Here is a 55,084-nt window from a genome sequence, read left to right as displayed (position 1 = left end):
AAGCATCCCGATCCGCCGCACGTCTGATGATGGCCCCCGCCGTGGTCCTGCTTTTGGGCTGGATGTTGGTGCCACTGTGCATGACCTTGTATTTTTCGTTCAAGAAATACCTGCCCCTGCGCGGCGGTGATCTGGGCTGGGTCGGCTTTGACAACTATGTGCGCTTTTTCAGCTCTTCGGCCTTTTGGCCCTCGGTGCAGGCCACGCTGGTGATTGTTGGCGGTGTGCTGGCCATTACGGTTGTCTTTGGCATTCTGCTGGCGATCCTGCTGGATCAGCCGATGTGGGGACAGGGCATCGTGCGTATTCTGGTCATTGCCCCGTTTTTTGTGATGCCGACCGTGTCGGCGCTGGTGTGGAAGAATATGTTCATGGACCCCGTGAACGGGTTGTTCGCCCACCTTTGGAAATTCTTTGGCGCCACGCCTGTCGAATGGCTCAGTCAGGCGTCGATGACGTCGCTGATCATCATCGTGGCTTGGCAGTGGCTGCCCTTTGCCACGCTGATCCTGCTGACCGCAATCCAGTCGCTGGACAGCGAACAGCTTGAGGCCGCCGAAATGGACGGCGCCCCGGCCCTGTCGCGCTTTGGCTATATCACTTTGCCCCACCTCAGCCGTGCAATCACGGTGGTGGTGCTGATCCAAACCATTTTCCTGCTGTCGATCTTTGCCGAGATATTCGTAACCACCCAAGGGTCGTTCGGCACCAGAACCCTGACCTATCTGGTGTACCAGCGCGTGCTGGAAAGCCAGAATGTCGGCCTGGGCTCGGCGGGTGGCATCTTTGCCGTCATTCTCGCCAATATCATCGCCATCTTCCTGATGCGCATCGTCGGCAAAAATCTGGACGCATGAGGTAGATCATGGCACGCAACGTCACCAACCAACGCAAGCTCATCAACACCGTCGCCGCATGGGCGGTGGGTCTTCTGATCTTCTTTCCGATCCTGTGGACCATCCTGACCAGCTTCAAAACCGAAGCGACGGCCATCGCCGATCCGCCGGTGTTCCTGTTCTTTGACTGGACGCTGGACAACTACCGCGTGGTGCAGGAACGCTCGGATTACATGCGGTTCCTGTGGAACTCGGTCATTATCGCGGGCGGTTCGACCTTTCTGGGCATCCTTGTGGCGGTGCCTGCGGCGTGGTCGATGGCCTTTGTGCCATCGGCGCGCACCAAGGACATCCTGTTGTGGATGCTGTCGACCAAGATGCTGCCAGCGGTGGGCGTTTTGTACCCGATCTATCTGATTTTCATCAAGATGGGCCTGCTGGACAGCCGTGTCGGCCTGACGATTGTATTGATGCTGATCAACCTGCCGATCATCATCTGGATGCTGTACACATATTTCCGCGAAATTCCCGGCGAAATTCTGGAAGCGGCAAGGATGGACGGGGCCTCGCTGAAAGAGGAAATCCTCTATGTACTGACGCCGATGGCCATCCCCGGCATCGCATCCACCGTGCTGCTGAACATCATTCTGGCGTGGAACGAAGCGTTTTGGACGCTGAACCTGACCGCCGCCAACGCCGCACCGCTGACCGCGTTCATCGCCAGCTACTCCAGCCCCGAGGGGCTATTTTACGCCAAGCTCTCTGCCGCGTCGACAATGGCCATCGCACCGATCCTGATTTTGGGCTGGTTCAGCCAGAAACAACTGGTGCGCGGCCTGACCTTTGGCGCTGTGAAATAAGGAAAAGAACAATGGGACAGATCACGCTTCAACAGGTCACCAAGAAATTCGGCGACGTGCAGGTCATTCCGCCGCTGGACCTGACCATCGAGGACGGCGAATTTACCGTCTTTGTCGGCCCGTCGGGCTGCGGCAAGTCAACGCTGCTGCGACTGATCGCAGGGCTTGAGGATATCACATCGGGCACCATCCTGATCGACGGGGACGATGCCACCGCGATCTCGCCGGCCAAACGCGGGCTGGCGATGGTGTTCCAGTCCTATGCGCTTTATCCGCATATGTCGGTGCGCAAGAACATCGCATTTCCCATGCGCATGGCGGGCGTCGACAAGGCCGAACAGGACCGCCGCATTGAACAGGCAGCCACGGCGCTGAACCTGACCGACTACCTTGACCGCCGTCCCGGCCAGTTGTCGGGCGGCCAGCGTCAGCGGGTTGCCATTGGCCGTGCCATCGTGCGCGAACCTGCGGCCTTCCTGTTTGACGAGCCGCTATCGAACCTTGATGCCGCCCTGCGGGTCGGCATGCGGTTGGAAATCTCCGAACTGCACAAGCGTCTTGAGACCACGATGATCTATGTTACACACGATCAGGTCGAAGCGATGACCATGGCCGACAAGATCGTGGTGCTGCGTGCCGGACATATCGAACAGGTTGGCAGCCCGCTGGATCTGTACCGCACGCCACGCAATGTCTTTGTCGCGGGCTTTATCGGATCGCCCAAGATGAACCTGATCGACGGGCCAGAGGCCGCCAAACACGACGCCCGGACCATCGGCGTGCGCCCCGAACATATCGACGTGGTCGAAGCGGACGGCTTGTGGCAGGGCCGTGTCGGCGTGGCCGAACACCTTGGCTCGGACACATTCTTTCACGTCCACGACACCGGACTGGCCGAGATGCTAACCGTGCGCGTGGCGGGCGAAGTGAACCTGCGCCACGGGGATACGATCCATCTGACCCCGCGCGCGGACCAAATCCACCGTTTTGACGACAAGGGCCTTCGTATCCAATGACCAGACTAAACGGAAAATGCGCCCTGATTACGGGCGCAGCGCGTGGCATCGGCCTTGCCTTTGCGCAGGCCTATGTGGCCGAAGGCGCGCGTGTAGCGATTGCGGACATCGACATCGACCGCGCGCGCCGTGCCGCCGCCGACATCGGCGCAGCGGCGATTGCTGTGCATATGGACGTGACCGATCAGGCCAGCATCGACAGTGCTGTGGCCGAAACCACCGCAACGCTGGGCCAGATCGACATCCTGATCAACAACGCGGCCATCTTCAGCGCCGCCCCCGTCACCGAAATCACCCGCGCCGATTTTGCCCGCACTTTCGACATCAACGTCGCAGGCACCCTGTTCACGCTGCAAGCCGTGGCGAAGCACATGATCGCGCGTGGCGGCGGTGGCAAAATCATCAACATGGCCAGTCAGGCAGGACGCCGCGGCGAACCGCTGGTGGCGGTCTACTGCGCCACCAAAGCGGCGGTCATCAGCCTGACCCAATCGGCAGCATTGAACCTGATCGAACACGGTATCAACGTCAACGCCATCGCCCCCGGCGTGGTGGACGGCGAACATTGGGACGGGGTCGATGCGTTCTTTGCCAAATACGAGGGCAAAGCACCGGGCCAGAAAAAACGTGAAGTGGGCGCCGCCGTGCCGCACGGTCGCATGGGCACCGCCGCCGATCTGACAGGCATGGCCGTGTTTCTGGCCAGTTCCGACGCCGATTACATCCTCGCGCAGACCTACAACGTTGACGGTGGCCAATGGATGAACTGACGCCGTTGCGTGATGCAACACTGGCCGATCTGCCGGGGGTTGTCTCGGTCCCTACCTACGACCGTGCAAATTTGACGCCGGGGATCGTACACATCGGGCTGGGCAACTTTCACCGTGCGCATCAGGCGTGGTATCTGCACCGTCTGATGCAGGACGGGCTGGCCCACGACTGGGCCATCATCGGTGCCAGCGTGCGCAAGGCCGACGCCCCCCAGCGCGACAGGCTGCTGGCGCAGGATTGCCTGACCACGCTGATCGAACTGGACCCATCGGGTGTCTCTGCCGAAGTCGTGGGGCCAATGATCGGCTATCTGCCCATCGAGGATGACAACGCCGCACTGATCGCCCAAATGGCCAATCCCGCGATCCGTATCGTTGCGCTGACTGTGACCGAGGGCGGTTATTACATTGATCCGGTCACGGGGGGCTTTGATGCGGCCCATTCCGACATGCAGCATGACGCCGCCTATCCTGACACGCCCCGCACCGCCTTTGGCGCGATGATCGCGGCCCTGCGCCTGCGCCGCGATGCGGGCACCGGTCCGTTTACGGGACAAAGCTGTGACAACCTGCAAGGCAATGGCGCGATCCTGCGGCAAACCGTGGTGTCGCTGGCGCGGCTTGGTGATCCGGCGCTGGCCGACTGGATCGACGAAAATGCCAGCTTTCCCAACACGATGGTCGATTGCATCGTGCCCGCCACCGGCCCTGCCGAACTGGCACTGGCCCGCGCCCAAGGTATCGACGACGCGGCCCCCGTGACCCACGAGAACTTTCGCCAATGGGTGATCGAAGATGATTTTTGCGCAGGTCGTCCCGACTGGGACCGCGCAGGAGCAACCTTTTCGGATCAGGTACACGTCTATGAAGCGATGAAAATTCGCATGTTGAACGCGGGCCACCAACTGCTGGCAAATGCGGGTGAAATCCTGTCAGTGCCGACCATTTCGGACTGTATGGCACACCCTGCCATCGCGGGTTTCTTTGCCCGTGTCGAGCATGAGGAGATTGCACCGCACGTCCATGCTGTTCCGGGCATGACGCCTGTCAACTACGCCGCGCTGATTTCCGAACGTTTTGCCAACACCGCGATTGTCGACACCACCCGCCGCGTCGCCTTTGACGGATCGTCGCGACACACCGGATTTTTGCTTCCGGTCCTGCGAGACGGGTTGACCACTGGCACGCCGGTAGAAGGGCTGGCGCTGGCCGAAGCATTGTGGGCGCGCATGTGCGAGGGCACCCGCGAAGATGGCACCGAAATTGCGCCCAACGATCCGCATTGGACCGCCCTGCAAACCGCTGCCAAGGCCGCACGAGACGACCCCGCCGCGTGGTTGGCGCAGCGCCAGTTTTACGGTGATCTTGCCGACACGCCTGCCTTTGCGCAGCCCTTTGGGCGCTGGCTGGGAATGGTCTGGCAGGACGGGGCCGTGGCGGCGTTGACCGCCTATGTCAAAGGTTAATGCAGGGTCGCAGCCTCCGGTCTGGACATCTCCAGATCGCGAGGCGCTGCGGGGTGCATGCAGCGCAGCCCCAGCCCGAAATCCGTCGCCAGCGACGTAATCTGCGGCGCAATATCAGCGCGTACAAGCAGGGTGGCAATCAGCATCGCATCCTCTTGCGCGCCGGTGGCGGCACAGGCGATGAAATTGGCAAAACACGCTTCGTCCGCGCCCAGACATTTGCATTCGACCGCATGGCGCATCAGCGGGCGGCGACCATGGCGAGCGCACAGATTGCACAGCTGCTCAAAGGCCTGAAGCGTCCGCCTGCCCCGATCCCGGCCCAATGTCCGGCTGAGATCGCTCCACAACATCGCCTGCCCGTCCGGTCCATCGCTCCACAGGCGCAAATATATGACGCTCGCGGCTTCAACCCCGTCCAGTTCGATCAAAAGGCCGACGGCAGCGCCCCCGCGTCCGTTTGCACGCCCGCTCATTTTGTCAAAATCAATTTACCCGCGCGGGTGATGCGCAGAGTGTAAACCTGACCATCCAGCACGATGCGTGCCTGATCTGCCCCGTCAGTCAACGTGCGCGCATCGTGCGTGGGTGCGGTGTCGTTCATCTCGGGCTTGGTTGTGGTGGTCAGCGTCCGCTTGCCAGAGCGGTGATCGGCGGTGTCGTACATTCTGTCGATTCTGTTTTCCATGCGCATGGCTCTGTCCCTTTGTCTTTCAACCGTCGGGCTGGCCCGATGCGAGACTCGGGGTGGCTGGACCTCTATCACAATACCTGAGTGATTTAATCGGATTTGTCAAATACAGAAATTAAGGCGACAGGTTTGTTTTGGCTTTGCTACAGGCAGGTATCAGCGCATAGGGCACCGCCCCACAGCAAGCGGGCGCCAGAATGCCGGTATTTGACAAATCAGAGCGTGGAGGGTGTTCAGACGCGCGTCGGGGTAAGCCGCCTTTGCCATATGGCTAACGGTCTCGCCCGCAGGCAACGCGCCCTTTTGACCGTAGCGGCAAGCCCGCGTGCCTAGCGCCCCTTGATGCGGATCGAAAAGCTGCGCTGCGCGCCTTGCGGTGGTGGCGGAAATGGACCGGCGCGGCGCACCAGATCCAGGGCCGCCTGATCCAGCTGGGCCGAACCGGAACTGGCCGACACACGGGCCCCCGTCAGCCCGCCATTGCCCGCAACGGTAAAGGCAATGGTCGCCGACCCGCGGCTGCTGGTGCGGGGACGTCTGAGACGGGCAATACGCGCCATCACCTGACCGGGATAGTTGCTGGCGGCGGCATTTGCCGCTTTGGCGGCTTCGGACGCCCTGCGATTGGCAGCCGCTTTGGCTTCGGCGTTGGCTTGGCCGTCCGTCGTACCCGCTTTGGCGGCGGTCTTTGCATTGCCTTTGGGCGGTGGTTTTCTTGGTGCCGGCTTTGCTGCGGGTTTCGGCTTGGGTGCCATCGCCTCGACCGATTTGGGGCGCAACGCTGGGCGGCGCGAAACTTGGGTTGCGGCCTCGTCAGGCAAGGGTTGCTGAACCTGCGGCGTCACGGGCGGCGCCGTCTGCGGCGCTTCGGTGGCTTGCAGTGGCGATGTGGGTTCGGACGCAAGGGGAACCGCAAGATCCGGCTGCGCGGGCGCTGGCGTGGCCTCGACCGGCGCGGCAAGCGCCTGTTGCACCGGCGGCTCGGGCGGTTGCGTGGCAGGTTCGGGCGGTTGCTCCGCAGGGTCGGCCTGTTGCGTGACCGGCTCGGCCACCTCTTGCACCGTCTCGACTGCTTCGGGTGTCATCACCCCCGCTGCCATATCGGCAAAGCTGTTGCCCAGTTCGGCCACCGTTGCCTGTGCGCCACCTTCGACCTGCGCCATCTCTTCCTTGCCCGTAAGGCTGAAGATCGCAGCGTGTGCGGCAACTGAACAGCCCAGAAACAACAGGGCGATTTTCCAAGACCGACGAATCATTGCAGCGCCTTTTCTGTCACGATGACGACACGCGCGGCCCCTGCGGCACGCAAGGCGCGCGCGGTTTCGATAACGACATGTGCCGAAGCGGCGCGGTCGGGGATCATCCGCGCGGTGTCGGCGGCTGCCGGAACTGCGGCAAAAAAGCCAGCGACATCCACCGGCTGACCACGATGCGTCAGCGTACCATCTGCCCCGATCACCAGCGCATCGGCAGGTGCCTCGCCCTGAAGATTGGCGGTCTCCACCAGCTTAAGCTCGGGATCGAGGGGAGCTGCTAATGTCCCCGCCACCATGAAAAACACCAGCATCAGAAACACGATGTTGATCAATGCAATCGTCGGTTCACGTTCGGATTTCTTACGCCGCACTCTCATGACGCCCCCATTACACTGACCGCCAGATCGGGGACACCGCGCACCGCAACCAGGATGTCCGTCATCGTTTGCGCGTCCACATCCGACATCAGGTTCACCAGCAAAACCAACGGCTTGCCCGTTTGCAAATCCCGCAATCGCGGGGCCAGTTCGTCGACGCCCAATGCTGCACCGTTCAGTGTCAGCCCATCGGGGGTTGCGCGCAAAAACGCCATTGTCTGATCGCCAGAGGCCGACGCCCCGCCGGATGCGGCCTGCACTTCGACCTCGGCGAATTTGGAAAAAGTCGAGGACAGCATAAAAAACAACAGCAGCAAAAAGATGACGTCGATCAGCGACGTCATCGACAACTTCCGCCGCTGTCGTGTGGCTCTAAGCGGCATCGCGCACCTGTTCCAACGAACCTTTTGCTGGCGCCAGAATGGTGGTCAGCGCCTGTTCGGCAAAGACCCGTTCGGCGGTCATCCGCGCCTCGAACCACGACAACACGATAGAGGTGGGCATGGCCACGGCCAACCCGACAGCTGTCGTCAGAAGCGCCACCCAGATGCCGCCCGCCAGCAACGACGGGTCCACAGAGGAACCAGCGTTTTGCAGCGCCTGAAAGGCTTCGATCATGCCCAGAACGGTGCCGAACAGACCCATAAGCGGGGCCAGTTGCGCGACACTGTCCAGCAGTCGAAAGCCGCGCTCGAGCGCCAGAAACCGCGCCTCGGACTCGGCCATCAGCCGTGCGGCGCGGTCGGGGCTTGCAGGGGCCGAAATGGCGCGGGCAATCACCGGTGCCAGATAGCTGCGCGAACTGTCCAGATCCTGCACAGCGGCGTCGCGCGCACCGGCATCCCAATGCGCCAGCGCGCGGCGGATCGCAGCGTGTTGCCCCACCCGAGCGGCACGGAACTGCCAGAGTTTATAGAGAACCACAGCCAGTGTCAGAACCGAGACACCCACCAGAACAGCAACTACGGGGCCGCCCAATTCATAAAGGCCCTGAAGCCGTGACAGATCAAACATAATGCTATCCTTGCAATCCGATGTTCAGGCGGCTGGATGTGGCCAGCCCCTTGGCGCAGACGTCCGAGTCTGCCCCCTCAACGGTGCATGTGCCAGCCCCGTTGATCAGCAGCGATCCGATGCGCCCGCAGGCTGTGTCGGCAATCTGGAACTGCCGCACGCGCGGCACGCCCGCAGGCAGGCTACCAAAATCGAACAGCGTCAGCATCATCACACCGCCATCCGCGCCGAACAACACTGTCTCATAGACCGCGCGGTCAATCGGCGCAGTGCCGGTGTTGGTGGCAACAAACGTGATCCGGCAGGCCTCGCCCACCAGATCCGCTGCGTTCAGTTCCAGTGCGACACCGGCGGGGGGCGTGGCTTCTTGAGCTTGGGCCGCCGTGCCAAACAGCACGGCGGCGGCTGTGGCAAGACAGGCGCCTATGTGGCGATATGGCTGCATGGGGTTTCCTTTGCTATTGTCTTAGAACGTTTTGGACAGGGTGACTTTGAACGTCCGCCCAGTTGCGTTTCGTGTGGAAAGTCGCGGCTGATAGGCCTTGTCGAACAGGTTCTCGACGCCAAAGCGCATGTTCGTTCCTTCCAGCATTCCGCTTTGCGGCACATAGGTTGCGCGCAGGTTGTGCACGCCAAAACCGGGCGACACGAAGCCGCCTTCGTCATAGCGTTTGGCCAGTTCCGTCTCCCAGCTCAGGTCCAGTTCTTCACCGAACTTGCGCCCCACCGTCAGGCGCAGATTATCCTGCGGGTTTTGTATCCAGTCGCCCCGAGGCGCAAACACCGAGTTCTTTTTGTAGGCTGTGCCATTGGAGATATGCGCGTTGGCGTCAATGTAATAGCCATTTTCCATCGCATATGCGGCCTCAAGCTCGATGCCCTCGCGGTCTACTGCGGTGACGGTTTCTGTCTCTGGACGGCCCACATAGGTGGTGAGATCGGTCAGATGGTCATTGTAATAGTTGATCTTAAAGGCAAGGCTGTCGCCGCTACGGAACACATCGACCCCGTCATAAGCCACGCCGATTTCATAGCTGCGCCCCTTTTCCGACTGGCCGATGTACACAGAGTCGTCGATGTCGTCGATGATCGGCAGGTTCTCGGTGTAGGCGGCCGAACCGAACACAGCCCAGCCGTTGCCAAACGCATAGCGTGCCGACACGCCGCCCATCAGCGCGTCCTTATCATAGGTCGCGTTGCCGTTGATCGGATCCTGGGTGATGGTCTGGTTTTCATAACGCAGCGCGGGCGTGATCGTCCAACGGTCCCCGATCCGCATTTCATCCACAGCATAGAACGCCAGCGCCTCTTTGGTCCCGCCGGGGGCCGAGCCTGCGGTGGCATCGGTACGCTCACGCTGGATGTATTCGATACCCGTGCGCAGCTGGTGCGCGACAGCGCCGGTGCTGAACAGCGCCTCATTCTTCACACGCAGCGTCGTGGTGCGATAGCGGTTGTCCGCGTCCAGCAGGGGGTTGGGGCCAACGATGGCTTCGCTTTCAACCAACTCGTCCGAATACAGAATCTCGGCGGTGACATTCAGCCAAGAAACGTCACCAGGGTTGTAGTTGTAGCGCAGGGTGGCGACTTCGTTTTCGATATAGCGGTCGACGTTGCCGAAAGCGGCTGTGCCGAACTGGTCATAGGGCACGTCGAACTGTTCCTGCTGGGTCTTGGTATAGCTGAACTCGACAAACTGGTCGTTGCCCGCGCCAAAGGTATAGCGCGCCTTGAGCAGCCCCGAAGGATCGTCAATGTCGCCCGCGTTGGGGTTGATCTGGTTGCCATCCCCATCGGTGCGCACGCCCAACTGACGGCGGCTATAGTTGAACAGCACCTCGAACTGCTCATCAGGCTGCCAAGCCAGCGTAGTCGAAGACGCCAGCCCGTTGCCATTGGTCGAAAACTCCAGCGTCTGCCGCCCGACAAAGCCAAGCTCGCCTCCTGTCAGATCGCTGGCGTCGATGGTTTCCAGCCGCACCACACCGCCAAACACACCCGAGCCGTATTCGAACGACCCGATTGTGCCGCGCAGCACTTCGATCTCGCGGTACAAAAACGGATCCGTATAAAGCTGCGAACCAATGCGATAGAGTTCTTCGCTGCCCTTGGTGGCACCGTCGATCTGCACCAGAACCTTGCCATCGGTGCCATAAGTGCTGTTGGCACCATAGCCACGAATGTTGATGCCCGAACCGGCCGCCGTGGTGCCGTTCACCAGCGTCACACCGGGCACCGTGTCGATCAATTCGGCGATAGTGCCGGCCTGACGGTCTTCGATCTCGGCCTGATCGACGATGGTGACGGGCACGGCGGTGTCAGTTTGCACCGTGCGCTTACCCTCGCCCAGAACAATGGTGCCGAGATAGCCGTCAGCATCGGCGGCGTCCTGGGCAAATGCGCCCGAGGCGGCGCTGATCGCGATCAGCGCGGCGGTAGAGGCAGAAAGCTTTGCCTTGGTGGTTCGGAATGACATGACAGAGAGTCCCTTCGCAATACATGGCGGTGGCCTTAGGCTTGCGAAAGTGCTGGCTTGGCGCTTGATTTTTGACTTTTCGGCAAGTTCAAACTTGTCTCTTGCAGTCCCCTAGTTAACCAGACTAAAACTGTCAAGAATTAAAGGCGGAGGTTTTCATACCCTGTCCAGCCACGTCCCCCGTGCGTCGGGCCGCAGCCAGTTCATCCCATACAAATTGACCAAACCCCGAGGGACATCATGGGCCAGACCACCATACCATCCGCAGATACCATCCGTGCCGCACGAATAGAGCACGCCAATCTGCGTGAACGCGATCTTGCCGACAAACTGGGCATCACCGAGGCACAGCTGATCGCCGCACACACAGGACAGGGCGTCACCCACATCGCGCCACATCCCGACAACATCATGCAGATTGCCAGCCAGTTGGGCGAAGTTATGGCGCTGACGCGCAATATCTCTTGCGTGAACGAAAAGGTCGGCAGCTATGCCAACTACCAATCCGGCGCACATGCCGCGATGGTGCTGAATGACAAGATTGACCTGCGCATGTTCCCTGCGCACTGGCGTCATGCGTTTATGGTGGAAAAAGAAACCGACACGGGGCTGCGTCGCAGTCTGCAAGTGTTTGACGCAGCGGGTGACGCGGTTCACAAGATTTTCCTGCGCGACGACAACCACATTTCCGACTGGGACGCCGCCAAAGCATCGGCCGCCCTGCCCGATCAGCCAACCCATCTGAAACTGGACGAGCGCACCCCCCCCGAAGCCGCCAAACCCAACCCCGAAAAGCTGGAGGTGCTGCAATCGGAATGGTCCAAGATGACCGACACCCACCAATTCATGCGCCTGACGTCAAAGCTGCGGATGAACCGCTTGGGCGCCTACCGCATCGTTGGTGCCCCCTTCGTGCGTCCTCTGGCGACGTCGGCGATTGACCGGATGCTGAACAATGTTCAGGCGGCGGGCATTCAGGTGATGGTCTTTGTCGGCAACCGTGGCTGCATCCAGATCCACACCGGACCCATCGAACAGTTGAAACCGATGGGTCCATGGCAGAATGTGCTGGACCCGGGATTCAACTTGCACCTGCGTCTGGATCACGTTGCAGAAGTTTATGCGGTCGACAAACCCACCCAGCGCGGCAAGGCCGTATCGGTTGAAGCCTTCGACGCGGATGGCGCATTGATCCTTCAGGTCTTTGGCGTGCGTAAAGAAGACTATGACAGCCGCCCCGCATGGCGTGACATCGTGGACAACCTGCCCGCGCTGGAGTTGGAGGCAGCGAAATGAAACGCAGAACCCTGATGCAAGGGCTGGCAAAAACAGCGGTGGCCTGTGCGCTGCCGCTGGCGGCACTGGCCCAAGCCTATGATACCAGCCGCATCGTGACCATCGGCGGAGCGACCACCGAAATCGTCTTTGCCTTGGGTGAAGCTGACCGGTTGGTGGCGCGTGACAGCACTTCTCTTCATCCGCCCGCCGCGCAGGATTTGCCAGATATCGGCTATATGCGCGCCTTGGCCGCCGAAGGCGTGCTGAGCGTTCAGCCCACGCTGATCCTGACCGAACCGGGTGCCGGCCCACCCGAAACCATATCGGTGCTGGAAGCTGCGGCCCTGCCGTTGGTGGTGGTGCCCGCCCCCTACTCTGCCGAAGGGATCCTGACCAAGATCACGGCCATCGGTGACGCGCTGGGGGTGCCTGACAAGGCACAGACGCTGGCCGATCAGGTGCGCGCCGAGCTGGATGATGTGGCGGCACAGGTTGCCAACGATACTGACGCGCCGAAACGGGTTCTATTTGTTCTCAGCACCCAAGGCGGGCGCATCATGGCATCGGGGACAAACACTGCGGCGGATGGGATCATCACGCTTGCGGGCGGGATCAACGCCATCGACCAGTTCGAAGGATACCGCCAACTGACCGCCGAGGCGATTTCGACAGCGGCCCCCGACGTGGTGCTGATGATGGACCGCGAGGGCGATCATTCCAGCACCGCCGAAACGCTGTTCACGATGCCCGAAATGTCCACCACACCTGCCGCCCAAACCGGCGCGCTGGTCAAAATGGACGGGCTGTTGCTGCTGGGCTTTGGTCCACGCACACCGAAAGCGGCACAGGCACTGCATGACGTGTTGCAGGAGCAAAGCTGATGATGGCCAGCGACACCGCCGCCCTGCCCTTTGTTGACAGGCGCAACACTGCGCGGCGCGCCCACATCTGGCTGGGCGCGCTTCTGGTGCTGGTGTCGCTGGCCAGCCTTGCGGTGGGCGCGTCCGGCACATCGCTTTGGGGAGCTTTGATGAAGCTGGCACAAGGCGAGGCCCTGACCCTGACCGAACGGGTGGTCCTGTGGGACATTCGCGCGCCACGTCTGGTCATGGGGATCTGCGTGGGCAGTGCGCTGGCGGTGTCGGGCGCTGTGATGCAAGGATTGTTTCGCAATCCACTGGCCGATCCGGGTATTCTGGGTGTCACTTCCGGCGCGTCTTTGGGGGCAGTGACGATCATCGTTCTGGGTGCAGCCCTGCCTGCAGTGGTGCAAACCACGCTGGGTGCGGGGCTGTTGCCGGTGGCGGCATTTCTGGGCGCGTGGGGGTCGATGTTGCTGCTGTACCGCGTCTCGACCCGCGCGGGGCGCACGTCGGTGGCGACAATGCTGCTGGCAGGGATCGCTTTGGGCGCACTGTTCGCCGCCTTCTCCGGTGTGCTGATTTTTCTGGCCAATGACATGCAACTGCGCGAGTTGACCTTTTGGTCGCTCGGCTCGCTCGCGGGTGCATCATGGCTGAAGCTGAGCGTTGCGGGGCCCGTGATACTGGTGTCCGTCGCCTTGGCCTGCACCTTGGGGCGCGGGCTGAACGCGTTGGCCTTGGGCGAGGCTGCGGCGCACCACATGGGTGTTCCGGTCGAACGGACCAAGGCGGTGGCCATTCTGGCTGTCTCGGCGGCAACCGGCACCGCCGTCGCCATTTCGGGCGGGATCGGTTTTATCGGCATCGTGGTGCCGCATCTGCTGCGGCTGGCCACGGGGCCGGACCATCGCGGATTGCTGGTCAACGCGGGCCTTTTGGGCGCTTCACTGCTGTTGGTGGCGGATATGGTGGCGCGGGTGGTTGTGGCCCCTGCGGAACTGCCCATCGGCATTCTGACCGCCCTGCTGGGATCGCCGGTTTTCTTGTGGATATTGCTGCGCAAACGCGGATTGGTGGACATGTGATGCTGCACGCGAAAGACATCTTTGTAAGCTATGGTGCCCAAAACGTGCTGCACGGGCTGACCCTGACCGCGCAGGCAGGCACTCTGACTGCCATCGTCGGCCCCAACGGGTCGGGTAAAACCACGCTGATGCGCGCGCTGACCGGCGAGGCGGGCTACAAGGGTACCATCACGCTGGGCGACACCGACATCGCCACGGCCAAGCCCTATGATCTGGCCGCCCAGCGCGCGGTGCTGCCACAGGCGACGCCGCTGGCCTTTCCCTTTCAAGCTGTCGAAGTTGTCCGTCTGGGCCTGCGTGGCGGCATCGAAACCGCCGATCATCTGGCGCTGACTGCTTTAGCGCGTGTCGGGCTGGACGGCTATGCCAACCGCTTTTACCAAGAGCTTTCGGGCGGCGAGCAGCAGCGGGTGCAACTGGCCCGCGTACTGTGTCAGGTCTGGCGGCCCGTGGTCGACGGCACCCCGCGCTGGCTGTTTCTGGACGAACCTGTATCCAGCCTTGATATCGGCCACCAACTGACCGTAATGCACATCGCCCGCGATTTCGCCCGAGCGGGCGGCGGCGTGGTGGCAGTGATGCACGATCTGAACCTGAGCGCGATGTTCGCCCATCAGGTCGTGCTGATGCAGGGCGGGCGGATCATCGGCCACGGCACCCCCACCGAGGTACTGACCGACGCGCAGGTGTCGCTCGCCTATGGCTGCGACATCCGCACCAGCAGTGCGCCCACCGACGGCGGCTGGTTCATGTTGCCCCAATCGGCTGGCGGTGCAGATGCGGCACCGACAAAGCGGTCTGCATAAAGGGTCTGATGGTGGCGCGCCGCGCGTGGCATCCGGATACGCAAGCCGGTTGAAACCGGATTATGGCAAAGATTTATTCACACTTCGCTGTCAGCGTGGCCATGCGGCCCGTTTGGAGAAACGCATTTGAAGCTGTTGATTTTTGGCCTGCTCAGCTTGATCGCAGCGCCCGCCCTTGCCGAGGGATTTTGGGAATACGGATCGTGGCGCGTGATCATGGAAGAAGCCGACACCGGCGAGGATCTGCGCCGGACATGCGGCGCGGTCACCGGCGGTGACGGAGAGCCAAGTGTGGTCATCTCAGCCAGCAACGGCGATGCGGGTCCGCCCGCCGTGTTTCCCGGCGTCTTTGTCCATGAACACGTCCCCAGAGGGCACAACACCGTGCTACAGGACAGGTAAGGCGCCTATATCCGCTTCGACAACGAGGACGTGATGGACGGCGTCGTTACGGGATATGTGAACGAAGATGGCTTTGAGCACGCGCAAAGCCAATGGGTGCTGCGCGCGATGCGTGCAAACGCGCAGTTCGATGTGGTCGTGGATGGCAAGGTGTTCCTTCACGTCTATCTGGACGGGTTCACCGCCGCCTGACTAAAAATGGTAGAACAATGCGGATTTACCGGCACGGGTGTCACCGACTAGGTAATTGAAGCGAAATCGACCCTGCCCGCCCCCCCCTGCGCATTCCCGCACAGGGACCGCATGCCGCACCCCTGCGGCACAGATGTCGCATTTTCTTTACCACTGCGGGCTGAAACCCTAGGTTAACGCCTGACGGCACAGCAAAACAGTAGGGCAGACCCATGTTTGATGGACTGACAGCCGAAACGCTTGCGCGGATGCAATTTGCATTCACGGTTTCGTTCCATATCATTTTTCCGGCCTTTTCGATTGGACTGGCCAGCTATCTGGCGGTGCTGAACGGCCTGTGGCTGCGCACCAGAGACCGGACCTATCTGCATCTGTTCGACTACTGGAAAAAAATCTTTGCCGTGGCATTCGGCATGGGCGTCGTCTCGGGAATCGTCATGTCCTATCAGTTCGGCACCAACTGGGCGGTGTTCTCGGACAAGACCGGGCCGGTGCTGGGGCCGCTTATGGCCTATGAGGTGCTCTCGGCATTCTTCCTCGAAGCGGGTTTTCTGGGCATCATGCTGTTTGGCCGCAAACGGGTGGGCAACAGCCTGCATATGCTCGCAACCGGTATGGTGGCCTTTGGCACGCTGATTTCGGCCACATGGATTTTGTCTGTGAACTCGTGGATGCAGACACCCGCAGGCTTTGCCATGAACGATCTGGGGCAATTCGTGCCCGAGGACTGGTGGCAAATCGTCTTTAACCCCTCGTTCCCCTATCGCCTGGTGCATATGGTGCTGGCGGCATTTCTGACCACGGCGCTGGTTGTGGGGGCCACGGGTGCCCTGCATCTGCTGCGCGACCGTCAGGACAAAGCCGCACGGCGCATGTTCTCGATGGCGATGTGGATGCTGACACTGGTTGCACCCTTGCAAATCTTTGCAGGTGACGCCCACGGGCTGAACACGCTGGAACACCAGCCAGCCAAGGTGATGGCGATGGAAGGCCACTATGACAGCCACCCCGAAGGCGCACCGCTGATCCTGTTCGGCATTCCCAATGCTGCGGAAAAGCGCATTGATTACGCCGTTGAAATCCCAAAACTTTCCAGCCTGATCCTGAAACACGACCTGAACGCACCGCTGGATGGTCTGGATACAATCCCGGACGAGGACGAACCGCCCGTGTGGATCGTGTTCTGGAGCTTTCGCGTGATGGTCGCCTTGGGCTTTGCCATGTTGGGACTGGGCATATGGAGCCTGTGGCGGCGGGTGCGCGGGCGTCTTTATGACGCGCCGTGGCTGCACCGCGCAGCGGTCGCAATGGGGCCTGCGGGCTTTGTGGCCGTGCTGGCGGGCTGGATCACCACCGAAGTCGGCCGCCAACCCTTTACCGTTTACGGGCTTCTGCGCACCTCCGACAGTCTGTCACCTGTCGACGCGCCTGCGGTCGCGACTTCTCTGGTGGCCTTTATCATGGTCTATTTCTTCATCTTCGGAGCGGGCACATTGTACCTGCTGGCGATGATGAACAAGGGCGTCAATGTGGTGAACCACGACCTGCAAAGCGGCCCGATCCGCACCGCAGGCCTTACGCCCTCGCAACAGGCGGACGACGAAATAGAGACACAGAAGGACGAAACCAATGTTTGAGCTGTCTTTCATCTGGGCGGGCATCATCGCCTTTGCGGTATTGGTCTATGTCATCCTCGACGGCTTTGACCTTGGAGTTGGTATCCTGTTTCCCTTCGCGCGGTCGGAACGGGACCGCGCAACCATGATGAATTCGATCGCCCCGATCTGGGACGGCAACGAAACATGGCTGGTGCTGGGCGGTGGCGGGCTGTTTGCGGTGTTTCCGCTGGCCTATGCGATCGTGATGCCAGCCCTTTACATGCCGATCATCCTGATGCTGCTGGCGCTGATCTTTCGCGGTGTGGCGTTTGAATACCGCTGGCGTGGCGAGCGGTGGAAACACATCTGGGATCACGCCTTCTTTGGCGGCTCGATTGTCGCCGCGTTCACACAGGGCATCGCATTGGGCGCATTGGTTCAAGGCATCGAAGTCGAAGGCCGCGCCTATTCCGGCGCATGGTGGGACTGGCTGACCATGTTCTCGCTGCTGACTGGCGCGGCGGTTGTGGTGGGCTATGCGTTGCTGGGCGCGTGCTGGCTGAACATGAAAACCATTGGCGACCTGCAAGTGCAAATGCGCGGCTATGCCAAACCGTTGGCGGCGGCCACGCTGGGCTTTATCGGGCTGGCCAGCCTGCTGACCCCCTTTCAGGACGTCGAGTATTTCCACCGCTGGTTCGACATGCCGGGCGTGCTGTTCAGCGTGATTGTGCCCGCAGCCCTTCTGGCTTGCGCATGGGCGCTGTTCACCGGTCTGCGCGATGCAAAGGATGTGCAACCGTTTCTGGCCGCGCTGGGGCTGTTCGTACTGTGCTTTGTCGGTATCGGCATCAGCTTTTACCCCAACATCGTCCCCCCCAACCTGACAATCGCAGAAGCGGCAGCCCCCGATTCCAGCCTGTGGTTCGCACTGGTGGGCACTGTGGTTCTGGTGCCGCTGATCCTGATCTATACCGCCTATGCCTATTGGGTGTTCCGCGGCAAGGTCGATCCCGACGAAGGCTATCACTGATGCCGCCCCGCCTGCGTCGCATCGCATGGTTTATCGTCATCTGGCTGGCCAGCGTCGCGGCGCTGACGGTGGTGGCGATGCTGATACGGTCGGTGATCTAGCCGCACTTTTACGCAAACTTCTATCCGCTAGCGGTACGACCGATGGTCAGAACCGCATCCGGCAGTTGCGCCTGAAACGGATCAATTTGCTAGTTTCGACTGGGTAAAACACGCCGAACCACCCCCAATCACCGGATTGCGAACACAGAAGGCCTGTCAGAGCGCACCAACCGCGCTATAATATTGAGCAAGCTGATGCTCTTGCCCGCCCGATAAAAGTGTCAGAGCATGTGCCCCGAATTTGGAGTGCCCAACCGGCCATGTCGACTGACACAATTGCACAGACCGCGCCCGCTGCTGCGGCGATCGAGGATTTGATTGCCTGCCCGCATTGCGATGCGCTTTATCTGGCGCAGATGCCGCAACATGGCGGGCGGGCGATCTGCACCTTTTGCCACACGGTCCTGATTGCCCCGCGCCGAAAGGCGGGCAAAAAGATGATCGCGCTGACACTGTCGGTGATGATCCTTGTGGTAGCGGCCCTGTTTTTTCCGTTTCTCGACATCAATGCCAGCGGCTTTGGAAATTCGACCTCGATCCTTGATGCGGCGTCAAGCTTTCGGTCGGGTTACATGGTCTTTCTGTCATTTCTGGTGGCGTCTGCGATCATCTTTGTGCCGCTGTTGCGCACCGTACTGATCCTCTATGTGCTGGTGCCCGTCGTGCGCGACCGCCCCGCCCTGCCCCATGCCCGACGCGCATTTCGCTGGTCGCAGGAACTCAAACCCTGGGCTATGGCCGAAATTTTTGCCATCGGCTGCGCCGTGGCGCTGGTCAAGGTTCAATCTCTTGCGCATATCGGCTTTGGCCCCGCGTTCTGGATGTTTGCCGTTTTGGTCATCCTTGTTCTTATTAACGATAACTACTTGTGTACGTGGTCTGTATGGAAATCGCTCGAGTTGGAAGAAGACTGACGGCGCGCGAAGCAGGCCTTGTGGCCTGCCGCCGCTGCGCGCGGGTCTGGCCGATGGGTCAGGCGCGCTGCGAGCGTTGTGGCAGCCGCCTTGTTTCGCGCGACACCAAGAGCCTGCAAAAGGTCTGGGCGTGGTGGATTGCGGGGCTGATCGCCTATATTCCTGCCAATATCTATCCGATGCTCAAGACCAACACGCTGGTCTCGCACACCGAAAACACCATTGTCGGCGGCGCGGTCGACCTTGCCCGTCACGGCAGCTATGGTGTGGCGGCAATCATCCTGATCGCAAGTGTTCTGATACCAGTGGGCAAATTTCTGGCCATCGCTTTTCTGGCCATCACGGCACAGCGTGGCACCCAAGTGACGCCGCGCGCGCGGACACATATGTACGAGATCGTCGAATTCATCGGGCGCTGGTCGATGATCGACGTCTTCGTGGTGGCGATCCTGTCGTCTCTTGTTCAGCTATCTGTCGTAGCCTCGATCCGTCCGGGCCCAGCGGCGATGACCTTTGCATTGTCTGTCATTTGCACCATGCTCTCAGCCCAAGCTTTTGATCCCCGACTGATTTGGGACGCCATGCGCCGCAACCAACCCCGAAAGACCCCCTGATCCATGTCCGACCCGACCCCACAGACCCCCGACACCGTTCCCATCCATGAGGGCAAACCCGCCTTCTGGGAACGGATTTCGTTGATCTGGCTGATCCCTGTCATGGCGCTGGTTGTCGCGCTGGGGGCTGCGTGGAACAATTACAACAGTCAGGGTCCGCTGATCGCCATCAGCTTCGAGAATGCCGCGGGCGTCAAGGCGGGCGAAACCGAATTGCGGTATCGCGACATCCGCGTGGGCTTGGTCGAAACGGTGGGATTCAGCGACGACCTGAAACAGGTGCGTGTCGGCGTTCGCATTGCCAAGGAGATGACCGATTTTGTGGACGCGGAATCGGTGTTCTGGGTCGTGCGCCCCGAGGTCACGGCACAGGGAGTGACGGGCCTCGATACGGTGCTGTCGGGTGTTTATATCCAAGGGTCATGGGATGGCACACCCGGCGGGTTTCAAACCGAATTCAAGGGTCTTTCAACAGAACCGCTGCTGGGCATGGACAACGAAGGCATCACATTCACCCTGCGCTCGGCCGACAGCCTGCCCACGGCAGACACGCCCATCCTGTACAAAGGGTTGCAGGTGGGTCAGGTCGCCACTGCCGAGATCAACGCCGACGGGACAGGGGTGACGGCCTCGGCTGTGATCTATGAACCCTATACCACGCTGGTTTCCAGCGGGACGCGCTTTTGGGATGTGTCAGGCTTTTCCTTCACGCTGGGCACGGCCGGTGCGCAGCTGAACTTTGACAGCTTCGCCTCGCTTATCTCGGGTGGGATCACCTTCGAGACCATGGGCTCGGGCGGCAAGGGACTGTCGGAAAACGCGGTCTTTGAACTGTTCGCCAGCGAAGAAGCCGCGCGCAACGATTTCCTTGTCGACGGCGACGGCGAAAGCGCAAGTGTGCCACTGACGATGATCTTTGAAGAAAACCTGCCCGGCCTCAGTTCCGGGGCACCGGTCGAAATGGGCGGGCTGCGCGTGGGCGAAGTGGTGTCACTTACGGGGCTGGTTGATACGGAACGCTTTGGCGACGACAACGTGCGGCTGCTGACCACGATGCACATCAACCCCAGCCGGATCGGGCTGGGTGAAGACGCGGGAAGCGCCGAGTTGTTTGACTTCCTCGCACGGCGCGTCGAGGGGGGGATGCGCGGGCAGCTGACCAATGCCTCATTGCTCACAGGCTCATTGAAAATCCGTCTGATCGACGTGGCAGATGCACCCGAAGGCACACTTGACCGGACGGCTGACCCCTATCCCATCGTGCCCACGACCGAGGCGGCCATCACCGATGTCGCGACCTCGGCGCAGGGCGTGCTGCAACGGGTCAACGATCTGCCCGTCGAAGAGGTCATGCAATCGGCCATCAGCTTCCTTGACAACGCCACGGCTCTTGTCGGTTCGCAAGCGCTGCAAGAGGCCCCCGAAGAACTGCGCGGCATCCTGACTGCGACACGCGGTGTGGTAGAAAGTGACGATGTTCAGGCAATGCCGGGTCAGGTCGCGGGCGTGTTGAAAGACCTTGAACAGATTTCGGCCAAGCTGAACACAATCGTCACCAAGATCGAGCGCGAAGGCGTGGTCGACCAGTTGATCGGCGCCATCGCCAGCGTCGAGACAGCGGCCAACAGTCTGCCCGAAATCGTAGATCAGGCCAGCGCCATTCTGGATGACGCGGGCGAAGTGTCACTGAAGACGCTGGCAGACCGCACGTCAGCCCTGCTGGCATCGGCGGATGCACTGGTCAACCAACCCTCGACCCGCGCCCTGCCGCAAGAACTGAACGACGCGCTAGAGCAGTTGACCCTGACGCTGGAAGAGTTGCGCGAGGGCGGTCTTGTGGACAGTGCCAACGCCACACTTGCCTCCACACGTGATGCGGCCTCGGCGGTGGAAGAGGCCACCAAACTGCTGCCGGACATTGCAACACAGCTGCGCAACGTGGCCAATCAGGCTGGCGCCACTCTCAGCAACTACGGACGCGAATCAGCATTCTCGCGCGAAACCAGTGCGGCGCTGCGCCAGATCGAGGCGGCTGCCTCGGCCATCGAACGACTGGCGCGTGCCATCGAACGCAATCCAAACTCGCTTATTCTGGGACGGTAATACTATGATGACGATCAAAACTGGCAAAATCTCTGCGCTTTGCTTTGTGACACTGTTGGCGGCTTGCGCATCTGAAGTGCGGGTTGCGGCCCCCCAGACCGCACCGGAAACCCGCATCGCATCACGCTATTCCAGCCTTGAGGTGACCGAAGTCACCCTGCCCAGCTACGCCGCCGCCGAAGACATCTATTTCCGCGCCGCCGATGGCGCGATCTCTCCGACAGGGACACTTTGGGCCGATCTGCCCTCCCGTTCGATCACCTTGCAACTGGCGCGCGATCTGGGGGCGATCACCGGTGTGACCGTTGCGCCTGATCCGTGGCCCTTCCGCGCCTTTCCCGCCGCCAAGGTGGACGTGCGCATCGAAGAATTGCTGGCCACTGCCGAGGGCACTTTCCGGCTGTCAGGTCAGTTTTTCATTGCCCCCGAAGCAGATGGGCGCGCCACCGCAGGAGCCTTTGCCATCGAAGAACCAATTGTGGGCAAGCCGACCGAAGCAGCTGCAATCGCCGCCGCACGTGGACGGGCCGTGTCCAAACTGGCCGAAACAATCGCACAGGGCGGCCTTTGATCGGGTCAGGGCGGGGCGGTGACGCACCTTCGGGATGGGGCAGCGTGCACCCCATCCCGTTATTGCTTATTGCGTCAGCCGCGCGGTGATCTGACCGAACAGTTCCGCGTTTTCTTGATCGCGGCCGACCGGTTCTGCCGTATAGCTGATCTTGACAATGACCGTGTTGTTGGTCGGATCAACGCGAATGAACTGGTGGTGAAGCCCCAGCGCCATATAAACATCCGTGCCGGTCTCGGTCCACCATTGGTACTGATAGCCCACAGGTGAGCCGGGCTCGGTCGGCTCATAGCCTTCGTCGGGCACTGTGGCCTCGGTCACCCAGTCTTCGGGCAAAACCTGTGTGCCGTTGGCTATGCCGCCATTCAGGAACATCAGGCCAAATCGCGCGTGGTCACGCGCTGTCACAGCCAGACCCGCGCCATAAAACTCGCGGCCTACGTCTTCCGGTCCGTCCATGATCCAGTAGGCATCGCTTTGCGTTCCAAGCGGCTGCCACAGTTTTTCAGACATATAATCCGCGCCGTTACGGCCGGTCACACGTTCAACGATGCAGCCCAGAACGCTGGTGTCCAACGTTGCATAGTTGAACTTTTCGTCGGGCGCCGATGCCCCCTTTTCCGACTCGTTGGCTGCGTAATCGCACCAGCGATAGCGATAGGCGACCAGCGCGTTGTCGTGCACCTTGGTCAGTTGGGTTTCGCTTCCGAATTCATAGCGCTCTTCCCACGCGACACCCGATCGCATCCGCAGCAGATCTCGGATCGTGGCGCCGTCATATCCGCTATCGACCATCTCGGGCAGATATTTGGTGACCAGATCGTCAAGATCGTCAATCAGACCGTCATTCAGCGCCAGACCGATCAACGTCGAGGTATAGGATTTCGCCACCGAAAAGGTCAGAAACTGCGTGTTCTGCCCGCTGCCGTTGCGGTATCTTTCGAAAACGATCGCGCCGTCCTTGATGACAAGAAGTGCGTTGGTGCTGGTTTTTTCCAGCGCCCCTTCCAGATCCAATGTCTCGCCCAGAATCGTATAGGCACCCTCGAGCGACACAGGTTTCTCTGGCAACTCCCATGTTTTGTCGCCCGCAGCGACGGTGCGCGTGGCGAACATCTGGTCCATGTGTTGAAACGTCATGAAATTCAGTTGCGGCGAAAACATATGCGCGCGCGCTGTGATCATCGTGGGCGTCAGCCAGCGATTGGTGTTCTCTTCGGCCGTGGCAGCGCCCGCCAGTCCGACGGCAACGCCAAGGGCTGCGGCGGTGGCAAAACTTGATTTATGTGTCATCTCTTCACCTTGATTTTCTGGGAATATACTGGCCGGTTCCCGTCGGAGCCGACCAATGATCGGATCGGGGTTACTTTTGTATTTCAGTCCAAATACGGGTATAGAGTTCCTGCGTTTCAGGCGCGCACAGCTTGGTGAAATGTCCCGCCGAAACCAGATCGTCGGGTATGACCAACTCGGGTGCACCAATCAGATCAGGGTCCATGAACTCTTCCGAACCGAGAATACCGTTGGAGTAGCGGGCAAAATTCGAAATCAACGCTGCGTTTTCAGGGGCCATGATAAAGTTCTGGTACAGACGCGCATTCTCGGGGTTGCGCGCATCGGCCAGAACCGCAACCACATCCTGCCAGACCGGATAGCCCTCTTTGGGATAGCCATAGGCGAATTTGTCATTGTCGGTGCGGATGCGCATAGATGCACCATTCCAGAAGATCGACCCGAGGATGTCTTCGTTGATGAACTTCTCGAAGGCCGGATAATCAATGCCGATCCAGTCTTTCTTGGCTTGTGTCATGCCGTCGCGCACCTTGCGCAGCAGGTCCAGATCCTCGGTGCATTGTTCGCCACCATAATAGAAAATGGCAATGTTCATCACGTCCTGCATTTCGGGGACAACATTGATCTGCCCCTTGAGCGCGCCGGGCGTGTCAAAGATGACCGACGAGGTGTTGATGTCGCCATCATAGGTGCCGGTGTGAACCAGAATACCGGTGGTGCCCCATTGGTACGGCACGGTATAGCGACGGCCCGGATCCCAGTCGACATCCACCCACTGCGGGTCGACGTTGGCAAAATTCTCCATCTGGTCGGGGCGGGATTCCTCAATCAGCCCTTCGCTGATCCAAAGCGGCACAAAGCTGTGCGTCGGCACAACCACGTCGAAACCGTGACCACCCGCCTTAACCTTGGCCATCGCCGCGTCGCTGCTGTCATATTCGGTGACCGTAACCTTGACATCATAGGCCAGCTCGAACTTTTCAATCAGATATGGCGGCGTGTAGTTGCCCCAGCTAAAGATGTTCAATTCACCTTCGGCCAATGCCGTTGTGGTGGTCAGTGCCAATGCCGCCACACTGGCCTTGAGAAGTGTTCCGTAGGTCATTTTCGTATCCTCTGTTGGTCATTTTTGGATTTGTTAGTCGCGTTTGTTGCTCAGCAGGAAGAACCCTGTGACCAGCACGACGCTTAGCGTCAGCATCATGCTGGAGACGGCATAGACTTCCGGCGAAATGCCCCGGCGCAGCTGACCGAGCATATACGTGGGCAGAGTTTCCTGCCCTGCCGATTTCACGAATTGCGAGATCACCACGTCATCCAGCGAAATGACAAAAGCCAGCATGAAGCCGCTGATAATTCCCGGCAGCAGCAGTGGCAGCGTGACCCTGCGAAAGATAACGAAGGGGCCGGCATAAAGATCGGCGGCCGCCGCTTCGATGTTGGTGTTCATCCCCTCAAGCCGCGCGCGGATCGGCATATAAGCAAAGGGAATACAGAACGTCGTGTGCGCGGCGATCATATAGCCCAATCCGCTGATGCCCGTGGCCGAGCGGATCAACGCGAACAGGATCAACAGCGCCACAGCCAGCACGATTTCGGGCACCATCAGCGGTTGGCTGATGATCAGGTAAATCCACTTGCGGGCCTTGAATGTGGTCGACCGTGTGGTCGCCAGCCCCGCCGCCGTGGCGACAACGGTGCCGACACTGGCCGCGATAAACGCCACCAACAAAGACCGCCCCGCTGCGTCGCGGATCAGGTCGTTGTTCAGCGCACTGGAATACCAGCGCCACGAAAAGCCCTCCCAATGGCCCAGAACGTCGCCTGCGCTGAAAGAATAGAACACCAGAACGGCTAAGGGCGCGTAGAGAAACAGAACACCTGCCAACGCGATTGGTGTGATACCCGGCAGATAGCTGACATCGAAACGGGCGCGAGAATTAGCCATTGTCGCTCTCCTCTTTGCCGGTCACCGAGGCGTAGTAGAACAGGATGCCCACGATCATCAGCATCAGTGTCAGCGACAGGGCGGCCCCCAGCGGCCAGTTGCGGCCCTGACCGAACTGAAGCTCGATCAGGTTGCCGATCATCAGATTGCCGCCGCCGCCCAGAATACGCGGGGTCACGTAGTCGCCCAGCGACGGTACAAAAACGAGGATCGACCCCGCAATCACACCGGGTTTGATCAGCGGCAGAACCACGCGGCGAAACGCCGTCCAGCGGCTGGCATACAGGTCGTAGCAGGCTTCGAGCAGGTTGAAGTCCAGCCGTTCGACCGACGCATAGACCGGCAACACCATCAGCGGCAGGTACACATAGGTCATGCCAAGGCCGATCGCAAAATCCGAGAACAGAAACTGCACAGGCGCGTCAATCACGCCGACTTTTTGCAGGGTCGCATTCAGGATACCGTCTTTACGGATGATTTCCATAATTGCGATCGTGCGGATCAGCAGGCTGGTCCAGAACGGAATGGTGATCGCAAACAGCCAGATATTGCGCGCCTTGCGCGAGCGGGTCGCAATGAAATAGGCGATGGGCACCCCGATCGCCAAAGTCAGCGCCGTGGTGATCATCGACAATTTGATCGACCGCCAGAAAATCGAAAAATGCGCGTCGGCAAGTTTGAGCGTTCCATCAAAAATATCGCGCTGTGCGAAAACTTCGACCCATGCGGCCGTGGAAAAGTTCCAGACCACGCCGCCATAGGTGTCTTTTTCAAGGAACGAAAACACCAGAACTATCAACATCGGCACCAGTGACAGTGCGGTGATGATGGCCAGCGCGGGGATTGAAAGAAACCAGCGGCGGCGGTGGTCCAGTCGCTTCTGGCCAGCTTCGGCACGCGACAACCGGCGCAGGGTGTGCGGTGCATCGGTCATATTTGCAAGACCGCTCATCCGTGAACCAACCGCACTGCATCGCGCGGAATACTCAGTTGGGTGCGATCGCCCTGCCCCAACTTGGTCAGCAACGGGTTTGCGTTTTGCAAACGGGCCACTAGGTCAAAGCCTTCGTCCAGCATCACATGCACTTGTGTGTCGGTGCCAATATAGACGATGTCACTGACCACGCCTTCGAAACACATGCAATCCGACCCTTCGATCGGTATGCCCAGACAGATTTTCTCGGGACGCACCATAGCTGACAACGCACCCTGACCGGCCTGCGAGGTCACATTCTTGAACAGATGCTTGCCTGCGATCAGCACCTCATCGGGCTGGCCAACCTGCGTCACAATGCGGGCGTCCAGATAGTTGCTTTCGCCGATAAAGTCGGCAACGAACCGGTCTTGAGGCGCTTCGTACAGTTCGCGCGGGCTGGCAATCTGGCGAATGGTCCCTGCGTTGATCACGGCGATGCGGTCCGACATTGTCAGCGCCTCTTCCTGATCATGTGTCACGAACACAAAGGTGATGCCGGTCTGGTTTTGCAGGCGTTTCAATTCGATCTGCATTTCCTTGCGCAGCTTCAGATCCAGCGCCGAAAGCGGCTCGTCCAGCAACAGGATGCGCGGGCGCGGAGCCAAGGCACGGGCCAGCGCCACACGTTGCTGCTGGCCGCCCGACAACGCAGAGATACGGCGGTCGCGCAAATGCTCCATCTGCACCAGCGCCAACATCTTATCGACAGTCGCGTTGATTTCCTTGCGCGGCTTGCCCAGCGTTTCCAGGCCGAACGCGATGTTTTGCACCACAGTCATGTGGGGAAACAGCGCATAGTTCTGGAACACCGTGTTCACCGGACGCTTGCTGGGTGGCAGTTCGGTAATATCCTTGCCATCAAGGATAATCTCGCCGCTGCTTGGTGCCTCAAAGCCCGCAATCATACGCAAAAGCGTGGTTTTGCCGCAGCCTGACGGCCCCAGAAGAGTAAAGAATTCACCTTCACCGATCAGCAAGTCGGTTTGTTGAAGCGCCTGATACGCAGCCGCGCCAACACCATAGATTTTGGACACTGTCCTTAGTTCGATCATATTATTATCCACAGACCTCGAGGGCCCTTTTCCCTGTTCCGACAATTCGTATTGACGTGTATAATTATAGTCAATAAAAAATTTTATAGACTAAAGAAAGTTGAAGAAATGACGACGCCCCTCCCGCCAGACCCGCATGATCCGACCGCGACCAGCTTGCGTGATCGCAAGAAGGCAATTCGTCACGACGCGATTCTGAGCCATGCAAAAACCCTGTTCACCGAGCGGGGTATTGATGCCACGACGATGGCCGACATCGCGGACGCGGCAGATGTCTCGCCGCCAACCGTGTTCAATTATTTCGGCAACAAAGACGGCATTCTGATCGCTCTGATCACCGAAGGAACGCGCAATGCCTTTGCGCATGACGTGGCGATGACTCCGCGTGTCGACACCGATTTTGCCACGATTTTGACGGACACGTTGTCGTCGGTGTCACGGGGCACGCTGAACATCGCGGGCAAACGGGTCTGGCGCTACTCCGAAGCGGCGGCCATCCGGCACCCGAACACAGAGCTGGCCCGCGAATATGCACGCGTCGATGCCCATCTGCGGGACGCGCTTAAAACCTTTGTCGGGTGCTATGACTTCACTTTGCGAAGCGCAGACCCCGCCGACACCGATTTTCTGGCTGAACTGATCTTCGACATCTGGAACGCCGCATTCTTCGAGCTGATCAAGGACGACGCGCTTGACCTCGACACCCACGATGCGCACCTGTCCGCGCGTTTGCGTCCGCTGGTCAGACTATTGTTTGACGATGCGTTTGTTGCCAATCCCGTACTCAAAACCAAAGAGGGCTGACACATGGCCACTGCCGAGATTCTTATTCACAATGCACGGGTTCTGACGATGGACGCCGCGGCGCCGCGCGCACAGGCCGTTGCCATAGCCAGTGGGAAAATTCTGGCGGTTGGCACGCTGCGCGAAGTCGAACGCTTCGCAGGCCCTGAAACCGTTCGCATTGACGGTGAAAACGGCAGCCTGTTGCCGGGTTTTGTTGAATCTCACATCCACCTGTTTAGCGGTGCCTACGGGCGGCGTTTGATGCAGCTTGCCACGGTGGCAGGTTTTGATGCGCTGGCCGAAACCATTCAGGACTATGCCACGGCAAACCCCGACGAAGGTCTGCTGATCGGTCAGGGCACCCCCTATGATGTTCTGGGCGACAAAGGGCCGATGACGCGACACGTGCTTGATGACATCCTGCCCGACCGACCGTTGATCGTAATGGCCTTTGATTTTCACACGGCGTGGGCAAACACCGCCGCGCTAAAGGCCGCAGACCTGCTGCAAGGGCGCGACGTAGGTGCGGGCAACGAGGTTGTTCTGGGCAAGGACGGGCTGGCCACGGGCGAGCTGCGGGAAAAGAACGCCATGATGCCGGTTCTGCACCTGCGCACCTCGGGCGGGCGGGAAATGCTGGGCATGTCGGGACTTGAGCCGGCCACGCCCCCCACCCCCGAAGAACGCGCCGCCGACATTGAGGTGCTGAAAGAAGGTATGCGTTATTGCGCGGCACAGGGCATCACCGCCGTGCACAACATGGACGGCAACCGTTATTTGCTGGAACTGCTGCATGAGATCGAACAGGCAGGCGAAATGGCCTGTCGCGTCGAGGTGCCATTCCACTTGACTGCGGAAAAGCCGCTATCCGATCTGGATCACGCCAGCCAGATGCGCGCGGACTTCCACAGCGACATGCTGAAATCCGGACGCGTCAAAGTTTTTGTCGATGGCGTTCTGGAAAGCGGCACGGCGGTGCTGATCGACGATTACGCCAACCGCCCCGGCTGGAAGGGCGAGCCGATCTTTGACGCAGACACCTTTGCCAAAGCGGCTGTCGAAATTGACCGGCGCGGGTTGCAAATCAGCGTTCATGCCATCGGGGACGGCGCTGTGCGCATCGTACTGGATGGCTATGAGGCGGCGCAAAAGGCCAATGGCAAGCGTGACAGCCGCCACCGGATCGAACACGTCGAGGTGATCCATCCGGATGACATTCCGCGCTTTGCCGAGCTGGGGGTGATCGCGTCAATGCAGCCTCCGCATCCGCCGGGCATTCTGGACCTGCCACTGGAGCCGGGCATTTCCGCCATCGGAAAAGCACGCTGGCCCTTGGCCTATGCGTGGCGTACGCTGGTCGATGCGGGCGCGCCCTATTGCTTTTCATCCGACTGGCCGATTGTCGCGATCGAGCCGCTGATCGGCATTTATGCAGCCCAAAGCCGCAAACCCTGGGCCGATGACACCCCCGATCAGCGTCTGACTCTGGACGAAACACTGCAAGCCTACACATGGCGCGGCGCATACGCGGCGTTCATGGAGAACCGAACGGGTCGCATTTGCCCCGGCATGATGGCGGATCTGGTGTTGCTGGGGGGCGATATAGAAACAACCGCCCCGCACAAAATCCCGTCGCTGGGGCCTGTTCTGACCATTTGTGGCGGTCAGATCACCCACCAGATCTGAACAAAATACAGGAAGCGGTCAGATGACCGCTTCCCACAATTCGATATAAACGTGATCGTCGTCCTTCGGCTCGGCCATTGCTGTGCCAAAGAACACCGCCTTGCCCAGCCAGTCATGTGCGTCTGCGGGCACCTCGAACGACGCGCGGGTGCGACCCAGAAATGCCCCGTCTGCTTGCGGCACCATCAGTCCCGCATTGGTGATCGCCACCACGGTGCCGTCGCTCAGGCGGATAAGATAGCGCGCCTCGATCGCATAAGATCCGTCCGGTTGCCCCAGCGCCCAATCGGCACCTCCCGAGATAATCTCGCCTTCGATCCCTGCCCCCCTCAGCACGCCCCCCGCGATCGGAAACATCGCACGTGTTGTGCCATTGCTGGCAGCAAATTCCTCCGCTGGCCCAAGGTCCGCACGGATCGCCATGCGATACACCAGTTCAGGTTGGCCCAGCGGGCGGCGTGCACCCAGATCAATGCATCTCATGAAGCCTCCGATAACTCTTGCGGGACACATCCGGTTTGAAGAATGCCGATTTTCACGATGCCAGCGCCTCAAGCTCGGGGGTTGCCGCTGCCAATGCCTTGGCATAGCGGTTTGCGGCCTCGGAAATCTCGGCTTCGGTGACGCACAACGGCGGCGAAAACGAGGTGACAGGCATAAAGGGCAGCGCGCGGGTCAGCACCCCTGCTGCAGTGGCGTGTTTTGCGACGATCTTGTGCGGCGCGCTGCCCGCAGGAAAACCAGCGAATTCTACACCTGCCATCAGACCGGCGCCGCGCACGTCTCCGACATGGGCGTTGCCCTTGGTCGCATCACGCAATGCGTCCAGCAGAACCGGCCCCAGTTTGGCCGAGTTTTCCACCATGCCTTCGGTCTCGATAACCTCAAGATTGGCCAGCGCGATGGCCGCACCGACGGGGTGGCCGGAGTAGGTGAACCCGTGCATCACTGCGCCCATTTTCTCGGATGCACTGGCAAAGACTTCCCACATCCGGTTCGAAATGATCGACGCTGACATCGGGAAATAGGCGCTGGTCAGCCCCTTTGCCAAAGACACGATGTCGGGGCGCAGGCCATAGGTGCCGCAGCCGAACCACTGGCCGGTACGGCCAAAGCCGGTGATGACTTCATCCGCGATCAACAGAATGTCGTGCCGGTCCAGAACCTCTTGCAGCTTGGCAAAGTAGCCTTCGGGCGGCAGCAGTACACCACCCGTGCCCATGATCGGTTCGGCGATAAAAGCGGCGACCGTATCGGCCCCCTCGCTGGCAATCATGTCTTCAACTTCGGTGATCAGACGATCGGTAAAGGCCGCCTCGCTCTCGCCGTCCTGACCAAAGGCAAAATAATGGGGGCAACTGGTGTGCAAAATGCCCTTCATCGGCAGATCGAATGCGGTGTGATACCCGTTAATCCCTGTCAGACTGCCCGACGCCAGCGTCAGGCCGTGGTACGATCCCTTGCGCGAGATAATCTTTTTCTTGGCGGGCTTGCCGCGCAGGTTGTTATAATATGTGACCAGTTTGACCGCGGTATCATTGGCATCCGATCCCGAGTTGCCAAAGAACACCCGCGCCATGTCCGATCCTGACACCGTGTCGCGAAACAGACCCAGCAGACGATCTGCCAGACGGATGGTCGGTTCGGCAGAAGCCCCGCCAAAGAAATGCTGAAAACTAAGCTGTTGCATCGCTTCGGCTCCGGCCTGCACCAGTTCGGTGCGGCCATAACCGACGTTCACGCACCACAGTCCCGCCCCCATATCCAGCAGGGTCTGTCCGGTGTCGCGAGTCACTTCGACTCCTTGGGCCGAGGTATAGATTTGTGGGCCGTTCTGCTGAACATCGTGGATCGAACTGACCGGATGAAACAGGCTCATCTGGTCCATCTTGGTCAGCGAAAGGTTGGGCAGGTCATTCATTTTGTGGTCCTTTGGATCATGCGTTGCATGGCGCGCACGGCGCTTTCGGGTGTTGTGATAACGGGGCAGCTCAGGTGCGGCGTCAGGGCCTGTGCTGCCCGCGCAAGGCTGAACTGGCCCAGCACAACGGCATCCTGTGGCCCGAGGTTTTTGCAAGCGTCCAACACGGCGTGGTCATGACCTGCGCCGTCACCAGCCTTGAGCGCTGTCAGCGCGCCGTTGGCCAGAACGGAGGTGATCTTGATGCTTTGCCCGCGCGCGGCAGCCATCTCCTCCAATTCGCGGGTCAGGGCAGGCAATGAGGGGCCAAAGGTCACGACCAGTGCGATGCGCGACCCGATGTCCAACGCTTGCTCGAAAGCGGCCTCATTCGGGCGCATGACGGGAATGGAAAGGTCGGCCTTGACCGCCTCGATCGCGGGACCAAAGGCCGAACAAGTGAACAGCACGGCGCGGGTGTCGTCGCTGCCGGTGCCGCGCGCGGCATAGCGGCCCAGCGTGACAAACCGGTCGATCATCGCCGCGTCCAGCCCGCCCGACGCGGCCAGATCGGCGGACAGCGACGCATCCAGCAGATCTGCGCGCAGCGCTTCGGGCCAGAGCCGGACAAAGGCGTCGCGGATCGGCAACACGGATTCCTCAAGCGCGTGGATCAGCGCGATACGGGGTGGCTTGGCGTCAGACATGGGGCGCGTCCTTTCGCGCCCGCAGCGCTGCAATCAGCGCCTTGTCGCGGGTCGCTTCCAGTTCGGACATATCTCGCCCCGCTGCCTCGCGCGCGACGCCCGCCACCAGTTCGGCTTGCACCTCAGTACTGAGTGATGGCACCCCAAGCGCGGCCCAGCGGCGTTCCTGACTGGGGCCAAGGTGGGCCAGATAGCCTTCCATCCCGCCCGGCCCCCCACCGAGATGATAGGCCATATGCGCCCCCAAAACCGACCAACGCAGGCCGGGCCCGTTGATCAAAGCAGCATCAATCGCTTCGACGTCTGCGATGCCCTCCTGCACCATGAACACCGCCTCGCGCCACAGCGCCGAAGCGAGCCGGTTGGCAATATGCCCGGTCGCGTCCTTTTTCAGCCGCACAGGCACGCGGCCGGCAAAGCGGTAAATCGCCTCGGCCCGTTCGACACGGGCCTGATCGGTGCCGTAGATTTCCACCAGCGGCACCAGATGTGGCGGGTTGAACGGATGTGCCGTGATCAAATGGTCGGGTTCTCGCAAACCGGGGCTCAGCTCGGACCATGTCAGCGCCGAGGTAGAGGAGGCCAGTATTGCGTGCGGCGCCATAAAGGGCTCAACCTCGGCGTAAAGCGCGTGTTTGACGGGGATGCTTTCAGGCGCGTTTTCCTGAATCAAATCGGCACCGCTCACCGCATCGGTCAATGTATCGCACAAAGTCAACGACCCCATCGACCCCGCCTCAGGGGCCACTTCGGCCATCTGTGCCAAGGGGGCCTTCATCCGCGCACCGGTTGCGGCCAGCGCCTCGGCTGCGGGATCCCAGACGCGCACGTCCGCGCCATGATGCTGGAACAGTGCCGCCCATGCGGCCCCGATCAATCCGGCGCCGAGAATGGCGATTTGCGGGGAGTGTTTTGGATATGTCATGGCGGCCTTCTTAAGTTTGCGATCGCATTTCTGCACATTTCAAACCCAACGGGCAAGAAGAATTTCAGCGGGAATTCACTTGCATTATAAAACTAAAATCCGTGTTGAATTGTCAGGCGCGGTCTAATTCGCCTCAACTCGACCAATGATCCTATAATTTTGCGATCGCAAAAATTTAGCTTTAATGCAAGATGGGAGCACATATATGGCATCAACACAAACACGCAGTGCAATCATAACCGGTGCAACCTCGGACGTTGAGGCTGCCCTGCGCGCGCTGTGACCTATGCGGTGTCCAAGGCCGCCGTCGCGCAACTGACCCGCTGTATGGCGCTGGATCACGCGGGCGAAGGCATTCGCATCAATGCCGTCTGTCCGGGCGATACAGATACACCAATGATTGCCGCAGGTCTGACAGGGGCGGACCGCGCCGCCAAACTGGCCGCTTACGGCGCACAAATCCCGATGGGCCGCGTCGGCACCCCCGAAGACGTGGCCGACGTCACCGCATTTCTGGCGTCCGACACCGCAAGACACATGACCGGCACGCTGATCGTGCAATCGGCCATCCACGACGCATTTGCCAGTGACGACACCTCAGCTTGACGCGCTCAAAATCGGCCATGCGCTGCACGACGACATGCAGATCGGCCCCGTCGCATCGGCCAGCCAGCTTGAAAACAATATGTCCTATGTGGCACCGGCCGCCAAAGAAGGCTGCGATGTGCTGGCGGGCGATGACACTCAGGCACCCAATCAACCAAGCAAGAGCGTGGAAAGACGGCCGAAGCGCTAAAACTTTGAAGGGTCGGTGTGCGCAGGAATGGATTGCAATCATCTACGAACTTTGGCGATCAAAAGCAAAGACCTATCACCCAAACTCGAATTGGGGGTGAAAGTGGGGGATGGAAGACGAGCGCACAGCCTTAACTTATTGAGTAAAATAAATAATTAAATGCCCATGGCGGAGGAGGTGGGATTCGAACCCACGGAGGACTTTCACCCTCGTCGGTTTTCAAGACCGGTGCATTCGACCACTCTGCCACTCCTCCGACTGGGGTGGAATAGTGCGGGTTATGCGATTCGGCAAACCGCGATTTTCAGAAATTTGCGAGGGGAATATTGCCTATCCGCCTTGCCCGCGCTTTTCACAGGACGCGTCACGCGCTAGAGTGCGCGCAATGCCCCCGTCAGAGGGGCTGACACGCGTGCCGATACGGCGCACCGGCCCAAATGGGGTGCCGGAGACAGGCAAGGATTTGATGATGATGGCTTGGGCAGTGTTCTCTACAAAATTATTGAATCACACCAAAGGCTTGACGGCAATCACCTGCGCATTGGCCTTGCTGGCCGGATGCGACGAAAGCGGCCAGTTCAACCTTGGTCAGGGGCTGGCAGGCAAGGCAAATGGCACCGAACAGGTCAGCGCCACCAAACGCACCCGCAAAACGGTCGAGCGTGATATCGAAGCCCCTGACGTGTTCTCGACCACAGAAGCAGGCCTGTGGGACGGTCGCCCGTCGCTGGGCGGTGTCTGGGTGGCACATCCGGATGTGAAAGACCCCGAGCGGGTGATCATCCGCAACCAGACCAATGGCAAATTCGTCGTCGGCGCACTGTTCCGGCGCGAACGTGACATTCCGGGGCCGCGGCTTCAGGTGTCGTCAGATGCGGCGACCTCTCTTGGCATGTTGGCCGGCGCGCCGGTCGAGTTGAACGTGACAGCCTTGCGTAAGGAGGAAGTTGCCGACGAGACTCCTGCCGAGCCCACAACCGGCACCGATGGCGCAGCCTTGCCCGCTGCCTCCGAGGTCGCGGCCACATCGCTTGATCCGGTTTCGGTTGCCGAATCCGCGCTGGCCGAACCCGCCACACCTGTGGCCGCCACCCCTGCCCCAGCCACCACACCGGCCCCCGCTGCGATCCCCCGCACTGCGTCGCTGGACAAACCCTATATCCAGATCGGCATCTTCTCGGTCGAAGCCAACGCCGACCGCACCGCAAACCAGATGCGCGGTTCAGGCGTCTTGCCCACGATCAAACCCTTCGAAGCAAACGGGAAAACCTTCTGGCGTGTGGTCGTAGGCCCCGCCGCAACTGCATCCGAACGCAAACTGCTTCTTGCCAAGATCAAGGAACAGGGCTTCTCTGATGCCTATGCCGTGACCAACTAAAGGACACCCAAACGATGATCCGCACCCTCGCTGCCGCTTTTGCGCTGATCCTCACCACCCTGCCCGCGCTGGCCTTTGACACCCGCGCCAGTTCTGCCTTTGTGCTGGACCAGACAACGGGCACGGTGCTGTTGGCCAAGAACGCAGACCAACCCTTGCCACCTGCGTCGATGTCCAAGCTGATGACGCTTTACATGGCGTTCGAAGCTTTGGGCGATGGTCGTCTGACGCTGAACGAAGAACTGCCCGTGTCGCAGCACGCGATGAATTACGCAGGCTCGACCCTATTCCTCAAGGCAGGTGAACGCGTGCCGGTCGAAAGCCTGTTACGCGGCATCATCGTGTTGTCGGGCAACGACGCCTGTGCCGTGATCGCCGAAGCGCTCAGCCCCGATGGCACCGAAGCAGGCTTTGCGCGGATGATGACGCAGCGCGCGGTGAAAATGGGCATGACCAACTCGACCTTCGCCAACTCGAACGGCTGGCCGCAGGCGGGCCACCTGATGTCGATGCGCGATTTGGCGTTGTTGGCCAACCGTATGATCACCGACTTTCCGCAATATTACCCGCTCTTCGCCGAGAAAGAATATCTTTTCGATCCCACCGAATCCTCCAACCGGTTCAATCGCAACCCGCTGCTGGGCCTTGGCATCGGCGCGGACGGACTGAAAACCGGCCACACCCAAGAGGCAGGCTACGGCCTTGTCGGTTCCGCTGTGCAGGGCGACCGTCGTATCATCTTTGTGCTGTCGGGCATGTCCTCTGCCGAAGCCCGTGCCGAAGAGGCGGAAGCGATGGTAAACTGGGCCTTTCGCCAGTTTGCGCAACGCCCCCTTGGCAAAGCGGGCAAGCGGATCACACAGGCCGACGTCTGGATGGGTCAGGCCAAAACCGTCGGACTGACGCTGGGAGAGGATCTGACGGTACTGCTGCCGGTGCTGGCCGGTGACAACATCGAAGCCGAGGTCGTCTACACCGGCCCCATCAAGGCCCCCATTGCCGCAGGTGATACAGTGGCCGAACTGGTACTGCAGCCCGAAGGGCTGCCAGAAACCCGCGTGCCGCTGGTCGCCGAAGCCTCTGTCGCCCCCGCTGGCTTTATGGCCAAAATCACCACTGTCGCCCTTATCCTGCTCGACCGGCTGAACCGCGGCCCCGACGATGAAGCCGAGGCCGCCAGTTGAGCCAGCCACAAGAACCGCTCGGCACTTTCATCACGTTCGAGGGCATCGACGGTTCGGGCAAATCCACCCAAGCCCGTCTGTTGGCAGAGCATCTGCGCGCCGCAGGCTATGACGTCGTGCTGACCCGTGAACCCGGCGGCTCGCCGGGGGCCGAAGAAATCCGCGCACTGGTGCTTCAGGGTGATCCCGACCGCTGGTCTGCCGAAACTGAAATCCTGCTGTTCACAGCAGCCCGCCGCGACCATCTGGAACGCACGATCAACCCGGCCCTCACCGCAGGCAAAGTCGTGATTTGCGACCGCTTTGCCGACAGCACCCGCATGTATCAGGGCCTGTCGCGCGGTGATCTGCGCGCCACCGTGGACCAGTTGCACAGCCTGATGATCGGGCGGGAACCCGACCTGACCGTGCTGATCGACATGGACCCCGACACCGGCCATGCCCGCGCCAAATCACGCCAGACCGCCGAAGAGCGTTTCGAGGATTTCGGCACCGACCTGCAAGCGCAGATGCGTGCGGGTTTTCTGGCCCTCGCGTCAGAATTCCCCGACCGCTTCCGCATCGTTGACGGGGGCCGTGCCATCGAAACAGTGGCCACAGATGTAAACCGGACCGTCGCCGGCCACCTGTCTTCTTTTGGCTAATAATATCCCGGGGGAACGTCGCCAGCGGCGTGGGGGCAGAGCCCCATTCCAACCGCCGCAACACAGTGCTAGACCACAGCCATGGCCACCACCGCACCCGATATCCAGCCTGCCGATCAGGTCAACGGCGCCCCGCATCCCAGCGAGGCTGGGCAACTGATTGGACAGGACGCGGCCCAGCACGCTTTTCTTGATGCTTTTGCCTGCGCGCGTTTGCACCACGCATGGATGCTCACCGGCCCGCGCGGCGTTGGCAAGGCCACGCTGGCTTGGGCCATCGCGCGTTTCTTGCTTGCCACGCCCGATCCGACGGACGACGGCAGTATGTTCGGCGCGCCGCCGCCGCCCACCACCCTGCACATTGACCCCGACCATCCGGTCGCACGCCGCATCGCCGCACGGGCTGAGCCGGGGTTGAAATCGATCACCCGCACCGTGAACGAAAAAACCGGACGGATGCGCGACCAGATCGTGGTCGAAGACATTCGCCGTCTGGCAAGCTTTTTCCAGATGTCCGCAACCGATGGGGGTCGCCGCGTTGTCATCGTCGATGCTGCCGACGACATGAACACCCAAGCGGCCAACGCCCTGCTGAAAATGCTCGAAGAACCACCCGCCCGTGCCACAATCTTGCTGATTTCGCACCAACCGTCGCGGCTTCTGCCCACGATCCGTTCGCGGTGTCGCACGCTGCGGCTGGGCACGTTGAGCCCCGACCAGATGGCACAGTCGATGTCTCAGGCCGGCATCGACGCGGGCAACAATGCCGCAGCCCTCGCCGAACTGTCCGCCGGATCGGTGGGCGAGGCGTTGCGCCTGTCGCTATCGGGTGGCTTGCAAATCTACGCCGAGATCATCGGCCTTCTGGGCTCACTGCCCAACCTCGACCGTGCCCGCACGCTCAAACTTGCCGAAGCCGCCGCCCAACGCGGGGCAGCGGACAAGCTTGACCTGCTCTTTGTGTTGCTCGACATCGCCCTTGGCCGCCTGGCACGCACCGGTGCCACCGGTAGCCCGCCCACCACGCAGGCGGCGCCGCATGAATCCACCGTGCTGGCGCGCCTTGCACCCGATGCCCGCGCCGCACGCGGCTGGGCTACCATCCAGCAACAGGTCAGCGCACGCGCAGCACACGGGCGGGCGGTCAACCTTGACCCTGCCGCGCTGGTGCTGGATACGTTCTTCAAGCTTCAACAACAGGCCATTTCCTGAAGGGCCCAATGCAGACACCGCACATCACCGACAGTCACTGCCACCTCGATTTTCCCGACTTTGACGGCGAACGCGACCAGATCATCGCTGACGCCGCAGCGGCGGGCGTGACGCGCATGGTCACCATCTGCACCCGCCTAAAGAACGAACCGCAAGTCCGCGCCATCGCTGAAAAATACGCGCCCGTCTTTTACGCCGCAGGCACCCATCCGATGAGCGCCGCCGAAGAGCCGCTGGCCTCGGTAGACGAACTGGTGACGCTGGCGCAGCACCCCAAATTCGTAGGTATCGGGGAAACCGGCCTTGATTACCACTATACCGCCGAAAGCGCCGACGTGCAGCAGCAAAGCCTGCGCATCCACATCGCCGCCGCCCGCCAGACCGGCCTGCCGCTGATCATCCACGCCCGCGCCGCGGATGACGATATGGCCCGCATTCTGGCCGAAGAACACGCAAACGGCGCCTACAGCTGCGTCATGCACTGTTTTTCCTCCTCTGCCGAACTGGCCCGCGCCGCATTGGATCTGGGTTTCTACCTCAGCATGTCCGGCATCTCGGCTTTTCCCAAAAGCCAGGAACTGCGCGATATTTTCGCCGCAGCCCCCGTAGACCGCATTCTGGTGGAAACCGACGCGCCCTATCTGGCTCCGCCTCCGCATCGCGGCAGGCGCAACCAACCGGCCTATACCGCGCATACCGCCCGTGTCGGTGCCGAAGTCTTCGGGCTTGAATACGCCGACTTCGCCACCCAAACCCAAACCAACTTCGAGCGTCTGTTCACCAAGGCCGCACAGTATAAGGCCCCCGCCTGATGGCCGAGCTGAGCTTTACCATTCTGGGCTGCGGCTCGTCGGGTGGCGTGCCGCGTCTGGGTGGCCATTGGGGGGCCTGCGACCCGACCAACCCGAAAAACAACCGCCGCCGCTGTTCGATCCTTGTGGAACGGACCACAAATGCAGGCACCACCACCGTGTTGATCGACACTTCGCCCGATCTGCGCAGCCAGTTGCTGGATGCCAAAGTCGGACGGCTGGATGCGGTGATCTACACCCACAGCCATGCCGACCATGTACACGGCATCGACGATCTGCGGATGATCGTTTTCAACATGCGCGCGCGCCTGCCCGTTTGGGCCGATCCCGAAACCCAAGCGGCCCTGCTTGACCGGTTCGATTATGCTTTTGTGCAACCCAAGGGGTCAATGTACCCTCCGATACTGGACATGAACACCATCGACGGCGATGTGACGGTGACAGGTGCAGGCGGCGATATCACCTTTACCCCCTTTTCGGTCAGCCACGGCGCGATCGACGCGCTTGGGTTCCGCATCGCGGACGTCGTCTATCTGCCGGATGTGGCCACCATCCCCGACGCGGCGTGGTCCCACCTGCATGGCCTTGATTGCTGGATCATCGACGCCCTGCGCCGCGAGCCGCACCCGACCCACAGCCATCTGGCCCAAACGCTGGAATGGATCGAACAGATACAGCCCAAACAAGCCGTACTGACCAATATGCACATCGACCTCGATTATCAGACACTTGCCGACGAAACCCCCGACCACATCCAACCCGCCTATGACGGGCTGACCCTACGCTTTCCCGACTGACCGCTTCCGAGGTTCTTTTCGCATCCTCCCCGAAGGGCCGATCAAAACCCCTCCCAAGGCCCAAGCCCATGCAAACCCTTCTCGACGTCATCCTGCCCGTCTTTCTTGTCATCGGCTTTGGTTATGTGGCGGTCTGGACCAAGGCCTTTCCGGTCTCGGGCATCGACGGCGTCATGCGGTTCACCCAAAGCTTTGCGATCCCATGTCTGCTGTTTCAGGCCATTGCGCGCATGGACCTGTCAGCCAACTTCGACCCCGGCATCCTGATCGCATTCTACACCGGTGCGGGTGCGTGTTTTGCGCTTGGCACGCTGGTGTCGTTCTATCTGCTGAAACGTGATCTGGAAGACAGCATCGTCATCGGCTTTTGCTGTTTGTTCTCGAATTCGGTGCTGCTGGGGTTGGCAATCACCGAACGCGCCTATGGCACGGCGGCACTTACCGGCAACTTTGTCATTGTCGCGATCCATTCGCCGTTTTGCTACGGGCTGGGGATCACGGTGATGGAGATTGCACGCAACCGTGGTGAAAGCCCGCTGAAAATGGCGCGCGCTGTCACCCGTGCGATGTTCCGCAATGCGCTGGTGATCGGAATCATGCTGGGCTTTGCGGTGAACCTTCTGCACATTCCCATTCCGGATGTGTTGAACGACGGGCTGGACCTGATCGTGCGTGCGGCCCTGCCTGCCGCCCTGTTCGCTTTGGGCGGCGTATTGATCCAGTACAAACCCGAGGGCGACAAGTTGCCCATAGCACTGGTTTGCCTGATGGCGCTGATCGTGCATCCGGCAATCACATGGAGCATTGGCAAATCACTGCAAATCTCGCCCGAGTTCTTCCGGTCTGCAGTGCTGACAGCGGCAATGGCTCCGGGCTTCAATGCCTATATCTTTGCCAATCTATATGGCCGCGCACGCAGGGTGGCCGCGTCATCGGTGCTGGTGGCCACAGGGGCGTCAGTGATCACCGCATGGCTCTGGCTGGTGGCTTTGGGCACACATATCTAGATGCGGATCACACCGGATCCTGCGCGCGCCGGTGCCAGCGTTCACGTTCGAAATGCGCGTTCAGCGACCCACCCAACAACACCAGAAAGGCGCTGATAAACAGCCACATCAGCAAGGCAATCACCGCCCCGATAGATCCGTAGATTTCGTTGTAATTGCCAAAATTCTGCAAATAGATGGAAAAGCCCAGTGACGCCGCCGTCCAGCCCAAGGTGGCAAAGATTGCACCCGGCGTGAACCACTTCATCCGCGCCTCGCGTTTAACCGGCCCCATGCGGTAGAGCAGTGAAATTCCTGAATAAAGCACGATCACCATCACAACCCAGCGCGACAACTCGATAAGGCCGCTGTTGGCCACACCAAAGGGCACAAAGCGCATTATGATTGGGGCCAACACCACACAGGCCAATGCCACAAGTGCGACGCCCACCAACGTCAGCGTCAGCAGGATCGCCCGGACATAATGCGAGAACCCGTTGCGATTGGGCTGGCCGTAAATTGCATTCAGCCCGCGCATCACCGCCGCCACACCAGCCCGCGAGGTCCACAGCGCCACCGTCAACGACACAGCCGAAGCCCACGTCAGCGTGGTCCGGTCGCCATTGGTCAGCTGCGCAATTTGCTGGGAAATCAGATTATAGACCTCTTCCGGCAACACCGCGCGAAACCTGTCGACCTCGATCGCGACCACCTCGGGGTCAGCGACGATGCCCCAGATGGCAATGACGGCCGCAATCGCAGGAAACACCGCCAGAATCCCGTAAAACGCCACGCCTGCGGCGATCAACGTCATATTCTTGTCGTCCAGATCAACCCAGACATGGCGCAAAATGCGCCACCACTGGCGCCATCGGGAATAAGAGGCGGCCGGAGGTGTGTTGGTGGTGGGTGTCTCGGACTGGGGCACACAGTTACCTGTTACTTAAAGAACGCCACCACAATGCGTCCTCTGCCGCCGACCCTCAACCCGTCTTGACAGGCTTTGTGACGAAGGCACGCAAAGGAGAAGCGCCCGATCACCGCAAAGGTATCGCGATGCGGGTGGATTTCAAAAAATAACGAGACCCTGGCCGATAAGCAGGGGAAGCGAATTCTGACGGGGGATTCTGGTGCGTCCGTTCAAACGATGTTCGAACCTGAGAGATTGGTGCGGCCGAGAAGACTCGAACTTCCACGGGTGTTACCCCACAGCGACCTCAACGCTGCGCGTCTACCATTCCGCCACGGCCGCACGCCAGTCGCTTGGTGAGCGGGCTATAGACCGCCTCTGGTCAGATGTGAAGTGGAAATTTGCCCTGACGGCATACATGGGCCTGCGGGTTGCATTTCGGCGGCGCAGGCACGACCTATAGGCAAAGCAGAAAGGATCACGTCCCATGTCCACCTCTACCACCGCGCCCGACACCCCCCAGCCCCAAGGGCCCGTGATCGAGGTTGATATCGTCTCGGATGTGATGTGTCCGTGGTGCATTGTTGGCTACCGGCAACTGGAACAAGCGCTGGCTGCCACCGGCATTGGCGCGCGTATCCGCTGGCATCCGTTTGAACTTAACCCGACCATGCCACCCGAGGGTCAGAACACCGCCGAGCATATCGCCGAGAAATACGGCGCCAGTGCCGAGCAATCCGCGCAAAACCGCAAGCAATTGCAAGCGCTTGGAAAATCTCTGGGATTCGATTTCAACTTTACCCCCGAAAGCCGCATGGTGAATTCGTTTCAGGCGCACCAGTTGCTGGATTTTGCCCTATCCCAAGGGCTGCAACATCCGTTGAAACTGGCCTTGTTCGAGGCGCATTTCACCGACAACCGCGATGTCTCTGACACCGAAGTGTTGATCGACGTGGCCGCCAAGGTCGGGCTGGACGCCAAAGCCGCCCGCGAAGTGCTGGACAGCGGCGCATTGGCGGCCACTGTGCGCGAGAAACAGGATTTCTGGACCTCGCGCGGCATCTCTGGCGTGCCATCGATGGTCTTTGCAGGCAAATATCTGGTCACCGGTGCGCAAGGCGCAGAAAACTATGCGCAAATCCTGCGCCAGACATTGGAAGAGGCCGTCTGATCATATGGTCGAATGGATCACCACCCCCGGCCTGACCGATTACCGCACCGCTGAGGCATGGATGGAAGACCGCGCCGCCGCGATCGCGGCGGGAATGGCGGATGAATGTGTCTGGCTGCTGGAACACCCCGCGCTTTACACCGCAGGCACTTCGGCCAAAGCGTCGGACCTGACAGATCCCGACCGGTTTCCGGTCTACCCCACCAAACGCGGCGGGCAATATACCTACCACGGGCCGGGGCAACGGGTGGCCTATACCCTGCTGGACGTGGGCAAACGCGGGCGCGATGTGCGCTGCTTTGTGCGCAATCTAGAGGCATGGGTGATCGACACGCTGGACAGCTTCAACGTCAAGGGCGAGATCAGGAACGGACGCGTCGGTGTCTGGGTACAACGGCCCGAAAAGCCACCGCAGCCGGACGGCTCTGCCGCCGAGGACAAGATCGCCGCGATTGGCATCCGTTTGCGCAAGTGGATCAGCTTTCATGGCATCAGCATCAATGTCGAACCGGAACTGGATCATTTCACCGGCATTGTGCCCTGTGGAATCACCGAACACGGTGTCACGTCGCTGGTTGACCTGGGTTTACCGGTAACGATGGACGACGTGGACGTCGCCCTGCGCCGCAGCTTTGACAGGGTGTTCGAAGCCTGATTGCTACTGTGCGTCCTGCTGCACCTCTGCCAGCCCCATCGCTACCAGCGCACCGCCCGCCGCCATCGCCGCAAAAACGCCCAGCACCAGTGCAGGCCCGACCAGATCAGCCAAAAGCCCGAATCCGCCGCCCAGCAGCAACATCACCCCCAGAATCGAATTGCTGAGCGCGGTGTAGATCGCCTTTTGCCCGTTTGCATCCATATCGGCCAGATGCGTCTTACGTCCGGCCCGCGCCCCCTCATAGACGATTTTCGCTGCAAAGACGAAGCCAGCCGCCCCAAATGGTCCGCCCAAGCCCCCCGTGAGCGTACCGACTGTGGCGGCCAGCGCCAGCACGCCCGCCGCTGCCAACCCTGCAAACATCAACGTGCGCCGTGACGAGCGATCCGACAGGCGGCCCCAGACATAGGACGACACAACCGCCGCCACCGATGAGGCCAGCACCAACAGCCCCAAATGGCCAAGTGTGACGCTTTTGCCATCCGAGGCCGCCAGCATCACCACAAAGGGCGGCGCCAATGCAGTCGAGATCAGCAACGTCCGCGTCAGGATATAGCGGCGCAACTGGGCATCCTTGCGCAGCGGTGCAAAGATCGCGCGCAATCCGCCAAGGCCGTGATCGATATCGCCCACCTCTGCCTCTGGCTCATCCAGCCGCGCAAATATCAGTCCGGCTGCGATCAACAGCGCGCCCGCCACAACGATCACCGCGGCAATCGCAGATGGTTTACCCGGAATGATGCCAACGCTGAGCAATATGGCAAAGGCAAAAACCCCGATCGACCCAATGGTGCCCGCCAGACCCGACACCGTGCCACGCGTGCCTTTGTCCACGGTGCGCGCCAATACGTCCTTGTAACTCGCTGATCCCGCCGACCGGCAGACCGCCAACACCGCAAGACACGCCAGTATCGCCCAACCTGCCGCCGATCCGTCCAGTGTCAGGGCCGCGACCGCCATGCCAAGTGCGGCAATCCCCTGCCCCACAGCGCCCACCGCCCAGAACCATTTGCGCTGGCCCGTGCGTTCGATCCAGCCCGCCAGTGCCAGTTGCGGCAACAGCGCCCCCGCCTCGCGCACCGGCACCAAGGCCCCCACCAGTCCGCCGGGCGCGCCCAATGCCACCAGCACCGACGACAACACCAGCTTGGGATCAAGCAGCCCCCCCGCCAGTTTCGATGCGGTCAGCGCCGAAAAGTGCGTGACAAAGGCGCGGATCTGCCGCGAACCGGCCTGCGCATCACCGTCTGTCAGCGCGCCGTACAGGCGTCTTTGCAACTGCGGGGTCAAGGCGATCCTCTCCATCTGCGCGAACCCGAAAGGAAATAGCGCATTTGCACAGAATACAAAGCTTTCGTCCGAATGCGCCCTGCCCGCGACAATTATTCCCCACATGTGGCAAGATCATCCATTGATGCAGCCGCCCCAACACACTAGAACCACTCCATATCCGGGTCACCGTCGTTCTTGGCGTGGCCTGCAGTCATCTCAGCAGGAGGCACCGCATGGCAGACGCAGCCATTCACGGGCACGATCATCACGACGAACGCGGGTTCTTTACCCGCTGGTTCATGTCCACAAACCACAAAGATATCGGTATTCTGTACCTTATCGTGTCGGCTTTCGCCGGTTTCATCTCGGTTGCATTTACCGTTTATATGCGCCTTGAATTGATGAGCCCCGGTGTTCAATTCATGTGTCAGGAAGGCGCGCGTCTGATCGCATCGTCTGACGTATGTACCCCCAACGGGCACCTCTGGAACGTGCTGATCACCGGCCACGGCATCCTGATGATGTTCTTTGTGGTGATTCCCGCCCTGTTCGGCGGGTTTGGCAACTATTTCATGCCGTTGCAGATTGGCGCGCCGGATATGGCGTTCCCGCGGATGAACAACCTGTCGTTCTGGATGTATGTCGCCGGTACAACATTGGCCGTCTGTTCGGTTCTGGCCCCTTCCGAGGGCGGGCAGCACGGGGCTGGTGTGGGCTGGGTTCTGTATCCGCCCCTGTCAGTGCGCGAAGGCGGCATGGCGATGGACCTTGCGATTTTCGCGGTTCACGTCTCGGGTGCCTCGTCCATTCTGGGCGCGATCAACATGATCACCACCTTCCTGAACATGCGTGCCCCTGGCATGACCCTGTTCAAGGTGCCGCTGTTCTCGTGGTCGATTTTTGTCACCAGCTGGCTGATCCTGCTGTCGCTGCCGGTTCTGGCGGGCGCAATCACCATGCTGCTGATGGACCGCAACTTCGGCTTTACCTTCTTTGATCCTGCCGGCGGCGGTGATCCGGTCCTGTACCAGCACATCTTGTGGTTCTTTGGTCACCCCGAAGTTTACATCGTGATCCTGCCGGGCTTTGGCATTATCAGCCACGTCATCGCCACCTTCTCGCGCAAGCCGATCTTCGGCTACCTGCCGATGGTCTGGGCGCTAATCGCCATTGGTGTGCTGGGCTTTGTCGTGTGGGCGCACCACATGTACACGGTCGGCATGTCGCTGAACCAGCAGTCTTACTTTATGCTTGCGACGATGGTCATCGCGGTCCCCACAGGGGTCAAGGTGTTCTCGTGGATCGCGACCATGTGGATGGGCTCGATCGAGTTCAAGACACCGATGCTCTGGGCCTTTGGCTTTCTGGTTCTGTTCACCGTGGGCGGCGTCACCGGCATCGTCCTCAGCCAGGCCGCAGTCGACCGCGCCTATCATGACACATACTATGTTGTGGCACACTTCCACTACGTGATGTCGCTGGGTGCCGTGTTTGCCATCTTTGCGGGGGTCTACTTCTACTTCCCAAAAATGACCGGCCGCATGTACCCCGAGTGGGCGGGCAAGCTGCACTTCTGGATGATGTTCATCGGTGCGAACATCACCTTCTTCCCGCAGCACTTCTTGGGTCGTCAGGGTATGCCACGTCGCTACATCGACTACCCCGAGGCATTCTCCACATGGAACTATGTTTCGAGCTGGGGTGCGTTCCTGTCCTTTGCGTCGTTCATCTTCTTCTTCGGCATCGTGATCTATTCACTGCTGAAAGGTGCCCGCGTCACAGAAGCGAACCCGTGGAACGAATATGCGGACACGCTGGAATGGACACTGCCCAGCCCGCCACCCGAGCACACGTTCGAAATCCTGCCCAAGCAGGAAGAGTGGGACCACCAGCGCCACTAAGCGCCGGACCATTTAAACCAAAAAGAAGGGCTCCGACGGCGGTCGGGGCCCTTTTTCTATGCCTTGCGCTACGCACCTGACCACCGTCACCTCCATCCCCGACACAAAACAGCGTGTCGCATTGCCGCGCCGCTTAGCGGTGCTATCCTTTTGCGCAGACACAATCACCAAAGCACCCGCCATGCCCTACAACTGGACAACTGCCCCCACGGCCCCGATCCAAGAACTGCACCTATGGCCACATCAGTCGCTGCCCGCACGCGGGATGGCGGCCTTTGTGCTGACCACCTTTACGCTGTTGCTGATTCCAACCCTGCCGCTGCTGGGTACGCGGCTGCTTTGGTGGCTGCTGCCGTTCATCTTGCTGGCTGTCTGGGGCGTCTATTTTGCGCTTCAGCACAATTACCGCACCCGCCAGATCACCGAAGTGCTGACCCTGTCAGGTGACACAGCACGGCTGATCCGCACCAACCCGAAGGGCGATACGCAAGCATGGGAATGCAACCGGTACTGGACCCAAGTCACCAAATACGAAAAAGACGGTCCGGTACCCCATTACGTCACGCTCAAAGGGATGGGCCGAGAGGTGGAGATCGGCGCATTTTTGTCCGAGGACGAGCGCATCGCCCTGTACGACGAGCTGAACCGCGCCTTGCGGCGTTAGCTTGCTATTAGAGGGTGCTGCCGCCCCGGACAGGGCGGCAAATCAAGTATTTCCGAAAAGCGCTGCGAACGGCGCGGGCGCGTCAGGAGCTCAGACGGTCCTTGACCATCAACCCGACACTGCCAAAGTCCATTTGGCCGGTGTATTTGGCTTTCAGCACAGCCATCACCTTGCCCATGTCGCGGATGCTGTCGGCACCCACCTCGGCCACAGCTGCATCGACGGCAGCGGCACTTTTCTCTTCGCTCAACTGCTGGGGCAGGAACTCTTCGATGATCTTGACCTCAGAGCGTTCCCGCTCGGCCAGATCCAGACGCCCGCCCTCTTCATAAGCGCGCGCGCTTTCCTGCCGTTGTTTGACCATGCGGCTCAGGATCGCCAGAAGGGCGGCATCGTCCACACCGTCCTCGGCGCCTGCGGCGCGGACATCAATGTCTTTGTCCTTGAACGCCGCATTGATCAGCCGCAGTGTCGAAAGCCGGTCGGTGGCTTTTTCCTTCATCGCCCGCTTTAGCGCAGTCGAAATCCGGGTTCGCATATCCATAAGTGTGTCCCATCCCCATGGGTTGTTGATAAGTTTGTGACATTACCGAAACGCCAGCCAAGCCGCAACTGTTGCCTCTGCAACTAAGCTGTTGATATTTATAGACTTCGCAAATTAGCACCCGCCCTTGACCCTGCCTGTTGCAATGACTAGTTTCGCGCGACTTTGTCCGCATCCCTGTACACATGAGGCCGCCCATGTCCGCGCACGCTCCCACGCACCCGACCGCCTGTCTTGCCCTAGCCGATGGCACGCTTTTTTACGGGGTGGGTTTTGGCGCCACCGGCCAAACCGAAGCTGAACTGTGCTTTAACACAGCGATGACCGGCTATCAGGAGATCATGACCGACCCGTCCTATGCAGGGCAAATCGTGACCTTTACCTTCCCGCATATCGGCAACACGGGCATCACGCCCGAAGACGATGAAAATGCCGACCCGGTGGCGGCTGGCATGGTGGTGAAATGGATGCCGACCGAGCCATCGAACTGGCGCAGCGCGGGCACATTGGGCGACTGGCTGTCGGCACGTGGACGTATCGCGATTGGCGGCGTCGATACCCGCCGTCTGACCCGTGCGATCCGCCACGCAGGTGCGCCGCATGTGGCGCTGGTCCACAACCCAGATGGCATCTTCGACACAGAAAAACTGGTTGCTGCCGCGCGCGGTTTTGCGGGGTTGAACGGTGTTGATCTGGCCAAAGATGTCACCTGTGCACAGTCCTACCAATGGAACGAAATGCGGTGGGCATGGCCCGAAGGCTACAAGCCGCAAAAAGACCCTAAATACAAAGTGGTGGCCGTCGATTATGGCGCCAAGCGCAATATCCTGCGCTGTCTGGCTTCGGCCGGTTGCGACGTGACCGTGCTGCCCGCCAGCGCCACAACCGAGGATGTGTTGTCACACAATCCCGATGGTGTGTTCCTATCCAACGGACCGGGCGATCCGGCAGCCACCGGCGTCTATGCAGTGCCGATGATCAAGGGTATTCTGGACCAGACCGACCTGCCCGTTTTTGGCATCTGTCTGGGCCACCAGATGCTGGCGCTGGCGCTTGGCGCACAGACAGTCAAGATGAGCCACGGTCACCACGGCGCCAACCATCCGGTGAAGGATCACGAGACCGGCAAGGTCGAGATCACTTCGATGAACCACGGCTTTGCCGTCGACGGGCAGAGTCTGCCCAAAGGCGTGATCGAAACCCACACCTCGCTTTTTGACGGGTCGAACTGCGGCATCCGCATCGACGGGCGTCCGGTCTATTCGGTACAGCATCACCCCGAAGCCAGCCCCGGCCCGCAAGACAGCTTTTACCTGTTCGAGCGTTTCGCCGAGGCAATGGCCGAACGCGCCCGCTAAAAGCCGTTCGCCTGCACCTGGGTGAAATAGGGCGATTCCGTTAAGTGGGACACCCGACATTAATACGCTCTTAACCATCCTTGGCCCAAGGTGACATTTGTCATCTACGCTGAGGCCCTCCATGAGCGATCAAAGGCTGCGACTTGTCGAACCTCAAGGGGTGCCCGATCTGCGGGCCGGTGTCCCTTTGGGTCGTCAGCTGGTCAATGCGGAGCTAATTTCAGAATCAGAATTGTTGAACGCCCTTGACCTGCAACGGCGCGTCGATGCGCAACTGGGCGATATTCTTGTGGCCGAGGGCGTTTTGCAGCCCACCGATCTGCTGGCGACGTTGGCCCACCAGTACAACGCGCAGATGATCGACCTGAACGCCAGCCCGCCGCACCCGAAACTGGCTGCTGCCTTGCCGCCTGCCCTGTGCCTGAAACATCAGGTGGTGCCATGGATGCGCGTGGGAAACACCCTGCTGGTGGCCACCGCACGCCCCGATCTTTTTGCAAACCTTCAATGCTGCATGGGCATGCAAGGGCACGCCATGCTGCCGGTGGTCACCGACGCAGGCGCCATCCGCGTCCAGATCAACCGGCTTTACAGCGCCGAACTGGCGCACGTTGCAATCACCCGCGTCGCCAGCGTTGAAAGCTGCCGCAACTGGGGCGGGGGCAATGCGCTGTGGCTGTGGTTGGCAGGCTTTGCGCTGACTGCCTGCCTGCTTTTGTCCCCCGCGTGGACAGTGACGGTGGCCTGCCTGTGGGCGGCGCTGACATTGATGATGACAACCGCAATGAAAGGTGCGGCATTTGTCGCGCAGATCGTGGGGGGCCTGCACGGCCACCTGTCGGCCCCACCCCCTGTGCCACCGCCCTTTCGCCTGCCACGGGTGTCGGTGATGGTGCCGCTGCTGCACGAAAAAGAGATTGCCAACGCGCTGATCAAACGGCTGGAGCGGCTGACCTATCCCAAGTCCCTGCTCGAAGTCGTTCTGGTACTGGAAGCCAGCGACATCGTCACCCGCGACACCATCGCGCGCACCGAATTGCCGCCCTGGATCAGCGTCATCGAGGTGCCGGACGCCGATTGCCTGACCACCAAACCACGGGCGCTGAACTATGCGCTGGATTTCTGCAAAGGGTCCATCATCGGGGTATGGGACGCCGAAGACGCGCCCGAACCGGACCAGATCGAAAAAGTGGTGCTGCGGTTCCGCACCGCGCCGCCCGACGTCGCCTGCCTGCAGGGGATTCTGGATTATTACAATCCGCGCACCAACTGGATGTCACGCTGTTTCACCATCGAATATGCGACGTGGTGGCGGCTGATCCTGCCCGGTATCGCGCGGCTGGGGCTGGTGCTCCCGCTGGGCGGGACAACGCTGTTTTTCCGCCGCGACATTCTGGAGCGTCTGGGCGGCTGGGATGCGCACAACGTCACCGAAGACGCCGATCTGGGCGTGCGGCTGGCACGCCACGGCTATCGTACCGAACTGCTGCCCACGGCCACCCATGAAGAGGCCAACTGCCGCCCGTGGCGCTGGGTGCGGCAACGTTCGCGCTGGCTCAAGGGGTTCATGATAACCTATTTCGTGCACATGCGTCACCCGCGCCAGTTGCTGCGCGAACTGGGCTGGAAGCGCGTTGCAGGCTTGCAGGTGATCTTTCTGGCCACCTTTTCGCAATTCGCGGCGGCACCGCTGTTGTGGTCGTTCTGGCTGATCCCGCTGGGTTTACCGCATCCGGTCCAGACGACACTGGGCACGCAGGCGGTGTGGGCAATGACCGCGCTTTTTGTCGTCTCGGAACTGCTAAGCCTGACGCTGGGGCTTGCGGCGGTGTCGGGCCGTGCACACCGGCATTTGCTGCCTTGGGTGCCCACAATGCCGTTCTATTTCCCTCTGGGCGCGCTGGCCGCCTACAAAGCCTTGTACGAAATGATCGCACAGCCGTTCTTTTGGGACAAAACCCAGCACGGATATGCCGAGGCAACCGAAAACGTCTGACAGCGTGATCGCGCTTCAGCCGTCTTCCTCGCGCTGTGCCGCGTCCAGCTTCAACCGCGTCATGAACGCAACCGAGATATGTTCGCGCAACGCCGCCCCCGCCGCTGCGCCATCACCCGCCTCGATGGCCCGCACAATGGCGTCGTGTTCCTGCTGGGCAATCTCAGCGCGCCCGTCTGCCGCCAGCGTTGTCGTTGCCATCAGCGCCATGCTGCGATGCACCAGATCCAGTTGCTGTACCAGATATCGGTTGTGCGAGGCCAAATGGATCTGCTTATGAAACCGCCGGTTCGCGCGCGCCATCGCCGCCGGATCGTTCAGTAGTTTGTTGTCCGCCTCGACCATCTCGCGCAAAACGCGCACTTCTTCGGCTGTGGCGTGACGTGCCGCGAGGTTGGCGGCCAACCCCTCAAGCTCGCCGCGCACGACGTAAAGTTCGGCCATCTGGTTGTGATCCAGCGACGCCACGATCAGGCTCCGCCCGTCTCGCGCCAACAGCGATTGCGTCTCAAGCCGTTGCAACGCTTCGCGGATCGGGGTGCGCGACATGCCGAACCGGTCCGCCAGTTCGCTTTCCACCAACCGGTCACCGGGACGGTATTGCCCCATGTCGATCGCTTCGAGGATCATCGAATAGGCATCTGTGTTCACTGGCTTCATCCCGCACTCCGGCCTTGGGCAATCTTGCGCGCACCCTAAGGGCGCGGGGCGCGGATGTGCAAGCCTTGGCGCTTGCATGCCGCGCCGCGCGGGCCTACCACGGGGCCATGCCACACACCGATTTCTCTCATGTTACGTCTTGGGTCTTTGACCTCGACAATACGCTCTATCACCCCTCTGCGCGCCTTTTCGACCAGATCGAAGTGCGCATGACCACCTATGTTATGGACGCCCTCGGCGTGGACCGCACCGAGGCCGACCGCCTGCGCGTGCATTATTGGCGCACCCACGGCACCACGCTGGCGGGTCTGATGCGCGAACATGGCGTTGATCCCGCCCCCTATCTGACAGTTGTGCATGACATCGACCTGACCCATCTGACGGCGGATGCGGTCCTTGCCGCACGGTTGCGCGCCCTGCCCGGACGGCGCATCGTCTATACCAACGGGTGCGGCCCTTATGCCGAACGGGTGCTGGCCGCGCGCGGGCTGGCGGGGTGCTTTGATGCTATTTATGGCGTCGAGCACGCCAATTTCTTGCCCAAACCCGACCGCGCCGCCTTTGAGACCATCTTTGCCGCTGACGGGCTGCGCCCCGATGTGGCCGCGATGTTCGAGGATGACACCCGCAATCTGGCGGCCCCCCACGCGATGGGGATGCGCACCGTACATGTCGCAGACGCGCCCGCCCCTGCGGATCACATCCACCACCACACCGACGATCTGTCGGGGTTTCTGGCACGACTGGTAGGATAGGACTCTTTGCCGCCTTTCCCCCGCCGCGCATCGCATTAGAGTTTGATCCATGATTGAAACCGATATCCTGATTTCCGGCGGCGGTGTCGCGGGGCTGACTGCAGCGGCGGCCTTTGGCACTGCTGGCTTTGACGTGATCTGCGTCGATCCCGCCCCCCCAGTGACCGAGCGCGAGGCCGCTGGTGCCGACATGCGCACCACGGCCATGTTGCAACCCGCCCGCGAGGTGTTGAAAACCGCAGGTCTGTGGACACAGCTGGAACCCTACGCCGCACCGCTCAAGATCATGCGCATCGTCGATGCAGGCGGCGAAGAAGGCACCCCGCGTCTAACCCGTGATTTCCGTGCTGCAGACATTTCCGATCTGCCCTTCGGCTGGAACCTGCCCAACTGGCGGCTGCGGCGCGAAATGGTGACACGGCTGGACGAATTGCCCAACGTCGATTTCCGCCCCGGCACCGGCACCGACAGCCTGTTTACCCGCACGGCCGAGGCACGGGTGGGGCTGAGCGATGGCACAAAAGTGCGCGCCAAGCTGGTGATCGCCGCCGACGGGCGCAATTCACCGATGCGACAGGCAGCGGGAATTTCCGTAAAAACAACGCGCTACGGGCAAAAGGCGCTGGCCTTTGCCGTGACCCATCCGATCCCGCATGACAATGTCTCGACCGAGGTGCACCGCACCGGCGGGCCATTCACGCTGGTGCCGCTGCCCGATCACGAGGGGCTGCCCTGTTCTGCCGTGGTCTGGATGGATGACGGGCCCGTGACTCAGGCCCGTCTGACAATGGACGCCACCGCCTTCGAGGCCGAGATGTCCACCCGCAGTTGCCATCTGTTCGGCCCGCTTACGCTGGCGTCGCGCCGCACGATCTGGCCGATCATCAGCCAGCACGCCGAACGCCTTAGCGGCCAGCGTATCGCGCTGATGGCCGAAGCGGCCCATGTGGTGCCACCCATCGGCGCGCAGGGCCTGAACATGAGCCTGTCCGATCTGTCGACCCTGCTTGAGCTGGCGTTGGCGCGGCATGAACACTTGGGCGACGCGCAGATGCTGGACGCCTATCACGATGCCCGCATTCGCGACATACGCGTGCGGGTGGCAGGCATTGACGCGCTGAACCGCGCCTCACAGGTCAGCACGCCCGTGCTGCGGGATGCGCGGGCGTTGGGGTTGAATGCGCTCTATGCGCTGGCACCGGTGCGCAAGACGCTAATGCAGATGGGGCTTGGGGTCCGCTGACTTCGGCTTACAGCACCTTGTCCAGCGCGGTTTCCAGACGGGCCAGCGTGGCGTCAACGTCATAAAGTTTGTCCAACCCGAACAGCCCCAACCGGAAGGTCGAGAAATCAGCAGGTTCGTCGCATTGCAGCGGCACACCGGCTGCAATCTGCATCCCTTCGGCGGCAAACTTCTTGCCGTTCTGAATCTGCGGATCGGCCGTATAGGACACCACCACACCCGGCGCGCCAAAGCCTTCGGCCGCCACCGATGTCACGCCACGGTCAGCCAGCATTTTGCGAACCGCATCGCCCAACTGCCACTGCGCCTCTTTCAGGCGGCCAAAACCGTAGTCGCGGGTTTCCACCATCGTGTCGCGAAAGGCACGCAGCGCATCCGTGGGCATCGTCGCGTGATAGGCATGGCCACCGTTTTCATAGGCCTGCATGATCTGGTGCCACTTCTTCAGGTCGATGGCAAAGCTGTCGGATGTGGTCTGGTCCATCCGCGCCTGCGCACGGTCGGACATCATCACCAGACCCGCCGAAGGCGACGCGCTCCAACCCTTT

The 55,084-nt window shown here is 60.7% G+C and carries 59 protein-coding genes and 2 tRNA genes (2 of these 61 only partly in view); 37 read left to right on the top strand and 24 right to left on the bottom strand.

Annotated features, from left to right (window positions below; genetic code table 11):
- The 5 genes in view from SULPSESMR1_RS04590 to SULPSESMR1_RS04570 are tightly spaced (at most 11 nt apart) and all read left to right on the top strand, a layout consistent with a single transcriptional unit that may run on beyond the window.
- Window positions 1-857, top strand: the 3' portion of a protein-coding gene (locus tag SULPSESMR1_RS04590; protein ID WP_089419754.1) for a carbohydrate ABC transporter permease. It extends 10 nt beyond the left edge of the window; the window shows 857 of its 867 coding nt (coding positions 11-867); the start codon falls outside the window, past its left edge; its stop codon occupies window positions 855-857.
- 8 nt (window positions 858-865) lie between these two features.
- Window positions 866-1,696, top strand: a complete 831-nt coding sequence (locus SULPSESMR1_RS04585; RefSeq protein WP_089419753.1) for a carbohydrate ABC transporter permease — start codon at window positions 866-868, stop codon at window positions 1,694-1,696.
- A gap of 11 nt (window positions 1,697-1,707) precedes the next feature.
- On the top strand, window positions 1,708-2,712 hold the full coding sequence (locus tag SULPSESMR1_RS04580; RefSeq protein WP_089419752.1) for an ABC transporter ATP-binding protein: 1,005 nt from the start codon (window positions 1,708-1,710) through the stop codon (window positions 2,710-2,712).
- Window positions 2,709-3,482 (top strand): L-iditol 2-dehydrogenase, encoded by a 774-nt coding sequence (locus tag SULPSESMR1_RS04575; RefSeq protein ID WP_089419751.1) that lies wholly within the window; start codon window positions 2,709-2,711, stop codon window positions 3,480-3,482. The genes SULPSESMR1_RS04580 and SULPSESMR1_RS04575 overlap by 4 nt, the downstream gene beginning before the upstream one ends.
- Entirely contained in the window at window positions 3,470-4,948 is a 1,479-nt protein-coding gene (locus tag SULPSESMR1_RS04570) for a mannitol dehydrogenase family protein (protein WP_089419750.1), read from the top strand. Before SULPSESMR1_RS04575 ends, SULPSESMR1_RS04570 begins: the two co-directional genes overlap by 13 nt.
- Here SULPSESMR1_RS04570 and SULPSESMR1_RS04565 read toward each other — a convergent pair.
- The 8 genes from SULPSESMR1_RS04565 to SULPSESMR1_RS04530 all read right to left on the bottom strand — a co-directional run bounded on the left by SULPSESMR1_RS04565 (window position 4,945) and on the right by SULPSESMR1_RS04530 (window position 10,762).
- Entirely contained in the window at window positions 4,945-5,424 is a 480-nt protein-coding gene (locus SULPSESMR1_RS04565; protein ID WP_089419749.1) for a hypothetical protein, read from the bottom strand. The genes SULPSESMR1_RS04570 and SULPSESMR1_RS04565 overlap by 4 nt on opposite strands.
- The gene (gene hemP, locus SULPSESMR1_RS04560; RefSeq protein WP_089422149.1) at window positions 5,421-5,552 is read right to left on the bottom strand and encodes a hemin uptake protein HemP; all 132 of its coding nucleotides are present in this window, start codon (window positions 5,550-5,552) and stop codon (window positions 5,421-5,423) included. The genes SULPSESMR1_RS04565 and hemP overlap by 4 nt, the downstream gene beginning before the upstream one ends.
- A gap of 416 nt (window positions 5,553-5,968) precedes the next feature.
- Entirely contained in the window at window positions 5,969-6,895 is a 927-nt protein-coding gene (locus tag SULPSESMR1_RS04555; protein ID WP_089419748.1) for an energy transducer TonB family protein, read from the bottom strand.
- Window positions 6,892-7,272: an ExbD/TolR family protein gene (locus tag SULPSESMR1_RS04550; RefSeq protein ID WP_089419747.1), complete on the bottom strand. Its 381-nt coding sequence runs from the start codon at window positions 7,270-7,272 to the stop codon at window positions 6,892-6,894. The genes SULPSESMR1_RS04555 and SULPSESMR1_RS04550 overlap by 4 nt, the downstream gene beginning before the upstream one ends.
- The gene (locus tag SULPSESMR1_RS04545; protein ID WP_240311262.1) at window positions 7,269-7,616 is read right to left on the bottom strand and encodes a biopolymer transporter ExbD; all 348 of its coding nucleotides are present in this window, start codon (window positions 7,614-7,616) and stop codon (window positions 7,269-7,271) included. The genes SULPSESMR1_RS04550 and SULPSESMR1_RS04545 overlap by 4 nt, the downstream gene beginning before the upstream one ends.
- 28 nt (window positions 7,617-7,644) lie before the next feature.
- Window positions 7,645-8,286 carry a MotA/TolQ/ExbB proton channel family protein gene (locus tag SULPSESMR1_RS04540; protein ID WP_089419745.1) on the bottom strand — a complete coding sequence of 214 codons (642 nt, stop codon included), beginning with the start codon at window positions 8,284-8,286 and terminating at the stop codon, window positions 7,645-7,647.
- A gap of 4 nt (window positions 8,287-8,290) precedes the next feature.
- The gene (locus tag SULPSESMR1_RS04535) at window positions 8,291-8,731 is read right to left on the bottom strand and encodes a hypothetical protein (protein ID WP_089419744.1); all 441 of its coding nucleotides are present in this window, start codon (window positions 8,729-8,731) and stop codon (window positions 8,291-8,293) included.
- A gap of 21 nt (window positions 8,732-8,752) precedes the next feature.
- Window positions 8,753-10,762: a TonB-dependent receptor domain-containing protein gene (locus SULPSESMR1_RS04530; RefSeq protein WP_089419743.1), complete on the bottom strand. Its 2,010-nt coding sequence runs from the start codon at window positions 10,760-10,762 to the stop codon at window positions 8,753-8,755.
- A 240-nt stretch (window positions 10,763-11,002) separates the two neighbouring features.
- Between SULPSESMR1_RS04530 and SULPSESMR1_RS04525 the strand changes: the two genes are divergently transcribed.
- The 13 genes from SULPSESMR1_RS04525 (at window position 11,003) to SULPSESMR1_RS04470 (ending at window position 22,322) form a co-directional block, all read left to right on the top strand.
- On the top strand, window positions 11,003-12,058 hold the full coding sequence (locus SULPSESMR1_RS04525; RefSeq protein ID WP_089419742.1) for a hemin-degrading factor: 1,056 nt from the start codon (window positions 11,003-11,005) through the stop codon (window positions 12,056-12,058).
- On the top strand, window positions 12,055-12,921 hold the full coding sequence (locus SULPSESMR1_RS04520) for a heme/hemin ABC transporter substrate-binding protein (protein WP_240311263.1): 867 nt from the start codon (window positions 12,055-12,057) through the stop codon (window positions 12,919-12,921). The genes SULPSESMR1_RS04525 and SULPSESMR1_RS04520 overlap by 4 nt, the downstream gene beginning before the upstream one ends.
- Window positions 12,921-13,988: a FecCD family ABC transporter permease gene (locus SULPSESMR1_RS04515; protein ID WP_089419741.1), complete on the top strand. Its 1,068-nt coding sequence runs from the start codon at window positions 12,921-12,923 to the stop codon at window positions 13,986-13,988. Before SULPSESMR1_RS04520 ends, SULPSESMR1_RS04515 begins: the two co-directional genes overlap by 1 nt.
- Window positions 13,988-14,794, top strand: coding sequence for a heme ABC transporter ATP-binding protein (locus tag SULPSESMR1_RS04510; protein WP_089419740.1), 807 nt, complete (start codon window positions 13,988-13,990; stop codon window positions 14,792-14,794). Before SULPSESMR1_RS04515 ends, SULPSESMR1_RS04510 begins: the two co-directional genes overlap by 1 nt.
- A 126-nt stretch (window positions 14,795-14,920) precedes the next feature.
- A complete protein-coding gene (locus tag SULPSESMR1_RS04505; RefSeq protein ID WP_089419739.1) occupies window positions 14,921-15,196 on the top strand; it encodes a hypothetical protein in 276 nt (91 codons plus the stop codon).
- A gap of 33 nt (window positions 15,197-15,229) precedes the next feature.
- On the top strand, window positions 15,230-15,388 hold the full coding sequence (locus SULPSESMR1_RS24910; RefSeq protein ID WP_157728965.1) for a hypothetical protein: 159 nt from the start codon (window positions 15,230-15,232) through the stop codon (window positions 15,386-15,388).
- Between the two features lie 212 nt (window positions 15,389-15,600).
- Window positions 15,601-17,025 carry a cytochrome ubiquinol oxidase subunit I gene (locus SULPSESMR1_RS04500; protein WP_089419738.1) on the top strand — a complete coding sequence of 475 codons (1,425 nt, stop codon included), beginning with the start codon at window positions 15,601-15,603 and terminating at the stop codon, window positions 17,023-17,025.
- The gene (cydB, locus tag SULPSESMR1_RS04495) at window positions 17,018-18,019 is read left to right on the top strand and encodes a cytochrome d ubiquinol oxidase subunit II (RefSeq protein WP_089419737.1); all 1,002 of its coding nucleotides are present in this window, start codon (window positions 17,018-17,020) and stop codon (window positions 18,017-18,019) included. The genes SULPSESMR1_RS04500 and cydB overlap by 8 nt, the downstream gene beginning before the upstream one ends.
- Window positions 18,019-18,120, top strand: a complete 102-nt coding sequence (locus SULPSESMR1_RS04490) for a DUF2474 family protein (protein WP_089419736.1) — start codon at window positions 18,019-18,021, stop codon at window positions 18,118-18,120. Before cydB ends, SULPSESMR1_RS04490 begins: the two co-directional genes overlap by 1 nt.
- 260 nt (window positions 18,121-18,380) lie before the next feature.
- Window positions 18,381-19,034: a paraquat-inducible protein A gene (locus SULPSESMR1_RS04485; RefSeq protein ID WP_089419735.1), complete on the top strand. Its 654-nt coding sequence runs from the start codon at window positions 18,381-18,383 to the stop codon at window positions 19,032-19,034.
- A complete protein-coding gene (locus SULPSESMR1_RS04480) occupies window positions 19,004-19,648 on the top strand; it encodes a paraquat-inducible protein A (protein WP_089419734.1) in 645 nt (214 codons plus the stop codon). Before SULPSESMR1_RS04485 ends, SULPSESMR1_RS04480 begins: the two co-directional genes overlap by 31 nt.
- Before the next feature lie 3 nt (window positions 19,649-19,651).
- Window positions 19,652-21,751 carry an MlaD family protein gene (locus tag SULPSESMR1_RS04475; RefSeq protein WP_089419733.1) on the top strand — a complete coding sequence of 700 codons (2,100 nt, stop codon included), beginning with the start codon at window positions 19,652-19,654 and terminating at the stop codon, window positions 21,749-21,751.
- A gap of 4 nt (window positions 21,752-21,755) precedes the next feature.
- Window positions 21,756-22,322: a PqiC family protein gene (locus SULPSESMR1_RS04470; RefSeq protein WP_240311264.1), complete on the top strand. Its 567-nt coding sequence runs from the start codon at window positions 21,756-21,758 to the stop codon at window positions 22,320-22,322.
- Between the two features lie 66 nt (window positions 22,323-22,388).
- Here SULPSESMR1_RS04470 and SULPSESMR1_RS04465 read toward each other — a convergent pair whose 3' ends face one another.
- The 5 genes from SULPSESMR1_RS04465 to SULPSESMR1_RS04445 form a co-directional block, all read right to left on the bottom strand.
- Window positions 22,389-23,615: a serine hydrolase domain-containing protein gene (locus SULPSESMR1_RS04465; RefSeq protein ID WP_089419732.1), complete on the bottom strand. Its 1,227-nt coding sequence runs from the start codon at window positions 23,613-23,615 to the stop codon at window positions 22,389-22,391.
- A 70-nt stretch (window positions 23,616-23,685) separates the two neighbouring features.
- Window positions 23,686-24,720 (bottom strand): extracellular solute-binding protein, encoded by a 1,035-nt coding sequence (locus SULPSESMR1_RS04460; protein WP_089419731.1) that lies wholly within the window; start codon window positions 24,718-24,720, stop codon window positions 23,686-23,688.
- Between the two features lie 33 nt (window positions 24,721-24,753).
- Window positions 24,754-25,563, bottom strand: a complete 810-nt coding sequence (locus SULPSESMR1_RS04455; RefSeq protein ID WP_089419730.1) for an ABC transporter permease — start codon at window positions 25,561-25,563, stop codon at window positions 24,754-24,756.
- On the bottom strand, window positions 25,556-26,497 hold the full coding sequence (locus tag SULPSESMR1_RS04450; protein WP_089422146.1) for an ABC transporter permease: 942 nt from the start codon (window positions 26,495-26,497) through the stop codon (window positions 25,556-25,558). The genes SULPSESMR1_RS04455 and SULPSESMR1_RS04450 overlap by 8 nt, the downstream gene beginning before the upstream one ends.
- A 14-nt stretch (window positions 26,498-26,511) precedes the next feature.
- On the bottom strand, window positions 26,512-27,591 hold the full coding sequence (locus tag SULPSESMR1_RS04445; RefSeq protein WP_089419729.1) for an ABC transporter ATP-binding protein: 1,080 nt from the start codon (window positions 27,589-27,591) through the stop codon (window positions 26,512-26,514).
- A gap of 108 nt (window positions 27,592-27,699) precedes the next feature.
- Between SULPSESMR1_RS04445 and SULPSESMR1_RS04440 the strand changes: the two genes are divergently transcribed.
- Window positions 27,700-28,395 carry a TetR/AcrR family transcriptional regulator gene (locus SULPSESMR1_RS04440; RefSeq protein WP_089419728.1) on the top strand — a complete coding sequence of 232 codons (696 nt, stop codon included), beginning with the start codon at window positions 27,700-27,702 and terminating at the stop codon, window positions 28,393-28,395.
- A gap of 3 nt (window positions 28,396-28,398) precedes the next feature.
- Window positions 28,399-30,063 carry an amidohydrolase gene (locus SULPSESMR1_RS04435; protein ID WP_089419727.1) on the top strand — a complete coding sequence of 555 codons (1,665 nt, stop codon included), beginning with the start codon at window positions 28,399-28,401 and terminating at the stop codon, window positions 30,061-30,063.
- An 18-nt stretch (window positions 30,064-30,081) separates the two neighbouring features.
- Here SULPSESMR1_RS04435 and SULPSESMR1_RS04430 read toward each other — a convergent pair whose 3' ends face one another.
- From SULPSESMR1_RS04430 to SULPSESMR1_RS04415, 4 genes are read right to left on the bottom strand one after another with little or no spacing between them, the layout of a single operon-like run.
- The gene (locus SULPSESMR1_RS04430) at window positions 30,082-30,546 is read right to left on the bottom strand and encodes a DUF3237 domain-containing protein (RefSeq protein WP_157728964.1); all 465 of its coding nucleotides are present in this window, start codon (window positions 30,544-30,546) and stop codon (window positions 30,082-30,084) included.
- 52 nt (window positions 30,547-30,598) lie between these two features.
- Window positions 30,599-31,984, bottom strand: a complete 1,386-nt coding sequence (locus SULPSESMR1_RS04425) for an aspartate aminotransferase family protein (RefSeq protein WP_198362854.1) — start codon at window positions 31,982-31,984, stop codon at window positions 30,599-30,601.
- Window positions 31,981-32,670 carry an aspartate/glutamate racemase family protein gene (locus SULPSESMR1_RS04420; RefSeq protein WP_089419725.1) on the bottom strand — a complete coding sequence of 230 codons (690 nt, stop codon included), beginning with the start codon at window positions 32,668-32,670 and terminating at the stop codon, window positions 31,981-31,983. The genes SULPSESMR1_RS04425 and SULPSESMR1_RS04420 overlap by 4 nt, the downstream gene beginning before the upstream one ends.
- A complete protein-coding gene (locus SULPSESMR1_RS04415; RefSeq protein WP_089422144.1) occupies window positions 32,663-33,595 on the bottom strand; it encodes a 3-hydroxyacyl-CoA dehydrogenase NAD-binding domain-containing protein in 933 nt (310 codons plus the stop codon). The genes SULPSESMR1_RS04420 and SULPSESMR1_RS04415 overlap by 8 nt, the downstream gene beginning before the upstream one ends.
- 279 nt (window positions 33,596-33,874) lie before the next feature.
- On the opposite strand from SULPSESMR1_RS04415, the gene SULPSESMR1_RS04410 reads away from it, so the two are divergent.
- Both SULPSESMR1_RS04410 and SULPSESMR1_RS04405 read left to right on the top strand, forming a co-directional pair.
- A complete protein-coding gene (locus SULPSESMR1_RS04410) occupies window positions 33,875-34,201 on the top strand; it encodes an SDR family oxidoreductase (RefSeq protein WP_089419724.1) in 327 nt (108 codons plus the stop codon).
- On the top strand, window positions 34,182-34,391 hold the full coding sequence (locus tag SULPSESMR1_RS04405; RefSeq protein ID WP_089419723.1) for an aldehyde dehydrogenase family protein: 210 nt from the start codon (window positions 34,182-34,184) through the stop codon (window positions 34,389-34,391). The genes SULPSESMR1_RS04410 and SULPSESMR1_RS04405 overlap by 20 nt, the downstream gene beginning before the upstream one ends.
- 166 nt (window positions 34,392-34,557) lie before the next feature.
- Here the strand turns inward: SULPSESMR1_RS04405 and SULPSESMR1_RS04400 are convergent.
- Window positions 34,558-34,647 (bottom strand) — tRNA-Ser (locus tag SULPSESMR1_RS04400).
- A 216-nt stretch (window positions 34,648-34,863) separates the two neighbouring features.
- On the opposite strand from SULPSESMR1_RS04400, the gene SULPSESMR1_RS04395 reads away from it, so the two are divergent.
- From SULPSESMR1_RS04395 to SULPSESMR1_RS04365, 7 genes are all read left to right on the top strand, one after another.
- Window positions 34,864-35,769 carry an SPOR domain-containing protein gene (locus tag SULPSESMR1_RS04395; protein ID WP_089422143.1) on the top strand — a complete coding sequence of 302 codons (906 nt, stop codon included), beginning with the start codon at window positions 34,864-34,866 and terminating at the stop codon, window positions 35,767-35,769.
- A 14-nt stretch (window positions 35,770-35,783) separates the two neighbouring features.
- The gene (locus SULPSESMR1_RS04390) at window positions 35,784-36,953 is read left to right on the top strand and encodes a D-alanyl-D-alanine carboxypeptidase family protein (protein ID WP_089419722.1); all 1,170 of its coding nucleotides are present in this window, start codon (window positions 35,784-35,786) and stop codon (window positions 36,951-36,953) included.
- On the top strand, window positions 36,950-37,597 hold the full coding sequence (gene tmk, locus SULPSESMR1_RS04385) for a dTMP kinase (protein ID WP_089419721.1): 648 nt from the start codon (window positions 36,950-36,952) through the stop codon (window positions 37,595-37,597). Before SULPSESMR1_RS04390 ends, tmk begins: the two co-directional genes overlap by 4 nt.
- An 81-nt stretch (window positions 37,598-37,678) precedes the next feature.
- A complete protein-coding gene (locus SULPSESMR1_RS04380) occupies window positions 37,679-38,809 on the top strand; it encodes a DNA polymerase III subunit delta' (RefSeq protein ID WP_089419720.1) in 1,131 nt (376 codons plus the stop codon).
- Between the two features lie 8 nt (window positions 38,810-38,817).
- Complete coding sequence (locus SULPSESMR1_RS04375) at window positions 38,818-39,621, top strand: TatD family hydrolase (protein WP_089419719.1); 804 nt, start codon at window positions 38,818-38,820, stop codon at window positions 39,619-39,621.
- Window positions 39,621-40,418: an MBL fold metallo-hydrolase gene (locus SULPSESMR1_RS04370; protein ID WP_089419718.1), complete on the top strand. Its 798-nt coding sequence runs from the start codon at window positions 39,621-39,623 to the stop codon at window positions 40,416-40,418. The genes SULPSESMR1_RS04375 and SULPSESMR1_RS04370 overlap by 1 nt, the downstream gene beginning before the upstream one ends.
- A gap of 68 nt (window positions 40,419-40,486) precedes the next feature.
- Window positions 40,487-41,425 carry an AEC family transporter gene (locus SULPSESMR1_RS04365; RefSeq protein WP_089419717.1) on the top strand — a complete coding sequence of 313 codons (939 nt, stop codon included), beginning with the start codon at window positions 40,487-40,489 and terminating at the stop codon, window positions 41,423-41,425.
- A gap of 7 nt (window positions 41,426-41,432) precedes the next feature.
- Here the strand turns inward: SULPSESMR1_RS04365 and SULPSESMR1_RS04360 are convergent, their stop codons facing one another.
- On the bottom strand, window positions 41,433-42,332 hold the full coding sequence (locus tag SULPSESMR1_RS04360; protein ID WP_240311267.1) for a YihY/virulence factor BrkB family protein: 900 nt from the start codon (window positions 42,330-42,332) through the stop codon (window positions 41,433-41,435).
- 238 nt (window positions 42,333-42,570) lie between these two features.
- A tRNA-Leu gene (locus SULPSESMR1_RS04355) sits at window positions 42,571-42,656 on the bottom strand.
- Window positions 42,657-42,801: 145 nt separating this feature from the next.
- On the opposite strand from SULPSESMR1_RS04355, the gene SULPSESMR1_RS04350 reads away from it, so the two are divergent.
- Together SULPSESMR1_RS04350 and lipB are read left to right on the top strand one after the other, a co-directional pair.
- Window positions 42,802-43,485: a DsbA family oxidoreductase gene (locus SULPSESMR1_RS04350; RefSeq protein ID WP_089419716.1), complete on the top strand. Its 684-nt coding sequence runs from the start codon at window positions 42,802-42,804 to the stop codon at window positions 43,483-43,485.
- Window positions 43,486-43,489: 4 nt separating this feature from the next.
- Window positions 43,490-44,140 (top strand): lipoyl(octanoyl) transferase LipB, encoded by a 651-nt coding sequence (gene lipB / locus SULPSESMR1_RS04345; RefSeq protein WP_240311268.1) that lies wholly within the window; start codon window positions 43,490-43,492, stop codon window positions 44,138-44,140.
- A 3-nt stretch (window positions 44,141-44,143) separates the two neighbouring features.
- On the opposite strand, the gene SULPSESMR1_RS04340 is transcribed toward lipB, so the two are convergent.
- Entirely contained in the window at window positions 44,144-45,433 is a 1,290-nt protein-coding gene (locus tag SULPSESMR1_RS04340; RefSeq protein WP_250161470.1) for an MFS transporter, read from the bottom strand.
- Between the two features lie 215 nt (window positions 45,434-45,648).
- On the opposite strand from SULPSESMR1_RS04340, the gene ctaD reads away from it, so the two are divergent.
- Window positions 45,649-47,316 (top strand): cytochrome c oxidase subunit I, encoded by a 1,668-nt coding sequence (gene ctaD, locus SULPSESMR1_RS04335; protein WP_089419714.1) that lies wholly within the window; start codon window positions 45,649-45,651, stop codon window positions 47,314-47,316.
- A gap of 181 nt (window positions 47,317-47,497) precedes the next feature.
- Window positions 47,498-47,980: a DUF2244 domain-containing protein gene (locus SULPSESMR1_RS04330; protein WP_089422140.1), complete on the top strand. Its 483-nt coding sequence runs from the start codon at window positions 47,498-47,500 to the stop codon at window positions 47,978-47,980.
- A gap of 82 nt (window positions 47,981-48,062) precedes the next feature.
- Here the strand turns inward: SULPSESMR1_RS04330 and SULPSESMR1_RS04325 are convergent, their stop codons facing one another.
- Window positions 48,063-48,524, bottom strand: coding sequence for a GatB/YqeY domain-containing protein (locus tag SULPSESMR1_RS04325; RefSeq protein WP_089419713.1), 462 nt, complete (start codon window positions 48,522-48,524; stop codon window positions 48,063-48,065).
- Window positions 48,525-48,721: 197 nt separating this feature from the next.
- On the opposite strand from SULPSESMR1_RS04325, the gene carA reads away from it, so the two are divergent.
- Window positions 48,722-49,882 (top strand): glutamine-hydrolyzing carbamoyl-phosphate synthase small subunit, encoded by a 1,161-nt coding sequence (gene carA, locus SULPSESMR1_RS04320; protein ID WP_089419712.1) that lies wholly within the window; start codon window positions 48,722-48,724, stop codon window positions 49,880-49,882.
- A 121-nt stretch (window positions 49,883-50,003) separates the two neighbouring features.
- On the top strand, window positions 50,004-51,878 hold the full coding sequence (locus SULPSESMR1_RS04315; RefSeq protein ID WP_089419711.1) for a glycosyltransferase family 2 protein: 1,875 nt from the start codon (window positions 50,004-50,006) through the stop codon (window positions 51,876-51,878).
- Between the two features lie 15 nt (window positions 51,879-51,893).
- Here the strand turns inward: SULPSESMR1_RS04315 and SULPSESMR1_RS04310 are convergent, their stop codons facing one another.
- Complete coding sequence (locus SULPSESMR1_RS04310) at window positions 51,894-52,538, bottom strand: GntR family transcriptional regulator (protein ID WP_089419710.1); 645 nt, start codon at window positions 52,536-52,538, stop codon at window positions 51,894-51,896.
- Between the two features lie 107 nt (window positions 52,539-52,645).
- Here SULPSESMR1_RS04310 and SULPSESMR1_RS04305 point away from each other — a divergent pair, with 107 nt between their 5' ends.
- Window positions 52,646-53,293, top strand: coding sequence for a pyrimidine 5'-nucleotidase (locus SULPSESMR1_RS04305; RefSeq protein WP_089422139.1), 648 nt, complete (start codon window positions 52,646-52,648; stop codon window positions 53,291-53,293).
- 49 nt (window positions 53,294-53,342) lie between these two features.
- Window positions 53,343-54,536: a UbiH/UbiF family hydroxylase gene (locus SULPSESMR1_RS04300; RefSeq protein ID WP_089419709.1), complete on the top strand. Its 1,194-nt coding sequence runs from the start codon at window positions 53,343-53,345 to the stop codon at window positions 54,534-54,536.
- A gap of 7 nt (window positions 54,537-54,543) precedes the next feature.
- On the opposite strand, the gene SULPSESMR1_RS04295 is transcribed toward SULPSESMR1_RS04300, so the two are convergent.
- Window positions 54,544-55,084, bottom strand: the 3' portion of a protein-coding gene (locus SULPSESMR1_RS04295; protein WP_089419708.1) for an aminotransferase class V-fold PLP-dependent enzyme. 584 nt of this gene lie beyond the right edge of the window; the window shows 541 of its 1,125 coding nt (coding positions 585-1,125); the start codon falls outside the window, past its right edge; the stop codon is at window positions 54,544-54,546.

Origin of the sequence: Pseudosulfitobacter pseudonitzschiae (genome assembly GCF_002222635.1) — a bacterium.
GTDB lineage: Bacteria > Pseudomonadota > Alphaproteobacteria > Rhodobacterales > Rhodobacteraceae > Pseudosulfitobacter > Pseudosulfitobacter pseudonitzschiae_A.
This window is presented reverse-complemented; position numbering and strand designations above follow the sequence as displayed.

Coding starts and splice junctions, on each gene's coding strand:
- carA (WP_089419712.1), top strand. CDS start 48,722: ATGTCCGCGCACGCTCCCACGCACCCGACCGCCTGTCTTGCCCTAGCC.
- SULPSESMR1_RS04565 (WP_089419749.1), bottom strand. CDS start 5,424: ATGAGCGGGCGTGCAAACGGACGCGGGGGCGCTGCCGTCGGCCTTTTG.
- SULPSESMR1_RS04380 (WP_089419720.1), top strand. CDS start 37,679: ATGGCCACCACCGCACCCGATATCCAGCCTGCCGATCAGGTCAACGGC.
- SULPSESMR1_RS04440 (WP_089419728.1), top strand. CDS start 27,700: ATGACGACGCCCCTCCCGCCAGACCCGCATGATCCGACCGCGACCAGC.
- SULPSESMR1_RS04460 (WP_089419731.1), bottom strand. CDS start 24,720: ATGACCTACGGAACACTTCTCAAGGCCAGTGTGGCGGCATTGGCACTG.
- SULPSESMR1_RS04585 (WP_089419753.1), top strand. CDS start 866: ATGGCACGCAACGTCACCAACCAACGCAAGCTCATCAACACCGTCGCC.
- SULPSESMR1_RS04510 (WP_089419740.1), top strand. CDS start 13,988: ATGCTGCACGCGAAAGACATCTTTGTAAGCTATGGTGCCCAAAACGTG.
- SULPSESMR1_RS04350 (WP_089419716.1), top strand. CDS start 42,802: ATGTCCACCTCTACCACCGCGCCCGACACCCCCCAGCCCCAAGGGCCC.
- SULPSESMR1_RS04365 (WP_089419717.1), top strand. CDS start 40,487: ATGCAAACCCTTCTCGACGTCATCCTGCCCGTCTTTCTTGTCATCGGC.
- SULPSESMR1_RS04570 (WP_089419750.1), top strand. CDS start 3,470: ATGGATGAACTGACGCCGTTGCGTGATGCAACACTGGCCGATCTGCCG.
- SULPSESMR1_RS04515 (WP_089419741.1), top strand. CDS start 12,921: ATGATGGCCAGCGACACCGCCGCCCTGCCCTTTGTTGACAGGCGCAAC.
- cydB (WP_089419737.1), top strand. CDS start 17,018: ATGTTTGAGCTGTCTTTCATCTGGGCGGGCATCATCGCCTTTGCGGTA.
- SULPSESMR1_RS04550 (WP_089419747.1), bottom strand. CDS start 7,272: ATGAGAGTGCGGCGTAAGAAATCCGAACGTGAACCGACGATTGCATTG.
- SULPSESMR1_RS04425 (WP_198362854.1), bottom strand. CDS start 31,984: ATGAATGACCTGCCCAACCTTTCGCTGACCAAGATGGACCAGATGAGC.
- SULPSESMR1_RS04520 (WP_240311263.1), top strand. CDS start 12,055: ATGAAACGCAGAACCCTGATGCAAGGGCTGGCAAAAACAGCGGTGGCC.
- SULPSESMR1_RS04490 (WP_089419736.1), top strand. CDS start 18,019: ATGCCGCCCCGCCTGCGTCGCATCGCATGGTTTATCGTCATCTGGCTG.
- SULPSESMR1_RS04300 (WP_089419709.1), top strand. CDS start 53,343: ATGATTGAAACCGATATCCTGATTTCCGGCGGCGGTGTCGCGGGGCTG.
- SULPSESMR1_RS04450 (WP_089422146.1), bottom strand. CDS start 26,497: ATGACCGATGCACCGCACACCCTGCGCCGGTTGTCGCGTGCCGAAGCT.
- SULPSESMR1_RS04415 (WP_089422144.1), bottom strand. CDS start 33,595: ATGACATATCCAAAACACTCCCCGCAAATCGCCATTCTCGGCGCCGGA.
- SULPSESMR1_RS04445 (WP_089419729.1), bottom strand. CDS start 27,591: ATGATCGAACTAAGGACAGTGTCCAAAATCTATGGTGTTGGCGCGGCT.
- SULPSESMR1_RS04420 (WP_089419725.1), bottom strand. CDS start 32,670: ATGTCTGACGCCAAGCCACCCCGTATCGCGCTGATCCACGCGCTTGAG.
- SULPSESMR1_RS04470 (WP_240311264.1), top strand. CDS start 21,756: ATGATGACGATCAAAACTGGCAAAATCTCTGCGCTTTGCTTTGTGACA.
- SULPSESMR1_RS04525 (WP_089419742.1), top strand. CDS start 11,003: ATGGGCCAGACCACCATACCATCCGCAGATACCATCCGTGCCGCACGA.
- SULPSESMR1_RS24910 (WP_157728965.1), top strand. CDS start 15,230: ATGGACGGCGTCGTTACGGGATATGTGAACGAAGATGGCTTTGAGCAC.
- SULPSESMR1_RS04390 (WP_089419722.1), top strand. CDS start 35,784: ATGATCCGCACCCTCGCTGCCGCTTTTGCGCTGATCCTCACCACCCTG.
- SULPSESMR1_RS04370 (WP_089419718.1), top strand. CDS start 39,621: ATGGCCGAGCTGAGCTTTACCATTCTGGGCTGCGGCTCGTCGGGTGGC.
- SULPSESMR1_RS04580 (WP_089419752.1), top strand. CDS start 1,708: ATGGGACAGATCACGCTTCAACAGGTCACCAAGAAATTCGGCGACGTG.
- SULPSESMR1_RS04465 (WP_089419732.1), bottom strand. CDS start 23,615: ATGACACATAAATCAAGTTTTGCCACCGCCGCAGCCCTTGGCGTTGCC.
- SULPSESMR1_RS04500 (WP_089419738.1), top strand. CDS start 15,601: ATGTTTGATGGACTGACAGCCGAAACGCTTGCGCGGATGCAATTTGCA.
- hemP (WP_089422149.1), bottom strand. CDS start 5,552: ATGAACGACACCGCACCCACGCACGATGCGCGCACGTTGACTGACGGG.
- SULPSESMR1_RS04540 (WP_089419745.1), bottom strand. CDS start 8,286: ATGTTTGATCTGTCACGGCTTCAGGGCCTTTATGAATTGGGCGGCCCC.
- SULPSESMR1_RS04435 (WP_089419727.1), top strand. CDS start 28,399: ATGGCCACTGCCGAGATTCTTATTCACAATGCACGGGTTCTGACGATG.
- SULPSESMR1_RS04310 (WP_089419710.1), bottom strand. CDS start 52,538: ATGAAGCCAGTGAACACAGATGCCTATTCGATGATCCTCGAAGCGATC.
- SULPSESMR1_RS04535 (WP_089419744.1), bottom strand. CDS start 8,731: ATGCAGCCATATCGCCACATAGGCGCCTGTCTTGCCACAGCCGCCGCC.
- SULPSESMR1_RS04375 (WP_089419719.1), top strand. CDS start 38,818: ATGCAGACACCGCACATCACCGACAGTCACTGCCACCTCGATTTTCCC.
- SULPSESMR1_RS04330 (WP_089422140.1), top strand. CDS start 47,498: ATGCCCTACAACTGGACAACTGCCCCCACGGCCCCGATCCAAGAACTG.
- SULPSESMR1_RS04475 (WP_089419733.1), top strand. CDS start 19,652: ATGTCCGACCCGACCCCACAGACCCCCGACACCGTTCCCATCCATGAG.
- ctaD (WP_089419714.1), top strand. CDS start 45,649: ATGGCAGACGCAGCCATTCACGGGCACGATCATCACGACGAACGCGGG.
- SULPSESMR1_RS04575 (WP_089419751.1), top strand. CDS start 2,709: ATGACCAGACTAAACGGAAAATGCGCCCTGATTACGGGCGCAGCGCGT.
- SULPSESMR1_RS04530 (WP_089419743.1), bottom strand. CDS start 10,762: ATGTCATTCCGAACCACCAAGGCAAAGCTTTCTGCCTCTACCGCCGCG.
- SULPSESMR1_RS04430 (WP_157728964.1), bottom strand. CDS start 30,546: ATGAGATGCATTGATCTGGGTGCACGCCGCCCGCTGGGCCAACCTGAA.
- SULPSESMR1_RS04305 (WP_089422139.1), top strand. CDS start 52,646: ATGCCACACACCGATTTCTCTCATGTTACGTCTTGGGTCTTTGACCTC.
- SULPSESMR1_RS04455 (WP_089419730.1), bottom strand. CDS start 25,563: ATGGCTAATTCTCGCGCCCGTTTCGATGTCAGCTATCTGCCGGGTATC.
- SULPSESMR1_RS04480 (WP_089419734.1), top strand. CDS start 19,004: ATGGAAATCGCTCGAGTTGGAAGAAGACTGACGGCGCGCGAAGCAGGC.
- SULPSESMR1_RS04485 (WP_089419735.1), top strand. CDS start 18,381: ATGTCGACTGACACAATTGCACAGACCGCGCCCGCTGCTGCGGCGATC.
- SULPSESMR1_RS04545 (WP_240311262.1), bottom strand. CDS start 7,616: ATGACGTCGCTGATCGACGTCATCTTTTTGCTGCTGTTGTTTTTTATG.
- SULPSESMR1_RS04315 (WP_089419711.1), top strand. CDS start 50,004: ATGAGCGATCAAAGGCTGCGACTTGTCGAACCTCAAGGGGTGCCCGAT.
- SULPSESMR1_RS04395 (WP_089422143.1), top strand. CDS start 34,864: ATGGCTTGGGCAGTGTTCTCTACAAAATTATTGAATCACACCAAAGGC.
- lipB (WP_240311268.1), top strand. CDS start 43,490: ATGGTCGAATGGATCACCACCCCCGGCCTGACCGATTACCGCACCGCT.
- SULPSESMR1_RS04555 (WP_089419748.1), bottom strand. CDS start 6,895: ATGATTCGTCGGTCTTGGAAAATCGCCCTGTTGTTTCTGGGCTGTTCA.
- SULPSESMR1_RS04325 (WP_089419713.1), bottom strand. CDS start 48,524: ATGGATATGCGAACCCGGATTTCGACTGCGCTAAAGCGGGCGATGAAG.